Origin of the sequence: Paracoccus fontiphilus (assembly GCF_017356265.1) — a bacterium.
Classification (GTDB): domain Bacteria; phylum Pseudomonadota; class Alphaproteobacteria; order Rhodobacterales; family Rhodobacteraceae; genus Paracoccus; species Paracoccus fontiphilus.
Genome location: NZ_JAFNAW010000032.1, coordinates 1 through 41,060 on the forward strand (window position 1 = coordinate 1; position 41,060 = coordinate 41,060).

Below are 41,060 nucleotides of genomic sequence, written 5' to 3' on the forward strand. Positions count from 1 at the left end.
GTCAGGTTGGTGAAAGGGCGCCTCATCACATCCTCCTGAATAGCTTCAGGAAACTATCGAGTGATGCATTCCAGAATGGAATATGCCCCGGCTACATAGAGGTTTTGTAATAAACAGGTTTATGGAATTAACGCCATTCGCAGCTCTGCTCGGCTTTACCCATGAACACCGCTAACGCAGCGGGTTGCGACTGCGCAAGTCGCGGTTCAGCGATGCGGTAATAACTAACCACCCACCACGATGATCAGCACACCGCCAAAAGGTTGCTCAGGGTCCAGATTCTGATCGGTGGCAGTAAGCTCCAGCCCGACCGCCTCGCCTTCGCGCAGACCTATGTCCGGGATTGTCATCTCGAAGCGGCTGCGCCGGGTCTGTTTCGTCATCTCGCGGTGCTTGGCCAGCAGGTCCCGATGTTGCGACATCTTTGCCTTGCCGGCATCAACTTCGGCGAGGACGTTGCGAACAGCAAACCCAAGCTCCCGCTGAGTGCCGAGGTCAAATCCCGTGGGGTCATCTGCAGTGACGTGCAGGCCTTCCGTATCCTCTTCGACGCGGATGGCATCGACGCCCGGCTCGATCAGCTTCATCGCAGTCAATCGCCCCCAGCCCCGCTGCGGAAACTCGGCCGCAGGGCGCACATCGGCCATGACCGGATGGCGAATGGCCAGCAGCTCTTCCGGCGGCAGCGGCCGGATGCCGATGCGAACCAGAGCGTTCGGCTGGTGGATCAGGTTGAAGGCAAACGCTTGTGCCTGGCCAATGATGTTGAGGTTCTGCTGCGCCACATGCCGATCGATCGGCGGCGACAGGGCGAAGTCGTCCACCGGCATGTCCAGCGGCGAGAAGGAGAAGGTTCGTGCGAAGAGACACTTGTGCCCCGCCTCGATCGGGGGCACGGTATAGACGAAGTCGGCTGCAGCGCTGCCTCCCGAGGGTACCCAAGCCGAAGGAACATGACCCAGCGTGGTCAGGCGTGTGGAAAAGCGGGTGTCAAAGCCAAGCGTCGGGTCCGTCAGATACAGTTCGACCTTGGCGCTTGGTACCGCGAGATCGCCCCGGTTCCGCAGCACGGTCCGGACCACGTAACTCTCGCCTGCTTGCAGGGTCGTGGTATAGGCGCCGACGCTGGTGACAGGGCTGATCGTCAGGTCAGGAGAGTGCCAGAAGACGACATTCGAGAAGGGTCGGCTGCCGGTGTCGCCATCGAAGGAACGGATGTACAGGAACGAACTGTCGTGGAACACCTCAGGCGGCTTGCGCTCCTTGCGGCGGAACAATTCTGCCAATCGCGCCAGGGCATCCTGATTATAGGCCTCCCGGCGCTTGCGCAGATCCGCGATGAATTCAGCAGTGATACCGCTCGGTTCCGTGTCTCTCCTCATGGCAGGAACTCCACCTTCACCTCGGTCGGATCGGCTGCCGAGGTGTTCGTTTGCAACGGCATTGGAGTGTTCGGGGCCTCGCCAGGCTGGGACCAGCACAGGAAGCCGTAGCCTCGGTCGGAGTCGAGGTTGAAATCGGGCAATGCGCCGCCGCGAAACCACCTTTCGTAAAGCACTCCGCTGAGGTCCAGCGCGTTGCCCAAGGTGCGTTCGCCCAGGATCGATACCAACTGGGCCTCTTCCCGGTTCGGGCTTTGGGCCAGTGCAACCAGTTCATCGATCAGTTCGCGGTCCAGCGGTATTCGTCCGAAGGCCGGATGGGTGAAGGGCTGGTTGAAGTAGCTGCCAGGGGCCGGCACGACGTCTCGTTTTTCGCCATCAGTCAGCGGATAGATCAGGTGGCGTTCCTGGTTGAAGATGGCGGCCAGGGGATCGCCGAGAAAATCAGGCGTGAACCGCAGCAATGGTTCGAACGGAGCAACCGCAGCAGCGTTCACACCGGTCGAGTCCGGGAATGCCGGCGTGATGAATTGGCGAAAGCGCGGATCGGCCAGATGCTCGCGCATCGGGAAAGCCAGGCCGTTGAGGGCGATGGCCAGCCGGAACATCTGGAAGGCATTGTAAAGCTGTTCATAGATCAGGCAGGCGGCATAGCGGATGGTGGCTGTGCCCAGCGTGGCAATCGCTCCCGCGATCCCGTCGGCAAGGGCCGCTGCCGCCATCACCGCCGCCGCAATGAGAGCCGCCAGAATGATGAAGATCGACAGGATGCCGAACTCACCCGCCTGATCGACAGCATCCTCCAGGAAATCGCCGACGTCATCGAGGTTATCGACGGTCTTTTCCCAAACCTCGCGCAGTTCCGCCGTCAGGGAATAGGCGACCGGAGGCGGCAAGGTGCCGGTTTCGGTAAAGCCCTTCATGAAGCGATACCACAGCCGGTAGGTGTCATCGATATCGCTGGCGGAAATGGCCTTGGCGTAGTCCGGATCGGCGTCAGGATCCTCCTGGTAGATCTTGTTCAGCGTGTCGGCGAGGAAGATCGCGAATGCAGACGATGCCGTAGGATCTTCTGCAGGCTCAGGCCCACCATCGAAGTTGAAGTTGTAGAGATGATGCAGCTTTGAGAAATTGAAGTCGGCGCCGGTGACACTCAGCAGATTGAACACGTCCTGAAAGTTTTCGCCGGTCTTATGGCGCTGCGCCTGACTGCGGTATGGGCCACCGCAGTAAAGGTTGACATAGGCATGGCCCACTGTGTCCGCCGCCACATGCGTCAGATAGCCAAGCGCATACAGATGGTGGGGCGATGACATATCGCGCGTGGCCTCCAGCATGGCCTCGGCGAACTTGCCGGTCTTGCGATAGTGCATGGCGTCGAACCACCACCAATCACCCTCGGCTGCTCCGTCGCGGTAGGGATGCGAGATGATGTCAAACAGGTTGAAGTCGGAAACGTATTTCTTCAGCGCCTCCGTCAGCAAGGCGCCGAAGCCTGTCAGCAGCTGGTTCAGGTCATCGAAGGTCTGCTTGATTTCGCTCAGCAGCGCCGAAACCTCGATGACCTCGTTGGCCAGTTCTTCGAAGCCTTCAAGCGCGTCGAGAACCGGCTGCGGCACCGCCGAGAGCAGTGTTTTTTCGAAGTCGCGCAGGAAATCGACCAGGTCGTTGTGAATCTCGACGAACTTTCCCAGCGCCGGGTTCAGGTCCTTGGTATTGAAGAAGAACGGGTCCGGACCGTGGCAACCGATGAACAGATAAGGCAGGTTCCTGGGATCGGCCAGCAGCGCCTGAAGACCGGCATAGTTGGCGGGATCGAGATCGCCCAAGCCCTTGTTGGCCTGGATGTTGGCCTTCAGCCGATCGACAATCATGTGATGCAAAGCCGGGCCGGGCATGGCAATGCCTCTCGAGCAGATCCGTGGGAAAAGTCGCAAGGAAGGCTATTTAGCCCGGATTATTCGTGAGGGGTTGGTGAGGCTGGCTTAACCACTTGAAGAACTGTAGCTTTATGGTTCCTACGCCAAAAACCGCAGTTGATCAGGATGCCGCGCCTCACCATGGATGTTTCTACACCTTCTCGTCTGTGTTTGTCACCGGTCGATGGCAAGGAGGTCCTGCTCGGATTTGACGGTGCCAGGATGAGTTCGGATGCCGGGCTGCTGCTGTTGCGCGAGATCGAGCGCCGGGAGGGCTTGGCAGGCTGTCTGGCCACGTGCGTGGAGGACCCGCGTGCTCCGGGCAAGGTGCAGCACAGCCTCGAGGACATCATCCGGTTCCGGATCCTGATGATTGCGGCGGGCTATGAGGATGCCAATGATGCCGCCGATCTGCGCCATGATCCGAGCTTCAAGCTTGCCCTGGAACGCGCCCCTGAAAGCGGGGCGGCTCTTTGCTCGCAGCCCACCATCTCGCGGATGGAGAACCTCCCCGACGCCCGCTCCCTGATCCGCATGGGGCGGGAGATGGTCCGGTTCTACTGCCAGTCCTTCCTCCGGGCGCCCCGACAGATTGTGCTGGATATCGACGACACGTTTGACGCGGCTTACGGCCATCAGCAGCTTCGCCTGTTCAATTCGTATTACGATGAATATGGCTTCCAGCCCATCGTGGTCTTCGACGGGGAGGGACGGCTGGTCGGGGCCTTGTTGCGTCCCGCCCGACGCCCCAAAGGAGCCGAAATCGCGGCCCATCTCTGTCGGCTGATCCGGCAGATCCGCCGCTTCTGGCCGGGGACCGAGATCCTGCTGCGGGCCGACAGCCATTACTGCACCCCGCAGGTTCTCGATCTCTGTGACCGGCTTGGCCTGCTCTATGTCTTCGGCTTGTCCAAGAATACGCGGCTGGCGGCGCATATCCTGCCTCTCGAGGCGTCCACAGCCGAGCGCTACGCCCGCAGTCCCCGACAAAAGCTGCGCCGGTTCAAGACCTTCTCCTATGCGGCCGGGTCCTGGTCGAAGCCACGCCGCGTCATCGCCCGGGTCGAGGTCAGCTCCCGCGGGCGGGACACCCGCTATATCGTGACCAATCTCGAGGGCGGGCGCGGCAAGCATCTTTATGAAAGGCTCTACTCGGCCCGGGGTCAGGCCGAGAACCACATCAAGGCCTGGAAAACCCATCTCGCCGCGGACCGGACCTCCTGCTCAAAGGCGAATGCCAACCAGATGCGGCTGATGCTGCACGGGTGTGCCTACTGGATCTGGTGGACGCTCCGCGCCGCCTGCCCGAAGCGGTCCCCATGGCGGCACGCCCAGTTTGACACGCTGCGCCTGCATCTGCTCAAGCTGGCCGCCACAATCGTTGAAAAGAAGACCCGGATCATCATCACGCTTCCGGCCTGCTGCCCGCGCAAGACGCTTCTCACTCTGCTGTTCCACGCCCTCGAACCACCGCGTCCCGCCTGACGCAAACGCCCCGCTCACCCGGAAACATCAACCTGCACAACCTCACATCGCCTCAACACCCGGGACAAAAAACCGGGCGTCAAAGCCCGTTGCGCGTCTCAAACCAAGATGGACGACGCCATACCTATCCGGCCCGAAACGACGGCTTCGTGAATTGTTGCGGCTAGGGCGCGAAGCCGCCGATCCGCGGCAGCCAGGTGGACAGCGCGGGCACGAAGGTCAGGACCAGCAGCGAGACCAGCGCCGCCAGGAAGAAGGGCGGCAATTCGCGGATCAGGGCCGAGGGGCGCTGCTTGGTGGCCGATGCCACCACGAAGATCAGGCTGCCGACCGGCGGCGTCATCAGGCCGAAGGTCAGGTTGACGATCACCACGATGGCAAAGTGATCCGCCGCGATCCCCAGGCTGTGCGCGATGGGCGCCAGGATCGGCACAAGGATCATCACGCCGGGCAGCGGGTCCATGAACATGCCGAAGAACAGCAGAAGCACGTTCACCATCAGCAGAAAGGCCAGGGGCGACAGGTTCATGGCGATGACCGCGTCGGCCATGGCCTGCGGCACGCCCTCGATGATCAGCACCCAGGCGAAGGCGCGGGCGGCCGCCAGGATCATCAGCACCGCGACCGACATGATGGCGGACCGCAGGAACGCGCCCCACAGGTCGGCCAGCGAGAAGCCGCGGTAAACGAAGGCGCTGACAAGGATGGCATAGAAGACGGCGACCACCGAGGCCTCGGTCGGCGTGAACAGCCCGCCCCGGATGCCGCCGACGATCAGCACGATCAGCAGAAGCGCGGGCAGGGCCGCCACGCTGTTGCGCAGCATCTGCCCCGCCGAGGGGCGTTCGTCCTCGCTGCGATAGCCGCGCCTGCGGCTGATGTGCCAGTTGACCCCGGCCAGCAGTCCCGCGATCAGCAGGCCCGGCAGGATCCCCGCCATGAACAGCGACCCGACCGAGACGTTGCGGTCCTGCAGGGCATAGATGATCATGGTGATCGAGGGCGGGATGATCGGGTCGATCACCGCGACGGAAATGGTCAGCGCGCCCGCATAGGCCTTGGAATAGCCGCTGCGCTCCATCATGCGGGCCATCATCGCGCCCGGCCCCGCGGCGGATGCCAGCGCGGAACCCGAGATGCCCGCGAACAGCGTGCCCGTCAGGATGTTGGCATAGCCCAGCCCGCCGCGCAGGTGGCCCACGAACTGCGCGGCAAAGCGCAGCAGCATCCGGGAAATGGCGCCGGTGGACATGATCTCGGCCGCGAGGATGAAGAACGGCACGGCCAGCAGGGGAAAGCTGTCAAGGCCGGTGAACATCTCCTTCACCACCACGACCATCGGGTAGCGCCCCGAGATCGCGACCGCCGCAAAGGCCGCCATCGCCAGCGCAAAGGCGATCGGAACCCCCGTCACCATCAGGATCAGGAAGGCGGCGATCAGGATCTCAACCAAGGGCGGCCTCGTCGGAATGCTGAAGGCCCGCGCGCCAGTATTTCGGCGCGATCAGCGCCAGGTGGACGATCATCAGCGCGAAACCCGCCGGCATTGCGGCATAGATCCACCGCATCGGAACGCGCAGCGCCGCCGATTTCTGAACCGCCATCCGGTTCATGTAGTCGATGCCGACCCAGACCATGAAGGCGAAGAAGGCGAACAGGACCAGCAGGATCAGCGCGCGCAAGGCGCGCTGCCCGGCCGTGGGCAGGGCGTCCTGCGCGTTGGTGATGGCGGCGTGCGCCCCTTCGCGCAGGGCCAGGCCGCTGCCCAGGAAGGTCAGCCAGATCATCGAATAACGCGCCACCTCGTCGGCCCAGGTCAGCGAGTTGCCGGTCAGGTAGCGACCCGCGACATTCCAGCCCAGGATCAGGCACATTGCCATCAGCCCCAGCACCAGCACGGCGCCGTTCAGGGCGACAAAGGCGCGTTCGATCCGGCGCATGGCCTTATTCGACCGCCTGGATGCGGTCCATCAGCTCCTTGCCGAACTGCGCCTCGTAGGCCTTGTAGGGTTCGGCCAGGGCCTCGCGGAAGGCGGTCTTCTGGTCCGGCGTCAACTCGTTGACCTGCATGCCGGCGGCCTTCATCGCCTCGACGCCGGACTGGTCCACGTCATCGACAAAGGCGCGCATGGCAACGACCGCGTCGTCGGCGGCCTTTTCGAAGGCGGCCTTCTGGGCATCGTCCAACCCGCCCCAAAGCGACGGCGACACAAGGATGATGGTCGAGGAATAGACGTGCCCGTCCAGGGTCAGGAACTTCTGCACCTCGTTCAGCTTGGCCGAGACGATCACCGACAGCGGGTTTTCCTGCCCGTCGATGGCGCCCTGCTGCAGCGCGCCGATCACCTCGGGCCAGGCCATGGGGGTGGGGGCGGCGCCAAGCGCGCGGAAGGCCTCGATATGGACGGGGTTCTCCATGGTGCGGATCTTCAGGCCGTCCAGGTCGGCGGGCGCCTCGACCGCGCCGCGGTTGCTGGTGATGTGGCGGAAGCCCTGCTCGCCCCAGGCCAGCGCGTGCAGGCCCGCGTCGTCGAACCTGGCCAGCATCTCCTGCCCGACCTCGCCATCCAGCACCTTGCGGGCGTGGTCCTTGTCGCGCAGCAGGAAGGGGATGCCCAGGACGCCGACCTCGGGGACGAAGTTCGTCAGGGTGCCGTCCGAGGCGATGGTCATCTCGACCGTGCCCAGTTGCAGGCCTTCCAGCACCTCGCGCTCTCCGCCCAGGCCCGAGGACGGGAAATGGCGGAAGGTGAACTGGTCGCCCAGGCTGGCCTTGAGCGAGTCCTCGAAGGCCTTGGCGCCGGCGCCGTAATGGCTGTCCTCGGCCAGAGCATAGCCGATCTTGATCTCCTGCGCGGCAGCAGGCGCGGCAAGGGCTGCGCAGAAAAGCGCGGCGTAAGCGTGTTTCATGATGTCCCCCATCCCGGAATTGCCAGCGATCTAGCCCAAGACGACAGGAATGTGCAATGGCGGCAGCCGTTTTGAAATCGTGTTGCGCATCACTGGAAAGGCCTGCGCGGAACATTGTCCCGTGCCGGTCGTTTGCCGTGGAAGATTTGCCTTTTCCCGCGAAGGGCCGTGGCCCGAAGCGTTCTTTTGCAGCGCCGGCGCTTGCGGTCCGCCGGGACACGGCGCATCTGAAGACCAATGACTTCAAGGAGTTTTCCCATGCGCAGCGCCATCCTGTCCGCCGTTCTTGCCCTGACCACCGCCCTGCCCGCCGCGGCGGACACGATCCGCGTCGGCATGTCGGGCGGCTATTTCCCCTTCACCTTCACCCGCGCGGACGAGCTGCAGGGCTTCGAGGTGGACCTGATGAACGCCGTGGGCGCCATCACCGGCGACGAGGTCGAGTTCGTCACCATGTCCTTTTCCGGCCTGATCGGCGCACTGGAATCGGGCCGCATCGACACGGTGGCCAACCAGATCACCATCACCCCCGAACGCGAGGCGAAGTTCGCCTTTACCCAGCCTTATGTTTATGACGGCGCGCAGGTCGTGGTGAAGGAAGGCAACGAAGGCGCGATCACCGGCCCCGAAAGCCTGAAGGGCAAGTCGGTCGCGGTGAACCTGGGCTCCAACTACGAGGAACTGCTGCGCGCCCTGCCCTATGCGTCCGAGATCGACATCCGCACCTATGAATCCAACATCGAGCAGGACACCGCGCTGGGCCGGGTCGATGCCTTCGTGATGGACCGCGTGTCCTCGGCCCAGGTGATCAAGGAAAGCCCCCTGCCCCTGGCGCTTGCGGGCCAGCCCTTCAGCGAAATCCAGAACGCCCTGCCCTTCCGCAAGGACGAGGCCGGAATGGCCCTGCGCGACAAGGTCGATGCGGCGATCACGCAGTTGAAGGAAAACGGCACGCTTTCCGAGATCTCGCAGAAATGGCTGGATGCCGATGTGACGAAGCCCCTGGCCGCCGCCGCTGAATGAGGCCGCTCGACACCGCCTACATGGGGGACCTGGTGCCGATCATCCTCGGCTATGTGCCCCTGACGCTGGGGATGGCGCTTGTCGCGATGGCGGCGGCGCTGTGCCTTTCGTCGGTGCTTGCCATCGTGCGCGTGCTGCGCGTTCCGGTCGCGGACAGCGTGGTGGCGGTGTTCATCAGCTTCTTCCGCGGCACGCCGCTGCTGGTGCAACTGTTCCTGTTCTATTACGGCCTGCCGCAGCTGTTCCCCGCCATGACCAGCATCGACGGGATCACGGCGGCGGTGATCGGCCTGACGCTGCATTTCTCGGCCTACATGGCCGAAAGCATCCGGGGCGCGATCCTGGGCGTGGACCGCAGCCAGTGGGAGGCCGCGCAGTCGATCGGCATGACGCAGGGCCAGCTTCTGCGCCGGATCGTGCTGCCGCAGGCGTCGCGCGTGGCGGCGCCGACGCTGATGAACTATTTCATCGACCTGATCAAAAGCACCTCGCTGGCCTTCACGCTGGGCGTGACGGAAATGATGGGCGCCGCCCAGAAGGAAGCGGCGGGCAGCTTCCTGTATCTTGAAGCCTTCCTGGTGGTCGCGGTGATCTACTGGATCATGGTCGAGGCGCTGTCCGTCGGTCAGCGCTGGATGGAACGCCGTCTCGGAAAGGCCGTCGCCCGATGAAATGCGAGATCGACATCGCGGGCCTTGTCAAGCGTTTCGGGACCACCACGGTCCTGGACGGCATCGACCTGTGCCTGAAGCCGGGGGAACGGGTGGCGATCATCGGCCCCTCGGGCACCGGCAAATCGACGCTGCTGCGCTGCCTCAACTGGCTGGACGCGCCGGATGCGGGGCGGATCACGGTGGGCGACCTGTCGGTCGATGCGGCCCATGCCACGCGCGCGCAGATTCTGGCGCTGCGGCGGCGGACGGGGTTCGTGTTCCAGAACTATGCGCTGTTCGCCAACAAGACCGCGCGGCAGAACATCATGGAGGGGCTGACCACCGTTCGGGGCTGGTCCACGGCCAAGGCCACGGCGCGGGCCGACGAGATCCTGGCCCAGATCGGTCTGGCGGACCGGGGCGGCAGCTATCCCGCGGCCCTGTCCGGCGGCCAGCAGCAGCGCGTGGGCATCGGTCGCGCCATGGCGCTGGATGCCGACCTGCTGCTGTTCGACGAACCCACAAGCGCGCTGGACCCCGAATGGGTGGGCGAGGTGCTGGACCTGATAAGGTCCATCGCCGACGGGCGTCAGACCATGCTGATCGTCACGCATGAGATGCAGTTCGCGCGCGAGATCGCCGACCGGATCGTCTTCATGGAAGGCGGGCGGATCGTCGAACAGGGACCGCCCGCGCAGATCTTCGGGGATGCGCAGGATGAACGCACCCGCGCCTTCCTGCGAAGGGTCAGCTAGCGCAGGCCCGCCGTGCGGTAATAGACGTCCACGTCGCGCGCGGTGTCATAACCGATGCCCGAGGCGATGATGCAGCTTGTGTCGTCCTGGCGCGGGGCGACCAGCGTCCAGGTGCCCATCTGCTGGGAAGCCCAAAGTTCGGTCGCGGCATGGCCGTCGCCGGGGACGAGGGCTTCGTTGAAGTCGTGCTGCAGGGTCTGGCGGATCTCGGCGTCGTCGGCGCAGTAAGGCTGGTCGCCGACCGCCATGTCCGAGGTGGGCAGGTCCTGCGCCTGTTCCAGAAGCGTGGCGGTATCGACACCGGCCATGGCCGACCAGGCCTCGACCGGCTGGTCGGGGCGGGTCGCTGAAACGGCGGGCATGGCCATCAGAGCCACGACGCTGCCGGCCATTCCCAGGCTGGCGATGCGGTTGGCGATGCGGGTCATGGTTTCGGCCTTTCATCCAGTGTTTGCTGGGGACAAAACACGCCATCGCGGCCCGGGGTTCCCTTTCCCGCCGTGACGCGGCGTTGCGCCGCGCGCTGAAACCGGGCAATTCTGTCGTGACATGAAGGACTAAGGCGACAGGAAGGACGGACCGAAAATGGCGATACTTCTGGGCGATGTGGGGGGCACGAACGCCCGTCTGGCCCTGGCGCGCAACGGCAGCATCGACACCCGGACCGTGACGCGGTTTCGCGGCGACGATTACGCCAGCTTCGACGACGTGGTCCGCCAGTTCCTGCAGGAACAGGACCAGCCGCGCGTCAGCGCTGTCTGCATCGCGGTCGCGGGCCCGGTCAGCGGCGGGCAGGCCCGCCTGACCAACCGCCCCTGGGACTTCGACGAGGACCGGCTGGCCCGCTTGACGGATGCCGACCATGTGCGCCTGATCAACGACCTGACCGCGCTGGGCTATGCCACCCCTTCCCTGGGCGGCGACGGGGTGGCCGTCCTGCGCACGGCCCCCGCCGACCGGGCGCGGAACGGCCAGGCGCTGGTGGTGAACCTGGGCACCGGCTTCAACGTCTGCGCGGTCCGCAGCCTGCCCGGCGGCGCCATCACCGCGCTGGAAGCCGAGGAAGGCCATACCCAGTTGCCCGCCAACATCTACCTGCGCCTGCTGGACGCCGTCGGACCCGAGGCGATCAAGGGCTTCACCTCGACCGAGGAAACCTTTGCCGGGCGCGGGCTGTCGCGCCTGCACGCGGCGCTGACGCACACGGCCCCCGTGCCGGGCGAGCAGATCGACCGGGCGGCGGATGCGGGTGATCCGGTCGCGAACGCCACCTATGACCTGTTCGCCGATCTGGTGGGCCTGCTGTGCCGCGAACTGGCGCTGCGCTTCATGCCGCTTGACGGGCTGTTCCTGGCGGGCAGCGTGGGCCGCAGCATCGCCGACCGGATGGACCTGTTCCAGGCCTCGTTCCTGGCCGAGTCCTTCATGCGCCACATTCCCGAAAACACGCCCATCTACCTGATCCGCGACGACATGGCCGCGCTGCAAGGCTGCCTGGCCGCGCTGTCCTGAGGGCAACAGATCACGGAAAGCTGATCCCCCGCCGCGTTTTCGCCCATGATTCGCTTGGATTCGCCCGGTCGATCCTGTTCAAATGCCCACAAAGCAAGAACACACGAGGGGCAGGAACGATGCGGGCATATCTGCGGGCGGCGCTGGTGGCATCCACGGTCATCGGCTGCGGGGGCGCGGTCTGGGCGCAGTCCTCGAACCCGTTCTCGGGGCTGTTCGGCGGCCGGGATCGGACCGACGGCCCCGTTTCCCTGCGTTTCCAGGTCCAAGGCGGCGAGGGTCTTGACCGCACGCTGCGCAATGCCTCGCTGATCACGGGCGCGCTGTCCGAGGGGCGGACGACCGGGCAGGACGTGCTGGCGGCCGCGCGGGCGGATTACGCGCGCATCCTGGGCAATCTGTATGACCAGGGCTACTACTCGGCCATCATCAACATCACGCTGGACGGGGTCGAGGCGGCCGAGATCGCGCCCCTGGACGCGCCCGCCCAGGTCCGCGAGGTCGTGGTCGCCGTCCAGACCGGCCCGCAGTTCCGCTTTTCCCGCGCGGCCATCGCGCCGGTGGCGCCCCGGACCGACCTGCCCGACGAATACCGGCAGGGAGAGGTGGCGGGCACCGGCACCATCCGCGCTGCCGCGACCGCCGGGGTCGCGGGCTGGCGCGAGGTGGGCCATGCCAAGGCCGACGTGGCGGGCCAGGAAATCACCGCCGACCACATCGGCAACGTGGTGGACAGCCGCGTCGATCTGGCGCCCGGCCCCGCCGTCACCTTCGGCCGCCTGAACATGCGCGGCTATGACCGCATGAACCCGCGCCGCCTGCACAAGATCGCCGGCCTGCCCGAGGGGGAACGGTTCGATCCCGACGAGGTCGAGGACGTCCGCAAGCGCCTGCGCCGGTCGGGCGTCTTCTCGGCCATCACGCTGGAGGAGGCGGAAACGCTGAACCCCGACGGCAGCATGGACATCAACCTGACCGTGGTGGAACAGAAGCCCCGCCGGATCGGCGCGGGGTTCGAGATCTCGACCACGGACGGGGCGCTGCTGTCGGCCTACTGGATGCACCGCAACCTTCTGGGCGGCGGCGAGCGCCTGCGGATCGAGGCCGAGACCAAGGACATCGGGTCCGACACCAGTGGCCGGGACGAACGGATCACCCTGCGCATCGACCGCCCCGCCACGATCACGCCCGACACCACGGCCTATGTCCTGACCAGCCTGGCCCGGATGCGGGAAGAAGATTACGACGAGGACACCGGCACCATCGGCCTGGGCTTCAACCACATCTTCAGCGACCGCTTCACCTTCGACACGGGCGTGCAGTACCAGTTCTCGCGCGTGTATGACGACCTGGGCGAGACGGACTTCAAGGTCCTGGCCTTTCCCACGGCGGTGATGTGGGACGCGCGCGACAACGAGAACAACGCCAAGCGCGGCTATTACCTGCAGGGCGACGCCACGCCCTTCAAGGGCTTCGACGGCACCGATTCCGGCGTCCGCGTGCTGGGGGAAGGCCGCGCCTTCTATTCGCTCGGCCCCGACGACCGCTTCACGCTTGCGGGCCGCGCCCGCATCGGCAGCGTCCTGGGCAGCGAGATCGAGAACACGCCCCGCAACTACCTGTTCTTCTCGGGCGGGGGCGGCACGGTGCGGGGCCAGCCCTACCAGTCGCTGGGGGTCGAGGAAATCCAGGGCCCGAACGGTCCGATCAAGACCGGCGGCACCAGCGTGGCGAACCTGTCGGCCGAGGTCCGCTTCCAGGTCCGCGAGAAGATCGGCCTAGTGGCCTTCGCCGATTACGGCGAGGTCTGGGCGGAAGATGGCTGGAACGGCACAAGCGAATGGCACTCGGGGGCGGGGATCGGCGTTCGGTACGACACGCCCATCGGGCCGCTGCGTTTCGACGTGGCCGGACCTACCGGGGGAGACACCGGCGAGGGCGTGCAGCTTTATCTGGGACTGGGGCAGGCTTTCTGATGCGCAAACTCTGGCTGTTTCTTTTCGCGATCCTGTTTCCGCTGTCGGTGATGGCGCAAAGCGCAGCCGAGATTTCGCAGCAGGAAAGCGACGACCGGGGCTTTCTGACCCGGCTTCTGGAACGCAACCTGTCCAGCGCCGGCCGCGAGGTCGTGATCGACGGGTTCGAGGGTGCGCTGTCGTCGCGCGCCACCTTCCGTCGGATCACCATCGCCGATGGCGAGGGCACCTGGCTGACGCTGAACGACGGCGCGATCCAGTGGAACCGCTCGGCCCTGCTGCGCGGCCGGATCGAGATCGCCGAGATGTCCGCGCGCGAGATCCTGCTGCCCCGCCTGCCCCAGGGCGAACAGCAGGCCCCCACCGCCGAGGCGCGGGAATTCGAATTCGCCCTGCCCGACCTGCCTGTCGCCCTCAACATCGAGCAGATCAAGGCCGACCGGGTGGAACTGGGCGAGCCCGTGATCGGCCTTGCCGCCGCCATCTCGATGGCGGGCGGCATGAGCCTCGAGGGCGGCGAGGGACAGGCCAAGCTGGCGATCCAGCGCCTGGACGGGCCGCGCGGCAGCTTCAACCTGGATACCGGCTTTTCGAACCAGACGAAGATCCTGCGCGTGGGCCTGACCCTGGACGAGGCCGAGGACGGGCTGCTGGTCAACCTGATCGACCTTTACGACAAGCCCTCGGTGGTGGCGGAAATCAGCGGCGAAGGCCAGATCAAGGATTTCGGCGTCGATATCAAGCTGGCGACCGACGGCCTGCCCCGCGTGACGGGGCGCGTCAGCGCGGCGGGCGGACCCGACGGCCAGGGCAATCCCGGCACCAACTTCCGCCTGCAACTGGGCGGCGACGTGGCGTCCCTGCTGGCGCCGCAGAACCGCACCTTCTTCGGCAACCAGGTGCAGCTTCTGGCCGAAGGCTGGCGCGGCGACGACGGCCGCCTGGCGATCCCCACCCTGAACCTTGCGACCGAGGCGCTGACGCTGGACGGCAGCGCGGCCATCAACGCCCAAGGCGCGCCGCAGAACGCCAACCTGCTGATCACGCTGGGATCGGATGCGGGCGCGGCCCAGGTGCCGGTCGCCCTGCCCTTCGCGGGCGAGAACGCGACGGTCGAATCCGGTCGGCTGGAACTGCAATACGATGCGGCCCAGGGCCAGGGCTGGGTGCTGAACGGCCGCGTGGGCGCGCTGGATCTGGGCGACGTGTCGCTGGGCCAGTTGCAGCTGGACGGGTCGGGCGCGGTGGTGCTGGATGGCGGCAGCCTGCAGGCGATCAACGGCGGCATCCGTTTCGGATCGCGGCAGATGGTCTTCACCGATGCCGGGCTGGCCCAGGCCATCGGGCCGGAGGTCACCGGAAGCACCACGTTCGACTTCACCCCCGGCAACGCGGTCAGGTTCACCGATCTGGCGATCACCGGCAGCGATTACGGGCTGGAGGGCATGCTGCAACTGTCGGGCCTGACCACCGGCTTCGTCCTGTCGGGCAACATGGGCGCGCGCTATGACGACCTGGGCCGGATATCGACGCTTGCGGGCCGCGACCTGTCCGGGCGGGCCGATGCCAGCGTCCTGGGCTACTACAACTTCTTGGGGCGTGACTTCGCCATCACCTCGACCGTCGCGGGGACCGATATCACCGTCGATCAGCCCCAACTCGACCGTCTTCTGGCGGGCCGGTCCACCATCGACCTGCGCGCGCGGCGTGACCGGACCGGGATCAAGCTGACCGAGCTTTCCGTCAACGCGCAGCGCCTGACGGCGCAGGCGCAGGGCTATGTCAACAGCCTGTCCAGCGACATCACCGCCACGGTTTCCATGCCGTCGCTGCAGGATGCCGACCCGAACTTCTCGGGCGCGCTGCAGGCGGATGCGAAACTCTCGGGTGCGGCGGGCCAACGGCAACTGACCGTCAGCGGCGAGGCCGAGGATCTGCGCTTGGGGATCGAAGCCTTGGACAATGCGCTGGAAGGCGCCACCACGCTGACCGTACTGGCGGCCGAAAGGCCGCAGGGCTACGAGGTCGAGGTCTTCCGGCTTGCCAACCCGCAACTGCGCGCGGAAGGCCGCGGCAGCTTCGCGGCGGGCGCGCTGGATGCCAGCGTCGATCTGTCCGTGCCCGATCTGGCGGCGATCCGCGACGGCTGGACCGGCGGCTTCGACGCCATGGCGCGGCTCTCCGAGCAGGACGGCACGCGCTTCATCGACATGACCGGATCGGGCCAGAACCTGTCCTTCGGCGTCCAGAACACTGACGCGGCGCTGACCGGCACCACCCGCCTGCGCGTCCAGGCCGAGGAAAAGGACGGCACCGTCACCCTGCGCGACGTTCAACTGGTCAACGACCAGTTGAACGCGACCGCGCAGGGTGTCTACGGCCCCGGCGTCACCGACATTTCCGCCGATGTCGCGGTCGCCTCGCTGGCGCCCTTCGGGCCCGGCTGGCGCGGCGCGCTGGATCTGACCGGCAGCTTCCGTGAGGCGGGCGACGGCATCCGGCGGCTGGAGGTCAACGGCACCGGGCGCGACCTGTCCTTCGGCCAGGCGCAGGTCGATGGCGCGCTGGCGGGGGAAACCCGGCTGGCGGTCACGGGCACCGAACGGGGCGGCGTCTTCACCATCGAACAGGCGAGGGTGGACAACCCCCGCCTGGGCGTGACGGCGGCCGGGACGGTGGGCGGCGATCAGACCGACGTGACCGCGCAGGTGAACGCGCAGGATCTGCGCTTTCTGGGCAACGGCATCAGCGGGGCGCTGAACGCCGATGCCCGCCTTGTCCAGCAGGCGGGCACCCGGCGCATCACCGCCACCGGGACGGCCAACGGGCTGTCGCTGGGCCAGCCCAGGGTCGATCCGCTGCTGCGGGGCCAGACCAGCTTCGATGTCGCGGCCACGCAAGGCGCGGCGGGCCTGTCCTTCCAGCGGCTGAACGTCCAGAACCCGCAACTGTCGGTCCAGGCGGATGGCGATACGGCCAGCGGCATGAACGTCACGGCGCGGCTGGCCGACCTGGGGCTGCTCCAGCCCGAGTTTCCCGGTCCTGTCCAGGCCAACGGCACCATCCGCGAGGAGGGCGCCAATTTCGTGCTGAACCTGGATGCCACCGCGCCGGGCAGCACGCGGTTGCAGATGACGGGCAGCGCCGCGCGCAACTTCCAGACCGTGGACCTGCGGATCAACGGCAGCAGCGACGCCTCGATCGCCAACACCTTCATCCGCACGCGCAGCATCGAAGGTCCGCTGTCCTTCGACGTGGCGATCAACGGCGCGCCGTCCCTGCAGGCCGTCAGCGGCCGGGTGCGGCTGACGAACGGCCAGATCTCCGACCCCGGCGTCGGCATCCGGCTGGAGGGGGTGAACGCCACCGCCGACCTGGCTGGCGGGCGGATCACGGTGAACGCGGATGCGAATGTCTCGAGCGGCGGGCGGGTGCAGGTCAGCGGACCCGTCGACCTGCAGGGCGGCACGCTGGACCTGGCGATCGTGCTGGACCGGGTGATCGCCCGCGACCCGAACCTGTACCAGACCGAGATCAACGGCCGGCTGCGCATGTCGGGCCGCAATGCCGACGGGCCGCTGATTTCCGGCACCATCGACCTGGGCGAGACGGAAATCCGCATCCCCTCGACCGGGCTGGGGGGCGCGAAGGCCATCCCCGACATCAACCATGTGGGCGACACGCGGCCCACCCGGTCCACCCGCGCCAAGGCGGGGCTGGAACCCTATCCCAGCCAGGCCTCCCGCGAGGCGGGGCTGGCGGGGCCACCCTCGACGCCGCCCGCCGCGCCGCCGCGCCTTGATCTGGTCATCAACGCCCCGAACCAGGTCTTCGTGCGCGGGCGCGGTGTCGATGCCGAACTGGGCGGATCGCTGCAGGTGCAGGGCACCACGCGCAACGCGATCCCCATCGGCCATCTGGAACTGATCCGGGGCCGGGTGGACCTGCTGGGCAAGCGCTTCGACCTGACCGAGGGTCTGGTGGAACTGCAGGGCAGCCTGATTCCCGTGATCCGCCTTGTGGCCGAAACCCAGCAGGACGGCATCACCACCCGCGTCATCATCGACGGAGAGGTGCGCGACCCCGAGATCACCTTCGAATCCTCGCCCGAACTGCCCGAGGAGGAGGTGTTGTCGCAACTGCTGTTCGGCCAGGGTCTGGACAACATCAGCCCGCTGCAGGCCGCCCAGCTTGCCAACGCCATCGCCGTGCTGGCAGGCCGGGGTGGCGAGGGGATCATCGGCAACCTGCGCAACCAGGTTGGCCTGGACGACCTGGACCTTGCCACCGACGACGAAGGCAACGTGCAGGTCCGTGCGGGCAAGTATCTGAGCGAGAACCTTTATACCGACGTCTCGGTCGGGGCCGACGGCAAGAGCGCGATCAACCTGAACCTCGACGTGACCGAATCGCTGACCGCGCGCGGTTCGGTCGGCACCGATGGCGACAGCACGCTTGGCATCTATTTCGAGCGTGACTACTGAGGCGATGGAACAGGGACGGCAGGCGCCGCACCCTGTTCTTTCCGTCAGGCCGGCTTTTCATGACGCGACGGCACGGCTGACAAATCAGACAAATGACCGCATCGGGACGGCCTGTCCTCATTTTATGCGGTTTTCACCCCATGGCTACCCTGACCCAGAACCAGCCCCTGACGCTGGAATACAAGAATGTGTCGAAGCTGACATTCGACTTCGCGGCCCTGACAAAAAGCCCCGGCTACGGCTATTCCGCCGGCGGCGTCGTGCAATACGGCACCTCTCTTGCCTGCGCCTGGTGCAACAAGTACGGCGGAAACTGGGGGCTTGGCTGGAACAAGACGAAGGATGCCGTGACGCTGGATTTCGGCACGGTCCTGAAGCAGGTCTATGTGGTCTTCTACCCGACGCATGGCACCAGCACGATGACCGTCGTCCCCGACGCGCCCGCACCGGCGCCGGTGCCGCTGCCTGCCGCGGGCGGGCTTCTGGGGGTGGCCCTGCTGGGTGCCATGGTCTGGAAAAAACTGGTTCGCTGACAAGGCGATAGCCCGGACGGCTTGGGCAAGGAGGCCGGAAACGTCGATTTTCAGATACTGCGAGGCGATCTTTTTAAAGGGTTATCGCGTTAAGGTTGCATGATTGTCCCTTGATCCCTTATGCGAAGGTCCATCATGTCCTATGCCAATGCGAACGAACGGTATCTTGCCACCCTGGTCAACCAGGCCCGCCGGGCCGAGGGGCTGGCACCCCTGACGCTCGAAAAACGTCTCAACGACTCCGCCGAGGCGCATAGCCGCTGGATGCTGGGAACGGATACGTTCTCTCATACGGGGCAGGGCGGCTCCTCGTCCCGCCAGCGGATGGAGGCTGCGGGCTTCGACCTGGCCGGCGAATGGTCCACGGCGGAGAATATCGCCTATGTGTCCATCCAGGGCGAGTCGGACCTGAGGGACGAGGTTCGGCAGCTTCACCAGAACCTGATGAACAGCCCCAGCCATTACGCCAACATCATGGGCGACTCCGCCTATATCGGCATCGGCCTCGAGGTCGACTACATGAAGGTCGGTGGCCGCGACTACAAGGTCCTGATGGCCACGCAGAACTTTGCCGACACCGACGGGCAGCTTCGCCTGGATAACGGCAGCTTCCTGCGCGTGGCGGAACCAAGGCCCGACGGCAGCGTGCAGACCCGGGCCGAATGGCAGCAGGGCTTCGATGGACAGGTCTTCTTCGGCCCGGCCGCCGGAACGGCAAGAAGCGACGATTATCGCCTGGGGGCGCAGAACCACGCGGTCCTGGCCGGCAATGGCAATGACTGGGTTTCGGGCGGTGGCGGCAATGACCGGCTGAACGGCGGTGCCGGCAATGACCGGCTGATCGGCGCCATCGGTGCCGATGCCTTGGCCGGGGGGCTGGGCAACGACACGCTGCAGGGCGGGGCGGGCAATGACGGTCTGAACGGCAACGACGGCAACGACATGCTGCTGGGGGAGACCGGCAACGACCGGCTGTGGGGCGGTACCGGCCACGATCGCCTGTTCGGCGGCGAAGGGGCGGATGTGCTGTCCGGCGAAGCGGGTACCGACTGGCTGATGGGGCAGAACGGCAATGACACCCTGGCAGGCGGCGACGGCAACGACATGATAAACGGGGGCGCCGGCAATGACCTGCTGAACGGCGGGACGGGGGCGGATACCTTCGTCTTCTCGATCGGGGGCGGCACGGACACGATCCAGGCCTATCAGCACGGCATTGACCGGCTGGTCATCGACGCCGACCGGCTGGACGCCAATCCTGCGGTCTTCATGCGCGATCACATGACGAAGACTCCGGGAGGCGTCCTTATCGACCTGGGCGGCGGGGACCGCATCCTCGTGGGAGGCCGGAACCTGACGGTCGAAGGCGTGGCCGACGACATCTTCGGATACTGACCGCGACGGTGGCCGAACGCGAAACGCCCGCCAAAAACTGGCGGGCTTACTCGCTAAGCTATTGCTGCTACGCAATTTTACTACGCCGTTTCAACGTAGGTCCGGCAGACAGGTTCCGGCCTGCCTTGCATATTTGACGAAAACGTCAACTTCGTGGCCGCTGACGCCTGCGGGGAAGGCGGTTTCAGAAAGGCTGCGGATCATCACCGCCCGCCACCGGGTGCAGTTCGCCCCGCAACGGCGCATGACGACGATCGATTGGCGGCCTGAGATGATGCCCTTCGAAGCCTGCTAGCGGGGGTATGCGGCGCCGCGGCAGCCAGCGAAAAGCACAAGGCAGCCTTTGCGCAACTCTCGCAGCCGCGCGGCGGCAAGACCGAGCGAAGAGCCGTATGCTGCCTGGGCCCTGCCCAAGTTTCCCGTCTTGCTCGCTTGGCTGGCATCGTGCTGGATGCCGACTCCCTGCAGGTCGGCCTTGGTAATGCTTCAAAAAGAGCGGTTGTCCGGATGATACGGCACATTGTTCCCGGAACGCCTCTCCGGGTCTGGAAAGCGGGATATCGGTATTCACAAGAAAGGGCATCCGGCGGATTGCGCTGGATGCCCCTGATGGATCGGAAGGATTCGCTGGCTCAGCCTTGGGACAGGATCGCCTCGACGACGCGGTCCGCAGCTTCCTCGGCGGACAGGGCAACGGTGTTGACCACCAGTTCGGCCTGCTCGGGTGCCTCGTAGGGGCTGTCGATGCCGGTGAAGTTCTTCAGCTGGCCCGACCGCGCCTTTTTGTAAAGACCCTTCACGTCGCGCGCCTCGGCCACCTCCAGCGGCGTGTCCACATAGACCTCGATGAACTCGCCCTTGGCCATCATGTCGCGGACCATGCGCCGTTCGGCCCGGAAGGGCGAGATGAAGGCCGTCAGGACGATCAGCCCGGCATCGGTCATCAGCCTGGCCACCTCGCCCACGCGGCGGACGTTTTCCACGCGGTCGGCATCGGTGAAGCCCAGGTCGCGGTTCAGCCCGTGCCGCACGTTGTCGCCGTCCAGCAGGAAGGTGTGCTTGCCCATCGCGTGCAGCTTGCGTTCGACGATGTTGGCGATGGTGGACTTGCCCGACCCCGACAGGCCGGTGAACCACACGACCCGCGCCCGCTGGTTCTTCTGCGCGGCGTGCGCCTCGCGGTTCACGTCGGTCGCCTGCCAGTGGATGTTCTGCGACCGGCGCAGCGCGAAATGCAGCATCCCGGCGGCGATGGTGGCATTGGTCATCCGGTCGATCAGAATGAAGCCGCCCAGATCCGGGTTGTCGCCGTAAGCCTCAAACGGGACGGGCCGGTCGGTCGAGATGTTGACCACGCCGATGGCGTTCAGGCCCAGCGTCTTGCTGGCCAGATGCTCCATCGTGTTGACGTTCACCTCGTATTTCGGCTCGGTGATGGTGGCGCTGACGGTCTGGGTACCGATCTTGAGCAGATAGGGGCGGCCCGGCAGCATTTCCTGTTCAGCCATCCAGATCAGCGTGGCCTCGAACTGGTCGGCCACCTCGCAGGGGGCGTCGGACTGCACGATCACGTCCCCGCGCGAGCAGTCGATCTCGTCGGCGAAGGTCAGGGTGACGGACTGGCCCGCGACCGCCTGGTCCAGGTCGCCGTCGAAGGTGGCGATGGTCTTGACGAAGGTGGTCTTGCCCGAGGGCAGGACGCGGATCGCATCGCCCGGCCGCACCGTTCCGGCGCTGATCTGGCCCGCGAAGCCGCGGAAATCGAGATGGGGGCGGTTCACCCATTGCACGGCCATGCGGAACGGCCGGTCCTGCATCCGCGTGTCGCTGATCGGCGCTTCTTCCAGGTGGCCCAGCAGGGTCGGACCCTGGTACCAGGGCATCTCGGAGCTTTTGGAAACGATGTTGTCGCCCTTCAGGCCCGAGATCGGGATCGGCAGGAAGCTTTCCATGCCGATCTGCTTGGCGAAATGCGAATAGTCGCTGACGATCTCGTAGAACCGCTCGGCCGAGTAATCGACCAGGTCCATCTTGTTGACCGCCAGCACGATGTTCTTGATGCCCAGCAGGTTCACCAGATAGCTGTGCCGCCGCGTCTGGGTCAGCACGCCCTGGCGCGCGTCGATCAGGATCACCGCCAAGTCGGCGGTGGATGCGCCCGTGACCATGTTGCGGGTGTATTGTTCGTGCCCCGGGGTGTCGGCCACGATGAACTTGCGCTTGTCGGTGGCGAAGAAGCGATAGGCCACGTCGATGGTGATGCCCTGTTCGCGTTCGGCGGCCAGACCGTCGACCAGAAGGGCGAAGTCGATCTCTCCGCCCTGGGTGCCGGACACCTTGGAATCGTATTCCAGCGAGGCAAGCTGGTCCTCGAAGATCATCTTGCTGTCGTAAAGCAGGCGGCCGATCAGCGTCGACTTGCCGTCATCGACCGACCCGCAGGTGATGAAGCGCAGCATGGTCTTGTGCTGGTGCTTCAGCAGATAGGCGTCGATGTCCTGGGCGATCAGCGCGTCGGTGACGTAGACGGGATCTTGGGCGTTCATCAGAAATACCCCTCTTGTTTCTTCTTCTCCATGGACGCGGCCTGATCCTTGTCGATGGCGCGGCCCTGGCGTTCGGACGTGGTGGTCAGCAGCATTTCCTGGATCACCTCGGGCAGGGTCCTGGCATCGGATTCCACGGCCCCGGTCAGGGGATAGCAGCCCAGCGTGCGGAACCGGACCGAGCGCATCTGCGGCACCTCGCCGTCCTTCAGCGGGAAGCGGTCGTCATCGACCATGATCAGCAGCCCGTCGCGTTCCACCACGGGGCGCGGCTCGCTGAAATACAGCGGCACGATGTCGATGTTCTCCAGGTGGATGTATTGCCAGATGTCGAGTTCCGTCCAGTTCGACAACGGGAACACGCGGATCGATTCGTCCTTGGCCTTGCGGGTGTTGTAGAGTTTCCACAGTTCGGGGCGCTGGTTCTTGGGGTCCCAGCGGTGGTTGGCGGACCGGAACGAGAAGATCCGTTCCTTGGCGCGGGACTTTTCCTCGTCCCGGCGCGCGCCGCCAAAGGCCACGTCGAAATTGTATTTCGTCAGCGCCTGCTTCAGGCCCTCGGTCTTCCACATGTCCGTGTGCAGGCTACCGTGGTCGAAGGGGTTGATGCCCTGTTCCATCGCCTCGGGGTTGTGGTGGACGATCAGGTCCATGCCCGCCGCCTTGGCCGCCCGGTCGCGCAGCTCATACATGGCCCGGAACTTCCAGGTCGTGTCCACGTGCAGCAGCGGGAAGGGCGGGGGGGCCGGGTAGAAGGCCTTGCGGGCCAGATGCAGCATGCAGGCGGAATCCTTGCCCACCGAATACAGCATCACCGGGTTTTCGGCATTCGCCACCACCTCGCGCATGATGTGGATGCTTTCGGCTTCCAGCCGCTGCAAGTGGGTCAGGGTTGCCTGGGTGATCGGGGTATGGGCCTGGCTGTTCATGGGCTTCGACTCTCGTTTCGTCACGGCGGGCAGCGTCCGGGTCGGGACGGCCCGCTATCCCCCACAGTTATGCAAGATGCAAGTTTGGAAAGCAGAAAAACCAGTGTTTCCTGCGGATTCGGCATCTGCCGGAACGCTATTCCATCCCCGTGGCCAAAGCCAGACCATCGACAACGGCGGTGAATGCCTCGGACCTGTGAAGCCGGGCCCCCGGCATCATCCTTGCGGCCAGATCCGTGACCAGACCCATCAGGCTGGAGCCGCCGACCATCACCACATTGCCGATGCCGTCCGCGCCGATTCCCGCGCGGGCCAGCGTCTCGGCAACAGCCCGTTCCAGCGCCACGGCATGATCCTGCAGTGCCTGCTGCAGCGACGGACGGCCGATCGGGGCGGCAAGTCGGGGCTCGATGAAGCCCATGGCGATCCGCCCGTCGGTTCCGCCATTCGCGGCGATCTTGCCGCGTTCGACCGCGAAGGCAAGCTCGTGGCCCAGTTCGTCGGTCAGCACCGTGGCCAGGCGTTCCAGCCGTTCGGGCTCTACGGCCAGGCGGACCATCTTGCCGGCCTGCCTGCGGTTTTCCGGCGTGTAGACAAAGGGAATGTGCGCCCAGGAGGCCAGATCGACATACACGGCGTTCGGCACCGGCAGAAGGCCGGGCCCCATCTCTCGGCGCAGGTGCGACCCGTGGCCCAGAAGGGGCATGGCATGGGACAGCGAGATCGCCTGGTCGAAATCCGTCCCGCCCAACCGGATGCCGTGGCTTGCCAGGATGCGGACCCGGCCGCCCTCGACCCGGTAAACCGAAAAGTCCGAGGTGCCGCCCCCGATGTCCATGATCAGCCCGGTTTCGCCCGTTCCGCCCATGCCGTGGCAGGCAAGGGCGGCGGCCTCGGGTTCGGCCATGAAGGCCACGCGCTCGAAGCCCGCGGCATGGTAGCAGGCGCGCAGGTCGGCCTCGGCCCGGGCATCGCGGGTGGGGTCGGCGGTGTGGAAATGCACCGGCCTGCCGGACAGCGCGCCGGGGAAGGTCTGCCCGGCCACGGCCTCGGCGCGGCGGCGCAGTTCGGACAGGAACGCCACGATCACGTCGAAAAGCGTCCGCCGCTTGCCGCTGATCAGGCGCGATTCGTGCAGCAGGGGCGTTCCCAGCACGCTTTTCAGCGCGCGCATGTAGCGGCCTTCCTCGGCCGCCATCAGCGCCTGCGCCGCGGCCTCGCCGATGCGCATGGCGCCGCCGCGTGCGGGAAGGAAGACCGCCGTCGGCAGGGTGTCCGACCCGTGTTCGATCGGGATGCGCCGGACGGTGCCGCCCTCCAGGATCGCGGCCGCCGAATTCGAGGTTCCGAAGTCTATCGCAAGGGTAGGGGACATGGACCGTGCCTTCGTGAAGCCCGGTTGGCTACCGGGTTGCGGCGCCCCCGGCAAGCCCCGGGGCGCGGATTTCCCGGCAAGACGGGTTGACGCGGCGATCAACCATGCAACAGTCAGGGAAGCAGCGGCAAACCGAAGAAGCAGGCGCCCCGGAATGATCGACCCACAGCACGCAACGCCACGGCTCGGAGCGCCAGAGCCGGACGATCCGGTGACGCCCTTTCCCCTGATCAGCGACATCTCGGCGGCGCGATGGCTGCTGGTCTTCATCATCGCCGCAGCGATCTATTTCTTCCACGGCTTCCTGGTGCCGGTCCTGGCGGCGACGATCATCGCCTTTGCAAGCTGGCCCCTGTCGCGCAGCGTGCAGCGTGCCCTGGGCATCGACCGCACCACCACGGCCGCGCTGTTCATCCTGGTGATCGTGGTCTTCCTGCTGGTCCCGATCTCCATGGCGCTGCTTTACGCCTTCCGGGAATTGCAGCAGTGGATTTCCTGGGTGTTCGAGGTGAACGCCTATGGCGCGCCGACGCCGTCGTGGCTGACCGAACTGCCGCAGATCGGTGACTGGATCGACGAGCAATGGGCCCGCCATGTGGGCCGGCCCGGCGCCATCGCGGAACTGGTGCAACTGACCAGCGGCGGCACCATCGCCTCGATCTATCGCAGCGTGCTGGCGGCGGGCAACATCGCCTTCCACCTGGCGCTGAACCTGCTGTTCATGCTGATCGCGCTGTTCGTGTTCTATCGCGACGGCCACAAGATCGCGGGCCAGATCGACGTCATCGGCGCCCGCATCCTGCCCGTGCGCTGGGAACGGCTGTCGCGCGTGGTGCCGCTGACCATCAGCGCCACCGTCACCGGCATGGCCCTGATCGCCATGGGCGAGGGGGTGATCCTGGGCATCGCCTACTGGATCGCGGGGGTGCCCTCGCCGGTGACGCTGGGGGTCATCACGGGCATCATGGCGCTGATTCCCGGCGGGGCGCCCTTGTGCTTCACGCTGGTGTCGATCTATCTGGCGGCCAGCGGATCGCCCCTGGCGGGGGTCCTGCTGTTCCTGTGGGGCTCGATCGAGCTGTTCGTGGTGGACAAGACCATCCGCCCGGTGCTTGTCGGCGGGCCGGTCAAGATGCCCTTCCTGCCCACGTTCTTCGGCCTTGTGGGGGGCGTGAAGACCATGGGCATCGTCGGCCTGTTCGTGGGCCCCGTGCTGATGGCGCTGCTGGTTGCCATCTGGCGCGAATGGCTGCGGGAAATCCGGACCCATCCCCAAACCTCTTGATCCCCGGCCTTCGCTGAATATTATCCCCGGCCATGGCGTGTGCTGCGTGCGCCCAGGGCAGGCCCTGAATACGGAGACTGGTCGCAACCGTTTCTGAAGGAGGGGCTTCTATGGCAGGCCGTATACAGAACACGATCCGCAAGTTTCTTGCCACCGAATCCGCCGGGGGGATGCTGCTGATCGCGGCGGCGATCCTGGCGCTGATCGTCGCCAACTCGCCCTTGTCCGACGCGTATTTCCACGCGCTTCACACCTATATCGGCCCGCTGTCGCTGGGCCACTGGATCAACGACGCGCTGATGGCCCTGTTCTTCCTGATGGTCGGGCTGGAGATCAAGCGCGAGATGGTGGACGGCCACCTGTCCTCGTGGTCGCGGCGAATCCTGCCGGGCGTGGCCGCGGCGGCGGGGATGGCGGTGCCGGCGCTGTTCTACCTGTTCTTCACCAGCGGGACCGGGGCCACGCATGGCTGGGCGATTCCCTCGGCCACCGACATCGCCTTCGCGCTGGGGGTGCTGTCGCTGCTGGGCTCGCGCGTGCCCACCTCGCTCAAGGTGTTCCTGGCGGCGCTGGCAATCATCGACGACCTGGGCGCGGTCGTGGTGATCGGGCTGTTCTACACGGCGGGCGTGTCTCCGGTCGATCTGGGGATCGCCGCGGCCGTTGTTCTGGTGCTCGTGGGGCTGAACCGGGCGAACGTGCGCCAGCTCTGGCCCTATCTGGCGCTGGGCCTTGTCCTGTGGTTCTTCGTCTGGCGGTCGGGCATCCACGCCACCATCGCGGGCGTCCTTCTGGCGCTGACGATCCCCCTGAAGCGCACCCCTGCCACGCCCGAGGCGCACCGCTCGGAAAGCCCGCTGCACCGGCTGGAACATGCGCTGATGTTCCCCGTGTCGTTCGTCATCATCCCGATCTTCGGCTTTGCCAATGCCGGCGTCAGCTTCGCGGGCCTTGGCGTCGATGCGCTGGTTGCCCCCGTCACGCTGGGCGTCGCCACGGGCCTGGCCCTGGGCAAGCTGGTCGGCATCTTCGGATCGGTCGCCATCCTGGTCCGGCTGGACTGGGCGGACCTGCCCGTGGGCGCAAGCTGGATGCAGATGTTCGGCACGGCCCTGCTGTGCGGCATCGGCTTCACCATGAGCCTGTTCATCTCGCTCCTGGCCTTCAACGATCCGCTTCTGCAGAACGAGGCCAAGATCGGCATCCTCATGGGGTCCCTGATCTCGGGCGTGGCGGGCTATGTCGTGCTGCGCATCGCCAAGCGCGAGGCGCCGCGCCGGATGGAGACCGTCCGCTAAGCCACCCCCTGTCAGACCGGCCAGACGGTCAGGATCAGCGGCACCCCGGTCAGCACGACCAGGATCGACAAGGGCAGGCCAAGCCGGGGATAGTCGCTGAAGCGATACCCCCCCGGCCCCATGACCAGCGTGTTGCACTGGTGCCCGATGGGCGTCAGGAAATCGCAGCCCGCGCCTACGGCGACCGCCATCAGGAAGGCCTCGGGCCGGTAGCCCAGGGTGCCCGCGAAGGTCACGGCGATGGGGGCCATGACCAGCACGGTGGCCGCGTTGTTCAGGAAGGGCGTGACCGCCATGGCCGCGACCATGATCAGCGCGACCGCGCCCCAGACCGGCAGGCCGGTCGCGACATCCGACAGCCAGGCGCCGATCAGGTCGGTGCCGCCTGTCGTCTGCAAGGCCTCGCTGACCGGAATCAGCGCGCCCAGCATGATCAGCAGCGGCCATTCCACCGCCTCGTAGGCACGCTCGGGGCTGATCGCGCCCGACAGGATCATCAGCACCGCCGCGCCGAAGAAGGCGATGGCGACCGGCAGGATGCCCGCCGCGGTCAGGCCCATGGCCCCGCCCAGGATCACGATGGGCATCAACTCCTTCCGGACGCTACCGATGCTCAGGCTGCGCTCGGCCAGGGGCAGCAGGCCAAGCGTGCGGATGCGTTCGGGCAGCAGTTCGACCGGGCCTTGCAGCAGCAGCACGTCGCCCGCCTGCAGCCGGGTCTTTGAGAGCCGCTCGGTCATGCGGTGGCCCGACCGCGACACAGCCAGCAGGTTGACGCCCTGCTCGTCGAACAGCCGGATGGAGCCCACGCTCTTGCCGATCAGGGATGACGTCGCGGTGGTCACCGCCTCGATCACGCCGATCTTGCTTGGGGGCAACTCCAGCCTGGAGGCCGTGTCGGCCCCTGCCAGTTCCAGACCGCCCTTGGCCACCGCCCGTTCCAGGCCGTCGGGCTCGCCGCGCAGCAGCAGGATGTCGCCCGCCTCGATCAGCGTGTCGAACAGCACGACCTTGCGCCGCTCGCCGCCCCGGATCAGGCCGGTGACGGTGACCTCGCCGTCGGCAAGGCCGATCAGCCCGCCGATGGTCATGCCCACCGGCACCGCGCCCTCGGGCACCGTCGCCTCGGTGTTGTAGTCGCTGATCTTCACCGCCTCGCCCAGCGACGCGGTCGCGCGGCGGTCGGACGGCAGCAGGCGATAGGCCAGCATCAGGAAGACGATCCCCACCGCCGACAGCCCAAGCCCCACGGGGGCGAAGTCGAACATGCGGAACGGCTGGCCGGTCATCTCCTCGCGCACCCCCGACACGATGATGTTGGGCGAGGTGCCGACCAGCGTGATTAGCCCGCCCAGCAGCGACCCGAAGGCCATGGGCATCAGGTAGAGCGAGGGCGACTGCCCGGATTTCCGGGCCATCTTCAGCGCGGCGGGCATCATCATCGCCAGCGCGCCGATGTTTTTCACCAGCGACGACAGCAGCGTGACCGATCCCACCAGCACCAGAAGCTGCACCCGCATGGTGGTCAGCTTGCGCACCAGCCAGCGCAGGATCGCCTCGATGATGCCGGACCGCGACACGGCCGCGCTGACCACCAGGGCGCTGCCGACGATGATGACGATGTCGTCCGAAAAGCCGGTGAAGGCATTGTCCGGCGACACCGTTCCCGCCAGCAGGGACGCCAGCAAGGCCAGCATCGCCACCACGTCATAGCGGAGCCTGCCCCATATGAACAAGACCATCATCACCCCGACGATGGCAAAGGCAAGCATCTGCTGTGTTGTCATGATTGGTCCCGTCAGGCGCCCGGAAAAGGGGGCGGCAGTCGCAGAACCGCTGCGCGGAGAATTGGTTGCCACGCGATGCCGCATCCGCAGAAAGATTCTTCTTCGCCGGACCGATCACCCGCCTGCGACCTGATTGTCCCGCTGCACGCCGCCGCGGCCCATCGCACCAGCTTCCCAGCGAACCGGACCGGGCTTTCCGCATCGTGCCGAAAACGTCGTGCCAGCCGGTCGGGAAACGCCGCCCCTTCGGGGGACGGCGTCTTGCGATCACGCAACCAGCGGCTTGCGGTTCTGCTGATGCCGCACGGCCAGCTTGCGTCCCAGCCGCCCCGATGTCAGCAGCCGGGCGGCCGGGCGTTCGGTTCCGTTGCGCAGTTCGGGGAAGATCTCGAAGATTTCCTGCCTTGCGGCGGGTCCGACCGATTTCAGCGCCTCGGCCCCGGTATGCAGCGATTCCGTTTCCGCCCCGTTCGAGATGACGAGCTGATGGCTGTCGAACAGGAAATGGACATAGGTCACGCCGTCCAGGTCGTTGGCCACGTCGATGCCGTCGACCTGGCACAGCTGCTTGGCGGCCACCAGTACCTCGTCGGTGCCGAACATCTTCTGCGCGATCCTGGAGCGCACCAGGATCCGATGCTGGGGCGAGACGACCAGGTCGGCCTCGGGCTTGCCGGCGCCAAGCGCGCCCTTGAGGATGCGGATCGGACGCAGATGCGGCGCCGCCTCCAGATCGGTCGCGCTCAGCCTGCGCTTGCCTTTCCAGCGGATGGGCTGCGGACCATCGTCGCGCGTTTCCACCATCATTCCCACCGCCAGATCGCCGGCGGCGACCGGGCCGTCCTGGGTCTGGATCAGGACATCGTCGGCAAAGCAGGTCACGCTTGTGCTGCCTTCGGTCAGCGCGCTGCCGCTGACCGCCGCGCCGCCGTTCTGGACGCGAAGGCTGAAGGCGCTGCCGAATCCGTTGGCGGTGCTGATGTCGTTCAGAATGCCGTCGGCCTGGTCTGCCCGCATCCAGCCCAGCGCCGTCGCATAGGGCTGCTGGCCCGCCGCGATCCGCGCGTCGTTGATAATGTCCAGATTGGCATCGTTGTAATAGCCCGACAGGTCGATGCTGTCATTTTCCGCCGCAGGATTGTCCGGCGTGGACACGAAGTCGGTGATCAGATCCCCGTTGCCCGCAGCGAAGATGTCCGAACCCGCCCCGCCGGTCAGCACATCGGCCACGCCATCATCGGTGAAGACGCCGCCGGCAAAGGTGCCCCCGCCGATCACGTCGTTTCCGGCGCCGCCCAGCAGCGTGTCGCTGCCCAGGCCGCCGATCAGGGTGTCGTTGCCGGCCCCCGCCACGATGCTGTCGTTGTCCGCGCCGCCGTCCAGAGAATCCGCGCCACCTGCCGTGTCGGTGCCCAGCGTGTCGTCGCCGTAAAGCGTATCGGCCCCGGTACCGCCCAGCAGCGTGTCGCTGCCCAGGCCGCCGATCAGGGTGTCGTTGCCGGCCCCCGCCACGATGCTGTCGGTGCCGGCGCCGCCATCCAGAGAATCCGCGCCACCTGCCGCGTCGGCGCCCAGCGTATCGTCGCCGTAAAGCGTATCGGCCCCGGCGCCGCCCAGCAGCGTGTCGCTGCCCAGGCCGCCGATCAGGGTGTCGTTGCCGGCCCCCGCCACGATGCTGTCGTTGTCCGCGCCGCCATCCAGGAAGTCTGCGCCCCCTGCCGTGTCAGTGCCCAGCGTGTCGTCGCCGTAAAGCGTGTCAGCCCCGGCACCGCCCAGCAGGGAATCGGTCCCAAGGCCGCCGATCAGGACATCGGCCTCGGTCCCGCCATCCAGCGTGTCGTTGCCGGCGCCGCCGTCCAGGCTGTCAATTCCCGCCTCGCCCCGGACCGAATCGTTGCCCAGGCCGGACAGGACGGTGTCATTGCCCGCGCCCGCAAGAACGACATCATTGACCCCATCGGCGCCATCGATGACGTCCGAGCCGCTTGCAACAGGCTCGACATAGCTTGCATTGATCAGGTCGTTCCCGGCCGTTCCGCTGATCGTGCCGTTGTCAAAGCCGATCACCTGGCGATCGACGACAAATTGCGATCCGTTGTTGTTGGCCGAGCCGACCGAATCGATCCGCATGGAGACGATCGGCTGCACGGTCAGGGCCGGGTTTGCGGCGGCTGTGGACGGCGGCGGGGCCAGGAAAAGTTCGCCCGATTGCGCTTGCGCAAGTGAAACGGTCGTGGCGGCCGTCGTGCCGTCGGCATAGGTCAGGGTGACGTTGTAGCTGGCCACGGCGTCGTGCTGGAGCAAGCGCGGGGTCGTGCCGGGACTGGTGCTGGTGTTGTAGGTCTGGCCGGTGGCATCGCGGTTGCTGTAGTTCGATCCGGCAACCGTCGTGGCGCTGAAGACGCTGTTGTAAAGCGGGGCCCCGGACGTGCCGTAGCTTTGGCCGACAAGCGCATTGAGGTTGTCGGCAAGCCCTGTTCCGCCTTCGACAAGGGTTTCATTGGTGTCGATACGGGCGGCAGGCGTGCCGAGATATATCCAGTAAAATGTCGTGGGCATCGAACGGTCCTTTGTTCCGAATGGCAGACGCTTGAAAAATGCGGTTAACCTTTAGCATGGAAAGCAGGCCCAAGCACGCCTTGCTGCACCTGCGAAACAACCATCGGTAGAATTCCGCCATGTCCCGATGGTTCCATCCCGGGAAATGAGCAGGCACGGGACGCCTCTTGGCTTGCCGCCGGCGTTGCAGTCCTTACCATGCGCGCCGAAGCCAGTGACCCCGGCCGGGCGCACGCGTCCTGCCAAGGCTGCACGTCGAGGAGGAGTGACATGGACGACAAGACCCCCAGCGCAGGCGCGCTTTGCCCCATCCAGCACAGCGGCAACCGCAACACGCGCGCCAAGGCGCGGTCGAACCGCGAATGGTGGCCGGAACAGCTGAACCTGAAGATCCTGCACCAGAACAACGAACAGTCGAACCCGCTGGGCGCCGACTTCAATTACGCCGAGGCGTTCCGGAAGCTGGACCTGGATGCCGTCAAGGCCGACCTCCGGGCGCTGATGACCGACAGCCAGGACTGGTGGCCCGCCGACTGGGGCCACTATGGCCCGCTGTTCGTGCGCATGGCCTGGCACAGCGCCGGCACCTATCGCACCGCAGACGGGCGCGGCGGTGCGCGGGCGGGCGCCCAGCGATTCGCCCCGCTGAACTCCTGGCCCGACAACGTGAACCTGGACAAGGCCCGGCGCCTGCTCTGGCCGATCAAGCGGAAATACGGCAACAGCCTGTCCTGGGCGGACCTGCTGATCCTGACGGGCAACGTCGCGCTGGAATCGATGGGCTTCAAGACCTTCGGCTTCGGCGGCGGGCGTCCCGACGTGTGGGAACCGGCCGAGGACATCTATTGGGGTTCGGAAACCGAGTGGCTGGCGCTGAGCGACAACCCCAACAGCCGCTACAAGGGCGACCGGGAACTGGACAGCCCCCTGGCTGCCGTGCAGATGGGCCTGATCTACGTGAACCCCGAAGGCCCGGACGGCAAGCCCGACCCGGTGGCCGCCGCCCGCGACATCCGCGACACCTTCAAGCGCATGGCCATGAACGACGAGGAAACCGTGGCCCTGATCGCCGGCGGCCACACCTTCGGCAAGTGCCACGGCGCGGGCGAGGCGAGCCACGTGGACGCGGACCCCGAAGGTTCGGCCATCGAGCTGCAGGGCCTGGGCTGGGCCAGCAAGTATGAAACCGGCCACGGCGCCCATGCCATCTCGTCGGGGCTGGAGGTCGTCTGGACCCAGACCCCCACGCAGTGGAGCATGGGGTATTTCAAGAACCTGTTCGAATATGACTGGGAGTTGACGAAATCCCCCGCTGGCGCCTGGCAGTGGAAGCCTGCCAACGGCGCGGGCGAGGGCACGGTGCCCGACGCACATGATCCGTCCAAGAAGATCGCCCCCGCGATGCTGACCACCGACCTGTCGCTGCGCGAGGACCCGATCTATCGCGAGATCTCGCTGCGGTTCCTGAACGACCCCGACCTGTTCGCCGACGCCTTCGCCCGCGCCTGGTTCAAGCTGACCCATCGCGACATGGGACCGAAGGTGCTTTACGAAGGCCCCGAGGTGCCGTCGGAAGACCTGATCTGGCAGGACCCGATCCCGGCGCCGGACCATCCGTTGGTGGATGCCGCCGATGTCGCGGCGCTGAAGGAGCAGGTGCTGGCCTCGGGCCTGACCGGGCCGGAACTGATCGCCACCGCCTGGGCCTCGGCCTCGACCTTCCGGGGCTCGGACTATCGCGGCGGTGCCAACGGCGCGCGGATCCGGCTGGCGCCCCAGAAGGACTGGGAGGCGAACCAGCCGCAGCAACTGGCGAAGGTGCTGGGGGTGCTGGAAGGCATCAAGGCTGATTTCGATGCCAGGGGTGCCAAGAAGATCTCGCTCGCCGACCTGATCGTTCTGGCGGGCGATGCGGCGGTCGAGGCCGCGGCCAAGGCCGCCGGCCACGACCTGGTGCTGGACTTCACCCCCGGCCGGGGCGACGCCACGCAGGACCAGACTGACGTGGAAAGCTTCGACTGGATGGAGCCGATGGCCGACGGCTTCCGCAACTACCAGCGCCAGAAGTTCAATGTCCCGGCCGAGGAGCTGCTGATCGACCGCGCGCAGCTGCTGACCCTGACCGCGCCCGAGATGACGGTGCTGGTGGGCGGCCTGCGCGCGCTGGATGCCAACTGGGACCACACCGACCACGGCGTGCTGACGAACCGTCCGGGCCAGTTGACGAACGACTTCTTCGTCAACCTGCTGTCCATGGACACGGTATGGAAGGCGCAGGACGACGACCAGATGGTCTTCGACGGCACTGACCGCAAGACGGGCGCGCATCGCTGGACGGCGACGCGTGTGGACCTGATCTTCGGGTCGAACTCGCAACTGCGGGCGATTGCCGAGGTCTATGCCCAGGACGACTGCAAGGCGAAGTTCGTGCGCGACTTCGGCAAGGCGTGGTCCAAGGTGATGAACGCCGACCGCTTCGACGCGCGGCGGCAATTGGACCCGGTTGCCTGAGGGCGCCCTCGCCCGCCCCTGATCGGGGGCGGGCTTAGTCCGCCGCCATCCGGTGCCGCCCGATCGGCAGCATCATCGGCCGCCCCGAGGTCGGGTCAGGGATGATCCGGCTGTCCAGCCCGAACACCGCGCGCACGGTTTCCGCCGTCAGCACCGCCTCGGGCGATCCTTGCGCGTGCAGTCTGCCGCCCGCCATGGCGACCAGATGGTCGGCATAGCGCGCGGCCAGGTTCAGGTCGTGCAGCACCATCACCACCGTGGTGCCAGCCCGGTGGTTCAGGTCGGTCAGCAGATCCAGAACCTCGACCTGGTGGCTGATGTCCAGAAAGGTCGTCGGCTCGTCCAGCAGCAGCAGGTCGGTCTGCTGGGCCAGCGCCATGGCGATCCAGACACGCTGGCGCTGCCCGCCTGACAGTTCATCGACCGCGCGTTCGGCCAGATCGGTGGTCTTCGTGGCCTCTAGCGCGTCGGCCACGGCCCGGTCGTCGCCGGGCGACCAGCGGGACAGGAGGCCGTGATGGGGATGGCGGCCCCGGCTGACGAGATCGGCCACGGTGATGCCTTCCGGCGCGATGGGCGATTGCGGCAGCAGGCCCATGATCCGCGCGACCTGGCGCGGGGCCATGCGGTGGATCGCCTTGCCGTCCAGCAGAACCTGGCCCGCGCGCGGGGACAGCAGCCGCGACATGGTGCGCAGCAGGGTCGATTTCCCGCAGGCGTTGGCGCCCACGATGGCAGTGATCCGGCCCGGCAGCACGTCCAGATCCAGGCCGTGCAGGATCGTCCGGTCGCCATAGCCTGCGGTCAAGTGTTGGACGGAAAGGGAATGGCGGCTCACAACGATCCTCCGGCGCGGTTCACGCGCACGATCAGGTAAATCAGATAAGGCGCCCCAAGCGCCCCGGTGACGACGCCCACCGGAAAGCGCGTCGGCAGCAGGAACTGGCCCACGTAGTCGCCGCCCAGGACCAGCAGTGCCCCCACAAGGGCCGACGGGACCAGCACCGACCCGTTCGGCCCCAGGACCCGCGACGCGATGGGACCGGACAGGAAGGCCACGAAGGCCACCGGCCCGGTGATGGCCGTGGCGACCGCGATCAGGCCCACGGCGGCGACCACGACCAGCAGGCGCGTCAGCGGGACGTCCGTGCCCAGCGCGGCGGCGGTGTCGTCGCCCAGCCGCAGCGCCTCGAGGTCGCGGGCGCGGCTGAGGAGCAGGCCGCCGAAGACCGCCAGCGACACCAGCAGCGGCAGGGCCTGGGACAGTTGCGCGCCGTTGACGCTGCCGCCCAGCCAGCGCATCGCCTCTTGCAGGTCCCAGGACGGGGCGCGGGACAGGGTATAGGCGATGAAGCTGTCCAGCATGGCCGACACGCCGATGCCGATCAGGATCAGCCGGGTGCCCGCGACGCCGCCCTTGAAGGACAGGCCATAGATCAGCATGGCGACGCCAAGCCCCGCGACCACGGCAAAGACCGAGACCACAGGCCCGTCCAGGCCCATGACCACGATGGCGAACACCGCCGCCGCCCCGGCGCCCCGGCTGATGCCGATGATGTCGGGGCTGGCCAGCGGGTTGCGCAGCATGATCTGGAAGGCCGCGCCCCCCAGGCCGAAGGACAGCCCCGCCAGCACCGCCAGCACCGCGCGCGGCAGGCGCAACTGGCCCACGGTGAAGGACGCGCCGGGCACGTCCTGACCCGCCAGCACCCGCAGCACGGTGCCGGGCGGCACGAAGGACTGGCCCAGCATCAGCGTCAGCGCAAAGCCCGCCACCAGCAGCGCCAGCGCGCCCGTGATCACCGTCTTGCGGCGACCGATGCGGCGCTGGCGCGTGGACGCGACAAGGTCGAGCGCGGTCATAGGTCCCGCACCCTTGCGCGGCGCACGATCCAGATGAAGACGGGCGCGCCGATGAAGGCGGTGACGATGCCCACGTCAAGCTCGCCGGGTCGGGCGATCAGGCGCCCCGCGATGTCGGACGCGATCAGCAGGCAGGCGCCGACCAGGGCCGACAAGGGCAACAGCCAGCGATGATCGACACCCGCCAGCAAGCGGCACAGATGCGGCACCATGAGGCCGACGAAGGCGATCGGCCCGCAGATCGCCGTCGTCGCCCCGCACAGCAGGATCGCGCCCAGGGACGCCAGCCCGCGCGCCAGGGCCACGCGTTCGCCCAAGCCTGCCGCCATCTCGTCCCCCAGGGCCAGCGAGTTCAGCTTGCGCGCGCAGGCCAGGCTGATGGCGAAACCGACTGCCAGAAAGGGCAGGACATGGTTCATGCGCGCGAAGGTCGCCCCGCCGACGCCGCCGACCTGCCAGGATTGCAGCCCGCCCGCGACCTCGCCATGGGACAGCATCACCGCCAGCACCAGCGACACGAAGGCGACCGAGGTGGCGACCCCCGCCAGCGCCAGTTTCAGCGGCGTCGGCCCGCCGCGCCCCAGCGACCCGATGGCATAGACGAAGATCGCCGTGGCCCCCGCGCCGAAGATCGCCACCCAGATAAAGGCCAGGGCCGAGGCGATGCCGAAAAAGGCCACCGCCACCGCGACCGCCAGCGACGCGCCCAGGTTCACCCCCAGGATCCCCGGATCGGCCAGGGGGTTGCGCGTCACGCCCTGCATGATGGTGCCCGCGACGCCAAGCGCCGCCCCCGCCAGCGCCGCCAGCACCGTGCGCGGAATGCGCGCGGCGACGGCGGCCTGGGCGATGGTCTCGACCTGCCCCTGCAGCGCGGCGACGATGTCGTCCCCGCCCACGTCTCGCGTGCCGACCGCGACCGACAAGGCGCACAGCACCGCCAGCAGCGCCAGCATCGCGGCCAGCCAGAGCCCGCGCGTGCGGTTCGACCGGGGCGCGACATGGGCGCGCGGCAGCGGGTTGGCGGTGGCCGTCATTCCGATGTCTTCGCCGCCTCGGCCAGAAGGGCGACGTAATCCTCCAGCACATGGGGCAGCGACAAGGGGGTCGGGTTGGCGGCGTTGCCGGCAGGGTCGTTGCCCAGCATCACGATGGCCTCGTGGGCCACGGCGGGCATGTGCGCCATCAGCGGATCGGCCTTCATCGCCGCCAGCAGGGGCGCGCCGCCATAGGTCACGACGATGTCCACGTCGTCAAAGGCGTCGATCCGTTCCGCGCTGATCGATCCGAAGAACTGTCCGGGCTGCGTCGCCTCGACCACGCTTTTCGGCATCGACAGGCCAAGGTCCTGAAAGAACTTCACCCGCGTGTCATGGGCGCTGTAGAAGTTGATGATCGACAGGTTCGTGGTGTCCAGATGCGTCACGAACATGGCCGTCCTGCCCTGCAGCTCGGGGTGCCGGGCCACGGTCTCGGCGATCTGGGCATCCATCCGCGCGACCAGGGCCTCGCCCTCGGCCGCCATGCCCATGCCGGCGCTGTTCATGCGGATCATCTGCCGCCATTCGGTCGTCCAGGCGCCGTCGGGATAGGCCACGACGGGGGCGATCTGGGACAGCGTGTCGTAATCGGCCTGCGTCAGCCCGGAATAGGCGGCCAGGATCACGTCGGGCGCGGATGCGGCCACCGCCTCGAAGTCGATGCCGTCGCCTTCGTCGAACAGGACGGGGGTTTCGGCGCCCAGTTCCTTCAGCCGTTCCTCGACCCAGGGCAGCAGGCCGTCGCCGTTGTCGTCGCCGTAGTTCGCGGCGGCCATGCCCACCGGCACCACGCCAAGGGCCAGCGGAACCTCGTGGTTGCCCGAATTGACGGTCGCCACGCGCTGCGGCCTTTCCGCGATGGTGGTGGTGCCGAAGGCATGGGGGATCGAGACGGGATAGCTTTCCTCGGCCACGGCAAGAACGGGCGCAAGCGCGGCGGCAAGGCACGGGACAAGACGGATCATGGGCGCGATCTCCTTTGGCAAGGCAAGGCTTTTTCGCGTCGCTGCGAGCGCGTCAACCCTGGCGTACGGGCTTGCGGCACCGCTTCTAGCACTTTTCCCGAGATTCCGACAAAAAAAGTGGGATTATACAAGACAGCCTCGCGCCAGCGTTCCTATAAGCCGCGCCAGCATGATCGCCACGCCGTCCCATCCCGCCCTCGGGTGGAGAGGGCTCAGGGTCATTCCTAGGCCAGCCAGCCGCGGACCCTCTCTGATCCGACGGCAGCCAGCACCCATGACAACAACCATGCGGGACTTTGAACCATGGCACATGACACCGCGCGCCGCCCCGGCCGCACCCTGATCGCCCTGCTGCTGGGCTGCACGGCCCTGATCGCATCCCCGGCCGTTGCGCAGGACACCGGGGCGGGCACCGAGGAATCGCCCTACCGCCTGTCGCCGATCCTGATCAACGCCGACGCCCAAGCCGACGACGACGCCAATTCGGTCGTTGCCCGCGAGATATCAGTGGGAGGAAAGGTCGCGACCAGCATCCTGGACACGCCCGCCTCGATCTCGGTCATCACGCAGAAGGAGATCGAAACCCGCAACGCCAAGTCGGTCGAAGAGGTTCTGCAATACACTCCGGGAATCGCGACCGATTTTTACGGCGACACCGATGGGCGGAACGACTACTACTCGATCCGCGGCTTCAACGCCTCGACCTATCGCGACGGCCTGACCTTGGGAACAATGCGCGGCGTGCGCGAAGAGCCCTTTGCCTATGAGCGTGTCGAGGTTCTGCGCGGCGCCAACTCGACCCTGTTCGGCCAAAGCGAGCCGGGCGGTTCGATCAACTTCGTGACCAAGACGCCCAAGTTCGAGCGTATCGGCGAAGCCCATCTGACCTACGGTTCGTTCAATCATGCCGAGCTTGGCTTCGACTATGGCGACGTGATCGATGTCAATCAGGATTTCGCCTTCCGCATCACCGGCAAGGTTCAGGACAGCGAACTGGAATATGACCATTCGAGGGATGACGAAACCTTTCTGATGGGCGGCCTGACTTGGCAGCCAAGCGATGCGACCAGGCTAAGCGTGGTGGTGGACTACCTGAACCGCGACGCGACGCCGAACAGCGGCGGCTATCCCATCGACCGCGAATATGACCGCAGCGAATTCTTCGGCCTGCAGGACTACAACTATCACGACGTCGAACGCACCAGCGTCACGGGTCTGCTGTCGCATGATTTCGGCAACGGGCTGAGCCTGCAGGCGAACCTGCGCTACAGCGACCTGACCGACAATTACGGCTATGCCTATCTTGATGAGCGGTTTGGCCGGACGGGCGGTCTGGTAGGCCGGGGTGCCCTGGCCAGCGACAGTTCGTCCGAGGAAGTGATCGGCAACGCGATCCTCAAGTACGACACGACCTTCGACCGCGTTGACAGCAGCACGCTTGCAGGCCTGGAGTTCCGCGATGCCTCGGTCGAGGAAAGCGCCTCTTATGGCCTTGTCCCCGGCGCTGACCCGGATGATCCCGATACCGGCGGCCAGCCGACCGGCAATACCCTGTACCAGACGCGGGACAAGGATTATTCGACCCAATCCGTCTTCCTGCAGCAGAACTTCTCGTTCGATGACCGCTGGATCGCCACGGTTGGTCTGCGGCACGACTGGATCGACGTGTCTCTCGATCAATGGTCGCTGTTCACTACACCCCAGACAAACTCCGAGCAGAACGACTTCTCGGAAACCTCGTTCCGCGCCGCGCTGACCTACAAGGTCACCGACGAGGTTTCGACTTACTTCAGCTATGTCGAGTCGGTTTCTCCCGCTGCCGAAGGGTCTCCGCAGGACATCTATGCCGAGCTTGCGCGGGGCGAGCAGTACGAGTTGGGCGTGAAATACGAACCGGCCGGAATGAACGCTCTTGTGTCGGCCTCGATCTACGAGTTGAGCAAGGACAACGAGCCACGCCTGTACTGGCCCGGCGGCTCCGGCACTCCATTCACGTTCGATCTCATCGACTCGCGCGTGCGCGGCCTGGATGTCGAAGCCAAGGTCGAGATCAGCGACACTGTCAGCGTGATCGGCGCCTATTCCTATATGGACACCGAGATCGTTCGCGGCGCACGTTCTGACGGAACGAGCCTCACCGGCAATGACCTTGCGACCGCGCCGAAGCATATCGCCTCGCTGTGGGTCAACTACACGCTGGCAGGCGAAGGTGCGCGTGGCGACATGACGTTCGGCCTGGGTGCACGCTACCTTGGATCGTATTACTTCAATGACGAGAACGAGGCAGGCCTGCTCGCGGCGGGGTATGCCGGCGCCAAGAGCGAGGCGACCATCCTGCTGGATGCCGCCGTCACCTATCAGGTCCAGGACAACACCGGCGTCGCGATCAACGTGAGCAACCTACTTGATGAACAGCATGTCGCCGGCGCCGGAACGAACTACTCCTACAACCCCGGCCGCGAAATCGCCGTGACCCTGCGCCACACGTTCTGAAGGCCCGTCACCCCGTCACCCCGTCAACCGCATCCGCCGCCATGCGGCGGGTGTCTGCCCCGCGACCTGGCGGAAGGCGCGGGTCAGGTGCGCCTGGTCCGAAAAGCCCAGCTGCGCCGCCACATCCGCCACCGACAGGTCGCTTTCGGTCAGCAGGCGCTGCGCCAGAGCGATCCGCTGGGACTGCTGCCATTGCAAGGGCGTCTGGCCTGTCGTCTGCTTGAACACCGCCGCGAACCAGCTTTCCGACAGGCCCACCGTTGCCGCCATCTCGGCCACGCTCAGGCGGCGGTCCTGGCGGGCCTTCAGCCGCGCCACCAGCCGCCGCATCTGCGCGGGCGCCAGGCCGCCGGCGGCGCGCGCGGTCCTCGCCCTCGGGGGC

The 41,060-nt window shown here is 66.4% G+C and carries 29 protein-coding genes; 13 read left to right on the top strand and 16 right to left on the bottom strand.

All coding sequences use genetic code 11. From position 1 onward, the window contains the following. Positions 1 to 224: 224 nt before the first annotated feature. Together J0F76_RS12040 and J0F76_RS12045 are read right to left on the bottom strand one after the other, a co-directional pair. Positions 225 to 1,382, bottom strand: a complete 1,158-nt coding sequence (locus J0F76_RS12040) for a hypothetical protein (RefSeq protein WP_207469733.1) — start codon at positions 1,380 to 1,382, stop codon at positions 225 to 227. After that, complete coding sequence (locus tag J0F76_RS12045) at positions 1,379 to 3,256, bottom strand: zinc dependent phospholipase C family protein (RefSeq protein WP_207469735.1); 1,878 nt, start codon at positions 3,254 to 3,256, stop codon at positions 1,379 to 1,381. The genes J0F76_RS12040 and J0F76_RS12045 overlap by 4 nt, the downstream gene beginning before the upstream one ends. Before the next feature lie 186 nt (positions 3,257 to 3,442). Between J0F76_RS12045 and J0F76_RS12050 the strand changes: the two genes are divergently transcribed. Next, positions 3,443 to 4,786 carry an IS1380 family transposase gene (locus J0F76_RS12050; RefSeq protein WP_207469737.1) on the top strand — a complete coding sequence of 448 codons (1,344 nt, stop codon included), beginning with the start codon at positions 3,443 to 3,445 and terminating at the stop codon, positions 4,784 to 4,786. A gap of 163 nt (positions 4,787 to 4,949) precedes the next feature. On the opposite strand, the gene J0F76_RS12055 is transcribed toward J0F76_RS12050, so the two are convergent. The 3 genes from J0F76_RS12055 to J0F76_RS12065 are packed head-to-tail and all read right to left on the bottom strand — an operon-like array spanning position 4,950 to position 7,696. Then, on the bottom strand, positions 4,950 to 6,239 hold the full coding sequence (locus J0F76_RS12055; protein ID WP_207469739.1) for a TRAP transporter large permease: 1,290 nt from the start codon (positions 6,237 to 6,239) through the stop codon (positions 4,950 to 4,952). Continuing rightward, positions 6,232 to 6,726 (bottom strand): TRAP transporter small permease, encoded by a 495-nt coding sequence (locus J0F76_RS12060; protein WP_207469741.1) that lies wholly within the window; start codon positions 6,724 to 6,726, stop codon positions 6,232 to 6,234. The genes J0F76_RS12055 and J0F76_RS12060 overlap by 8 nt, the downstream gene beginning before the upstream one ends. A gap of 4 nt (positions 6,727 to 6,730) precedes the next feature. Next, entirely contained in the window at positions 6,731 to 7,696 is a 966-nt protein-coding gene (locus J0F76_RS12065) for a TRAP transporter substrate-binding protein (RefSeq protein WP_207469743.1), read from the bottom strand. 258 nt (positions 7,697 to 7,954) lie between these two features. On the opposite strand from J0F76_RS12065, the gene J0F76_RS12070 reads away from it, so the two are divergent. From J0F76_RS12070 to J0F76_RS12080, 3 genes are read left to right on the top strand one after another with little or no spacing between them, the layout of a single operon-like run. Continuing rightward, positions 7,955 to 8,719, top strand: a complete 765-nt coding sequence (locus tag J0F76_RS12070) for an amino acid ABC transporter substrate-binding protein (protein WP_207469744.1) — start codon at positions 7,955 to 7,957, stop codon at positions 8,717 to 8,719. Next, positions 8,716 to 9,390, top strand: a complete 675-nt coding sequence (locus J0F76_RS12075; RefSeq protein ID WP_207469746.1) for an amino acid ABC transporter permease — start codon at positions 8,716 to 8,718, stop codon at positions 9,388 to 9,390. Before J0F76_RS12070 ends, J0F76_RS12075 begins: the two co-directional genes overlap by 4 nt. After that, positions 9,387 to 10,127: an amino acid ABC transporter ATP-binding protein gene (locus tag J0F76_RS12080; protein WP_207469748.1), complete on the top strand. Its 741-nt coding sequence runs from the start codon at positions 9,387 to 9,389 to the stop codon at positions 10,125 to 10,127. Before J0F76_RS12075 ends, J0F76_RS12080 begins: the two co-directional genes overlap by 4 nt. On the opposite strand, the gene J0F76_RS12085 is transcribed toward J0F76_RS12080, so the two are convergent. After that, positions 10,124 to 10,555, bottom strand: coding sequence for a hypothetical protein (locus J0F76_RS12085; protein WP_207469750.1), 432 nt, complete (start codon positions 10,553 to 10,555; stop codon positions 10,124 to 10,126). The genes J0F76_RS12080 and J0F76_RS12085 overlap by 4 nt on opposite strands. 157 nt (positions 10,556 to 10,712) lie before the next feature. Here J0F76_RS12085 and J0F76_RS12090 point away from each other — a divergent pair, with 157 nt between their 5' ends. The 5 genes from J0F76_RS12090 to J0F76_RS21180 all read left to right on the top strand — a co-directional run bounded on the left by J0F76_RS12090 (position 10,713) and on the right by J0F76_RS21180 (position 20,027). After that, positions 10,713 to 11,639 carry a glucokinase gene (locus tag J0F76_RS12090; RefSeq protein WP_207469751.1) on the top strand — a complete coding sequence of 309 codons (927 nt, stop codon included), beginning with the start codon at positions 10,713 to 10,715 and terminating at the stop codon, positions 11,637 to 11,639. 119 nt (positions 11,640 to 11,758) lie between these two features. Continuing rightward, positions 11,759 to 13,615 carry an autotransporter assembly complex protein TamA gene (locus J0F76_RS12095; RefSeq protein WP_207469752.1) on the top strand — a complete coding sequence of 619 codons (1,857 nt, stop codon included), beginning with the start codon at positions 11,759 to 11,761 and terminating at the stop codon, positions 13,613 to 13,615. Then, on the top strand, positions 13,615 to 18,099 hold the full coding sequence (locus tag J0F76_RS12100; RefSeq protein ID WP_207469753.1) for a translocation/assembly module TamB domain-containing protein: 4,485 nt from the start codon (positions 13,615 to 13,617) through the stop codon (positions 18,097 to 18,099). Before J0F76_RS12095 ends, J0F76_RS12100 begins: the two co-directional genes overlap by 1 nt. Positions 18,100 to 18,239: 140 nt before the next feature. Then, positions 18,240 to 18,632 carry a hypothetical protein gene (locus tag J0F76_RS12105; RefSeq protein WP_207469754.1) on the top strand — a complete coding sequence of 131 codons (393 nt, stop codon included), beginning with the start codon at positions 18,240 to 18,242 and terminating at the stop codon, positions 18,630 to 18,632. 135 nt (positions 18,633 to 18,767) lie between these two features. Further along, positions 18,768 to 20,027 (top strand): CAP domain-containing protein, encoded by a 1,260-nt coding sequence (locus tag J0F76_RS21180; RefSeq protein ID WP_207469755.1) that lies wholly within the window; start codon positions 18,768 to 18,770, stop codon positions 20,025 to 20,027. A 632-nt stretch (positions 20,028 to 20,659) separates the two neighbouring features. Here J0F76_RS21180 and cysN read toward each other — a convergent pair. The 3 genes from cysN to J0F76_RS12125 all read right to left on the bottom strand — a co-directional run bounded on the left by cysN (position 20,660) and on the right by J0F76_RS12125 (position 24,877). After that, complete coding sequence (gene cysN / locus J0F76_RS12115) at positions 20,660 to 22,573, bottom strand: sulfate adenylyltransferase subunit CysN (protein WP_207469757.1); 1,914 nt, start codon at positions 22,571 to 22,573, stop codon at positions 20,660 to 20,662. After that, on the bottom strand, positions 22,573 to 23,502 hold the full coding sequence (gene cysD, locus J0F76_RS12120; RefSeq protein WP_207469759.1) for a sulfate adenylyltransferase subunit CysD: 930 nt from the start codon (positions 23,500 to 23,502) through the stop codon (positions 22,573 to 22,575). Before cysD ends, cysN begins: the two co-directional genes overlap by 1 nt. Before the next feature lie 136 nt (positions 23,503 to 23,638). Beyond that, on the bottom strand, positions 23,639 to 24,877 hold the full coding sequence (locus J0F76_RS12125; protein WP_207469761.1) for an Hsp70 family protein: 1,239 nt from the start codon (positions 24,875 to 24,877) through the stop codon (positions 23,639 to 23,641). 154 nt (positions 24,878 to 25,031) lie between these two features. Between J0F76_RS12125 and J0F76_RS12130 the strand changes: the two genes are divergently transcribed. Both J0F76_RS12130 and nhaA read left to right on the top strand, forming a co-directional pair. Next, entirely contained in the window at positions 25,032 to 26,162 is a 1,131-nt protein-coding gene (locus tag J0F76_RS12130) for an AI-2E family transporter (protein ID WP_207469762.1), read from the top strand. A 110-nt stretch (positions 26,163 to 26,272) separates the two neighbouring features. Further along, complete coding sequence (nhaA, locus tag J0F76_RS12135) at positions 26,273 to 27,460, top strand: Na+/H+ antiporter NhaA (protein WP_207469763.1); 1,188 nt, start codon at positions 26,273 to 26,275, stop codon at positions 27,458 to 27,460. An 11-nt stretch (positions 27,461 to 27,471) separates the two neighbouring features. On the opposite strand, the gene J0F76_RS12140 is transcribed toward nhaA, so the two are convergent. Beyond that, positions 27,472 to 29,247: an SLC13 family permease gene (locus tag J0F76_RS12140; RefSeq protein ID WP_207469764.1), complete on the bottom strand. Its 1,776-nt coding sequence runs from the start codon at positions 29,245 to 29,247 to the stop codon at positions 27,472 to 27,474. Between the two features lie 267 nt (positions 29,248 to 29,514). Beyond that, a complete protein-coding gene (locus J0F76_RS12145; protein WP_207469765.1) occupies positions 29,515 to 31,806 on the bottom strand; it encodes a Hint domain-containing protein in 2,292 nt (763 codons plus the stop codon). A gap of 270 nt (positions 31,807 to 32,076) precedes the next feature. Here J0F76_RS12145 and katG point away from each other — a divergent pair, with 270 nt between their 5' ends. After that, the gene (gene katG, locus J0F76_RS12150; RefSeq protein WP_207469766.1) at positions 32,077 to 34,317 is read left to right on the top strand and encodes a catalase/peroxidase HPI; all 2,241 of its coding nucleotides are present in this window, start codon (positions 32,077 to 32,079) and stop codon (positions 34,315 to 34,317) included. Between the two features lie 34 nt (positions 34,318 to 34,351). Here the strand turns inward: katG and J0F76_RS12155 are convergent, their stop codons facing one another. From J0F76_RS12155 to J0F76_RS12170, 4 genes are read right to left on the bottom strand one after another with little or no spacing between them, the layout of a single operon-like run. After that, complete coding sequence (locus J0F76_RS12155; protein ID WP_242690167.1) at positions 34,352 to 35,125, bottom strand: ABC transporter ATP-binding protein; 774 nt, start codon at positions 35,123 to 35,125, stop codon at positions 34,352 to 34,354. A 26-nt stretch (positions 35,126 to 35,151) separates the two neighbouring features. Next, entirely contained in the window at positions 35,152 to 36,180 is a 1,029-nt protein-coding gene (locus tag J0F76_RS12160; protein WP_207469769.1) for a FecCD family ABC transporter permease, read from the bottom strand. Beyond that, the gene (locus J0F76_RS12165) at positions 36,177 to 37,217 is read right to left on the bottom strand and encodes a FecCD family ABC transporter permease (protein ID WP_207469771.1); all 1,041 of its coding nucleotides are present in this window, start codon (positions 37,215 to 37,217) and stop codon (positions 36,177 to 36,179) included. Before J0F76_RS12165 ends, J0F76_RS12160 begins: the two co-directional genes overlap by 4 nt. Further along, entirely contained in the window at positions 37,214 to 38,185 is a 972-nt protein-coding gene (locus J0F76_RS12170; protein WP_207469773.1) for an iron-siderophore ABC transporter substrate-binding protein, read from the bottom strand. The genes J0F76_RS12165 and J0F76_RS12170 overlap by 4 nt, the downstream gene beginning before the upstream one ends. Positions 38,186 to 38,488: 303 nt before the next feature. Between J0F76_RS12170 and J0F76_RS12175 the strand changes: the two genes are divergently transcribed. Then, positions 38,489 to 40,678, top strand: a complete 2,190-nt coding sequence (locus J0F76_RS12175) for a TonB-dependent siderophore receptor (protein WP_207469775.1) — start codon at positions 38,489 to 38,491, stop codon at positions 40,676 to 40,678. A 15-nt stretch (positions 40,679 to 40,693) separates the two neighbouring features. On the opposite strand, the gene J0F76_RS12180 is transcribed toward J0F76_RS12175, so the two are convergent. Next, a partial coding sequence (locus J0F76_RS12180; protein ID WP_207469778.1) for a helix-turn-helix domain-containing protein occupies positions 40,694 to 41,060 on the bottom strand: 367 nt, incomplete at its 5' end.

Excerpts from the sequence above, each read along its gene's own strand:
- cysD (WP_207469759.1), bottom strand. The coding sequence starts at position 23,502 with ATGAACAGCCAGGCCCATACCCCGATCACCCAGGCAACCCTGACCCAC.
- cysN (WP_207469757.1), bottom strand. The coding sequence starts at position 22,573 with ATGAACGCCCAAGATCCCGTCTACGTCACCGACGCGCTGATCGCCCAG.
- J0F76_RS12070 (WP_207469744.1), top strand. The coding sequence starts at position 7,955 with ATGCGCAGCGCCATCCTGTCCGCCGTTCTTGCCCTGACCACCGCCCTG.
- J0F76_RS12065 (WP_207469743.1), bottom strand. The coding sequence starts at position 7,696 with ATGAAACACGCTTACGCCGCGCTTTTCTGCGCAGCCCTTGCCGCGCCT.
- J0F76_RS12130 (WP_207469762.1), top strand. The coding sequence starts at position 25,032 with ATGATCGACCCACAGCACGCAACGCCACGGCTCGGAGCGCCAGAGCCG.
- J0F76_RS12160 (WP_207469769.1), bottom strand. The coding sequence starts at position 36,180 with ATGACCGCGCTCGACCTTGTCGCGTCCACGCGCCAGCGCCGCATCGGT.
- J0F76_RS12100 (WP_207469753.1), top strand. The coding sequence starts at position 13,615 with ATGCGCAAACTCTGGCTGTTTCTTTTCGCGATCCTGTTTCCGCTGTCG.
- J0F76_RS12170 (WP_207469773.1), bottom strand. The coding sequence starts at position 38,185 with ATGATCCGTCTTGTCCCGTGCCTTGCCGCCGCGCTTGCGCCCGTTCTT.
- J0F76_RS12075 (WP_207469746.1), top strand. The coding sequence starts at position 8,716 with ATGAGGCCGCTCGACACCGCCTACATGGGGGACCTGGTGCCGATCATC.
- J0F76_RS21180 (WP_207469755.1), top strand. The coding sequence starts at position 18,768 with ATGTCCTATGCCAATGCGAACGAACGGTATCTTGCCACCCTGGTCAAC.
- J0F76_RS12165 (WP_207469771.1), bottom strand. The coding sequence starts at position 37,217 with ATGACGGCCACCGCCAACCCGCTGCCGCGCGCCCATGTCGCGCCCCGG.
- J0F76_RS12145 (WP_207469765.1), bottom strand. The coding sequence starts at position 31,806 with ATGCCCACGACATTTTACTGGATATATCTCGGCACGCCTGCCGCCCGT.
- J0F76_RS12060 (WP_207469741.1), bottom strand. The coding sequence starts at position 6,726 with ATGCGCCGGATCGAACGCGCCTTTGTCGCCCTGAACGGCGCCGTGCTG.
- J0F76_RS12080 (WP_207469748.1), top strand. The coding sequence starts at position 9,387 with ATGAAATGCGAGATCGACATCGCGGGCCTTGTCAAGCGTTTCGGGACC.
- J0F76_RS12040 (WP_207469733.1), bottom strand. The coding sequence starts at position 1,382 with ATGAGGAGAGACACGGAACCGAGCGGTATCACTGCTGAATTCATCGCG.
- J0F76_RS12175 (WP_207469775.1), top strand. The coding sequence starts at position 38,489 with ATGGCACATGACACCGCGCGCCGCCCCGGCCGCACCCTGATCGCCCTG.
- nhaA (WP_207469763.1), top strand. The coding sequence starts at position 26,273 with ATGGCAGGCCGTATACAGAACACGATCCGCAAGTTTCTTGCCACCGAA.
- katG (WP_207469766.1), top strand. The coding sequence starts at position 32,077 with ATGGACGACAAGACCCCCAGCGCAGGCGCGCTTTGCCCCATCCAGCAC.
- J0F76_RS12090 (WP_207469751.1), top strand. The coding sequence starts at position 10,713 with ATGGCGATACTTCTGGGCGATGTGGGGGGCACGAACGCCCGTCTGGCC.
- J0F76_RS12095 (WP_207469752.1), top strand. The coding sequence starts at position 11,759 with ATGCGGGCATATCTGCGGGCGGCGCTGGTGGCATCCACGGTCATCGGC.
- J0F76_RS12045 (WP_207469735.1), bottom strand. The coding sequence starts at position 3,256 with ATGATTGTCGATCGGCTGAAGGCCAACATCCAGGCCAACAAGGGCTTG.
- J0F76_RS12085 (WP_207469750.1), bottom strand. The coding sequence starts at position 10,555 with ATGACCCGCATCGCCAACCGCATCGCCAGCCTGGGAATGGCCGGCAGC.
- J0F76_RS12050 (WP_207469737.1), top strand. The coding sequence starts at position 3,443 with ATGGATGTTTCTACACCTTCTCGTCTGTGTTTGTCACCGGTCGATGGC.
- J0F76_RS12105 (WP_207469754.1), top strand. The coding sequence starts at position 18,240 with ATGGCTACCCTGACCCAGAACCAGCCCCTGACGCTGGAATACAAGAAT.
- J0F76_RS12125 (WP_207469761.1), bottom strand. The coding sequence starts at position 24,877 with ATGTCCCCTACCCTTGCGATAGACTTCGGAACCTCGAATTCGGCGGCC.
- J0F76_RS12140 (WP_207469764.1), bottom strand. The coding sequence starts at position 29,247 with ATGACAACACAGCAGATGCTTGCCTTTGCCATCGTCGGGGTGATGATG.